The following is a 55017-nucleotide window of genomic DNA, read 5'->3' on the forward strand; positions in this document are numbered from 1 at the left end:
CGCCTCTCCTGACTCATCGCTTCATGGGGGGACTCTTTTGTCCACACCTCTGCCCCGCACCGGTCGGCACAGACGCCGTATACGCATCGGCCTGCCCGTCGCCGCCGCGGGTGTCGCCGCGGCCGTCGCCGCCGCACTGCTGACCACCTCCGCGGGCGCCAGCACCGCCTCGGCCGCGCCGACCGTCAAGCCGGCCACCAGCTCCGCGCCGCTCACCGAGCTCACGCACCGCGTCGCGGGTGCGCTCGCCACCGACAAGGACTTCAAGAAGGCCTCGAAGACCAAGGACACGACGGGCGGCGGTACGGCGTCCGGGTCCTCTTCGTCGCCCTCGGCCACGACGTCCGGCACCGGCACCGTCAGCCCGATGATCATCGGCGGTACCACCACGACCATCTCCTCGGCCCCGTGGATGGCCCAGCTCTGGTACTACGACGACAAGGGCACCAGCGACACCAGCGACGACCTCGGCTTCTTCTGCGGCGGCGCCGTGGTCGCGCCGACGAAGATCCTGACCGCCGCGCACTGCGTCAAGGGGTACGACTGGCACGCCAACGGCGCCATCCTCACCGGCACCGACCAGCTGCCCACCACCGACTCCTCCGGCAACACCGACCTGCACGGCGGCACGGTCTCCGGCGTCTGGCGGCAGTGGAACCACCCGTCGTACAACGCGACGACCATCGACAACGACATCGCCGTACTCACCCTGCCGAACGCGATCAAGGCCACCCCGATCCGCATGACGACGTCGACCGACACGGCGTCCTACGCGGCCGGCACCAGCGCCAAGGTCTACGGCTGGGGCCGCACCAGCTCCACCAGCGACGACATCTCGCAGACGCTGAGGACGGCGACCCTGCCGATCCAGTCCGACAGCACCTGCTCCGGCGCCTACGGCAGCGACTTCATCGCCGGCCACATGGTCTGCGCGGGCAACCCCGCGACCGGCAGCGACTCCGGCACCACCGCCACCTGCAACGGCGACTCCGGCGGCCCGCTGATCGTGAACAACCGCATCGTGGGCATCGTCTCCTGGGGCGTGCAGAACTGCGTCGCCAAGGGCGCCTACAGCGTGTTCAGCAAGGTGAAGTCGTACGTCGGCGCCGCCTACCCGCGCATCGACGACACCAACCTCAGCGGTGACCACAAGGCCGACCTGTTCGTGCGCGAGCACTCCACGAACACCGGCTACGAGAAGGACTCCAAGGGCACCTCGTTCGCGTCCCGCGTCTCCTGGGGCAGCTTCTCCGGCTACAACACGATCCTGCAGACGGACCTGGACCGGGACGGCTACCAGGACTTCGTGCTGCGCCGCAGCAGCGACGGGGCGGTCTTCTGGCTGCACTACATGCCGGCCACCCAGAGCTGGAGCAAGAAGGAGATCTTCAGCAACTGGTCCACCCGGAAGTTCACCGTCGCCCCCGGTGACGTCACCGGCGACTACCTGCCCGACCTGCTCTCGGTCGACTCCTCCGGCATCCTGTGGATCTACCCGGGCAAGGGCGACGGCTCCTTCTCCGCCCGCGTCGAGGTCGGCACCGGCTGGGGCCAGTACAACTCCCTGCGCGGCCACGGCGACTTCGACGGCGACGGCAAGGCCGACCTGATCGCCCGCCAGAGCGGCACCAGCGACGTGTACCTGTACCGGGGCACGGGCAAGTCCGGCACGGGCGCCTTCGCCTCCCGGATCAAGGTGCGCAGCGGCTGGACCGGCTACAACGCCTTCGACGCGGTCGGCGACGTGACCGGTGACGGCAAGGCCGACTTCCTGGCCCGCACCTCCGGCGGCACGCTGTACCTGTACCCGGGCACCGGCAAGGCGACCAGCGAGATCTTTGCCACAAGAATCTCGGTTGGCACCGGTTTCCAGGCATACGACCTCTGGGGCTGAAACCCCAGGTGAGCGAGGCTCACCGCGGGTGATTCCGATGACGCACAGTGCCCATCGCCGTACGCGATGGGCACTGTGCGTTGTGCAACCCTGGCCCGAGTTTCTCCGTCTGCCCTGACGGAGTGACGATGGAGCGGTACCGACCGCGCCTGACCCTGAAAGCAGGGGGTAACCGACCGACGAGACCTAGGAGCGATGTGTCCGCCGAGAGCACGCCGGAGCCCGTCATACCCACGCCGGGTGAGCCCGGCCCCCGCAGTGGCAAGCGCCGCCGCCGCAAGGCCCGCGGCAAGAGCCGCAAGGCCCTGCGCGTCGTGGCGTGGACGGCCGCCGGTGTGGTCGTGCTGGCCGGGACGGGCGCGGGGTACGTGTACTTCAAGCTCAACGGCAACATCAAGAGCCTCGACATCAACCAGGTGCTCGGCAACGACCGGCCCTCGAAGATCGACAACGGCTCCGAGAACATCCTGGTCCTCGGCTCGGACACCCGCTCCGGCTCCAACAGGAAACTCGGCGGCGGCACCGACGACGGCAGCGCCCGCTCCGACACGGCGATGATCGTCCACGTCTTCGAGGGCCACAAGAAGGCCGCCGTGGTCTCCGTCCCCCGGGACACCCTGATCGACCGCCCGGCCTGCACCGACACCAAGGGCACCAGGCACCCGGCCGCGAACGGCGTGATGTTCAACGAGGCCTACTCCACCGGCGGCGCGGCCTGCGCGGTCAAGACCGTCGAGTCCCTCACCGGCATCCGCATGGACCACTACCTGGAGGTCGACTTCGCCGGCTTCCGCAAGCTCGTCGACGACCTCGGCGGCGTTTCGGTCACCACGACGAAGAGCATCGACGACCCGCAGAGCCACCTGAACCTTCCGGCCGGCACCCACACCCTCGACGGCCGGCAGGCCCTCGGCCTGGTCCGCACCCGGCACGGCGTGGGCGACGGCTCCGACCTGGGCCGCATCCAGCTCCAGCAGGCCTTCGTCAAGGCCCTGCTCACCCGGGTCAAGCACGTCGGCGTCTTCAGCAACCCGAAGAAGCTCTACGACCTCGCCGACACCGCCACCAAGACGGTCACCACCGACTCCGACCTCGGCTCGGTCAACTCCCTGATCGACTTCGCGGACGGCCTCAAGGGCGTCGGATCCCGGCCCATGACCATGATCACCATGCCGGTCCACTACGACCCGTCGAACCCCAACCGCGTGCTCATGGACAAGCGGAAGGCCCAGCTGGTGTGGGACGCGCTGAGGAACGACCGGCCCATTCCGAAGTCGGCGTCGGCGGGTACGGCCACCGGTGAGGCAAAGGGCGTGGTGAGCGCCCCTTGAGGGCGCGCGGGGAACCACGCGAGTACCCACCGCGCACCCGCACCCACGAACGGCGAACGCCCCGCACCCCCGTAGGCGACCACCCGCTTACCCGCAGGGAATAGACGACAGCCACCCCCGGTTTTGGGGGATGGCCCCAGTCCTGGCAGACTGGTACGTCGGCTCCGGTTCACGCTCCCGCACCCCGCGGCGGCGACCCGGCGCCCTCCCGAAACCTAGGAGACACCTTGAAGCGCGACATCCACCCCGCGTACGTCGAGACGCAGGTCAGCTGCACCTGTGGCGCGTCGTTCACCACCCGCAGCACCATCGAGTCCGGCACCATCCGGGCCGAGGTCTGCTCCGAGTGCCACCCGTTCTACACGGGCAAGCAGAAGATCCTCGACACCGGTGGCCGTGTGGCCCGCTTCGAGGCCCGCTTCGGCAAGGCCGCCGGCTCCAAGAAGTAGCGAGCCCCATTCCGCCGGTCCACGGTCACGCCCTCGCGGGGGTGTGCCCGGGACCGGCGTTTTTGGTCGCCCGCCCTTCCCTTCACCGCAGTACAGGAGCCCAAGATGTTCGAGGCCGTCGACGAACTCGTCGCCGAGCACGCCGATCTGGAGAAGAAGCTCGCCGACCCGTCGGTCCACGCCGACCAGGCGAACGCGCGCAAGCTGAACAAGCGCTACGCCGAGCTGACCCCGATCGTCGCCACGTACCGCTCCTGGAAGCAGGCCGGCGACGACATGGAGACCGCGCGTGAGCTCGCGGCCGACGACCCCGACTTCGCCGCCGAGGTCAAGGACCTGGAGAAGCAGCGCGAGGAGCTCACCGAGAAGCTGCGCTTCCTGCTGATCCCGCGGGACCCGAGTGACGACAAGGACGTCATCCTGGAGATCAAGGCGGGCGCGGGCGGCGACGAGTCGGCCCTCTTCGCCGGCGACCTGCTGCGCATGTACCTGCGCTACGCCGAGCGCGTCGGCTGGAAGACCGAGATCATCGACGCCACCGAGTCCGAGCTGGGCGGCTACAAGGACGTCCAGGTCGCGGTGAAGGCCCGCGGACAGCTCGAACCCGGCCAGGGCGTGTGGGCCCGGCTGAAGTACGAGGGCGGTGTGCACCGCGTGCAGCGCGTGCCGGCGACCGAGTCGCAGGGCCGTATCCACACCTCCGCCGCCGGCGTCCTCGTCACCCCGGAGGCCGAGGAGGTGGACGTGGAGATCAACCCCAACGACCTCCGCATCGACGTCTACCGGTCCTCCGGCCCGGGCGGACAGTCGGTCAACACCACCGACTCCGCGGTGCGCATCACGCACCTGCCGACCGGTGTCGTCGCCTCCTGCCAGAACGAGAAGAGCCAGCTGCAGAACAAGGAGCAGGCGCTGCGTATCCTGCGCTCCAGGCTGCTCGCCATGGCGCAGGAGGAGGCCGAGCGGGAGGCCGCCGACGCCCGCCGTAGCCAGGTCCGCACGGTCGACCGCTCCGAGAAGATCCGCACCTACAACTTCCCGGAGAACCGCATCTCCGACCACCGCGTCGGCTTCAAGGCGTACAACCTGGACCAGGTCCTGGACGGCGACCTCGACGCGGTCATCCAGGCCTGCGTCGACGCCGACTCGGCGGCGAAGCTGGCAGCCGCGTAAGACGCGTACGAGCACCAGTACGAGCACGACACGGAGGACTCGCGTGAACCTGCTGCTCGCCGAGGTGGCCCAGGCCACCCAGCGGCTGGCCGACGCCGGCGTGCCCTCGCCGCGCACCGACGCGGAGGAGCTGGCCGCGTTCGTGCACGGCGTGAAGCGCGGCGCACTGCACTCCGTGAAGGACTCGGACTTCGACGCCCGGTACTGGGAGGTCATCGCCCGGCGCGAACAGCGCGAGCCGCTGCAGCACATCACCGGGCGGGCCTACTTCCGCTATCTGGAGCTCCAGGTCGGGCCGGGCGTCTTCGTGCCCCGGCCCGAGACGGAGTCCGTCGTCGGCTGGGCCATAGACGCCGTACGCGCCATGGACGTCGTCGAGCCGTGCATCGTCGACCTGTGCACCGGCTCCGGCGCCATCGCGCTCGCCCTCGCCCAGGAGGTCCCGCGCTCGCGCGTGCACGCCGTGGAGCTGTCCGAGGACGCCCTGGTGTGGACGCGGAAGAACGTCGCGGGCTCCAGGGTCGACCTGCGCCAGGGCGACGCCCTGACGGCCTTCCCCGACCTCGACGGGCAGGTCGACCTGGTGATCTCCAACCCGCCGTACATCCCGCTCACCGAGTGGGAGTACGTGGCCCCCGAGGCCCGCGACTACGACCCCGAGATGGCCCTGTTCTCCGGCGAGGACGGCCTCGACCTGATCCGGGGCATCGAACGCACCGCGCACCGCCTGCTGCGCCCCGGCGGGGTCGTCGTGATCGAGCACGCCGACACCCAGGGCGGCCAGGTGCCGTGGATCTTCACCGAGGAGCGGGGCTGGGCGGACGCGGCCGACCACCCCGACCTCAACAAGCGCCCCCGGTTCGCCACCGCTCGCAAGGCGCTGCCGTGAGCACCCCGACGACAGTGTTTTCCGAAGTCCCGCAGTACGTGTACGAGGAGGCCCGCTAGACATGGCACGGCGATACGACACCAACGACGCCACCGACCGCGTGACGGGTCTGCGTGAAGCCGCGTCCGCGGTCCGCCGGGGCGAGCTGGTGGTCCTCCCGACCGACACGGTGTACGGCATCGGCGCCGACGCGTTCTCCTCGGAGGCGGTCGCCGACCTGCTCGCCGCCAAGGGCCGGGGCCGCAACATGCCCACCCCCGTCCTCATCGGCTCCCCGAACACGCTGCACGGCCTCGTCACGGACTTCTCCGAGCCGGCCTGGGAGCTGGTCGACGCCTTCTGGCCGGGCGCCCTGACGCTCATCGCCAAGCACCAGCCGTCCCTGCAGTGGGACCTCGGCGACACCCGGGGCACGGTGGCCGTCCGCATGCCCCTGCACCCCGTCGCCATCGAGCTGCTCACCGAGGTCGGCCCCATGGCCGTGTCCTCCGCCAACCTCACCGGCCACCCGGCGCCGGAGGACTGCGACGCCGCGCAGGAGATGCTCGGCGACTCCGTCTCCGTCTACCTCGACGGCGGCCCCACCCCGGGCAACGTGCCGTCGTCCATCGTGGACGTCAGCGGCCCGGTGCCGCTGCTGCTGCGCGAGGGCGCGCTCTCCCCGGAGGAGCTGCGCAAGGTCGTACCCGACCTCGAGGTGGCGAATTGACGGCCCCTGAAGCGGGGCGTGGCATAGGCATCGGAGAGCGTGTCGCGGAGCAGACGACGACGTTCGGCTTTCCGCGCGACACCTTCCGCATCCTCCATGTCAGCACCGGCAACGTGTGCCGCTCGCCCATCACCGAGCGGCTGACCCGCCATTTCGTGGCGGAGCGGCTCGGCGTGCTCGGCGGCGGGCTGATCGTGGAGAGCGCGGGCACCTGGGGCCACGAGGGCGCTCCGATGGAGGCCAACGCGGAGGCCGTGCTGGCCGAGTTCGGCGCGGACGCCTCCGGCTTCTTCGGCCGGGAGCTGCTGGACGAGCACGTCATCAGGGCCGACCTCGTGCTCACCGCCACCCGCGACCACCGCGCCCAGGTCATCTCCATGGGCCATTCGGCGGGGCTGCGCACCTTCACCCTGAAGGAGTTCACCCGGCTGGTCCGGGCGATAGATCCGGCCACCCTGCCGCCCCTGGACGACGGCGTGGTCATGCGCGCCCGCGCCCTGGTGCGTGCCGCGGCCGCTCTACGCGGGTGGCTCCTGGCGCCCACGGTCGAGGCGGACGAGGTCCACGACCCGTACGGGGCGCCCCTGACGTTCTTCCGGTCGATCGGGGACGAGATACACCAGGCACTGGATCCGGTGGTGACGGCGCTGACCGGGGTACCGGCGCGAACCTGAGCGCCTCGTAAAGAGCCGCAATACCGGGCATACCGCACATCCCCGGCCTACATTGGTCGTACGTCACCGTCGACCGCCCGGGAGCCCGCCATGTCGGTCACCCCTACCCTCGAGACCGATGTCCTGCGGCGGCAGGACCCGGCGATGGCCGAGATCCTGCTCGCGGAACTGGCGCGGCAGTCCGCGACCCTCCAGCTGATCGCCGCCGAGAACTTCTGCTCGCCGGCCGTGCTCGCCGCCCTCGGCTCGGCGCTCGCCAACAAGTACGCCGAGGGCTATCCCGGCGCCCGGCACCACGGCGGCTGCGAGATCGTCGACCTCGCCGAACGCGCCGCCATCGACCGGGCCAAGGAACTGTTCGGCGCCGAACACGCCAACGTCCAGTCCCACTCCGGCTCCTCGGCCGTGCTGGCCGCCTACGCCGCCCTGCTGCGCCCCGGCGACACCGTCCTCGCCCTCGGACTGCACTACGGCGGCCATCTCACCCACGGCTCGCCCGCGAACTTCTCCGGCCGCTGGTTCGACTTCGTCGGGTACGGGGTGGACGCGGAGACCGGGCTCATCGACCACGACCAGGTGCGTCACCTGGCCCGGGGCCACCGCCCCAAGGCGATCGTGTGCGGCTCGATCGCCTACCCCCGGCACGTCGACTACGCCGTCTTCCGCGAGATCGCCGACGAGGTCGGGGCCTATCTGATCGCCGACGCCGCGCACCCGATCGGGCTGGTCGCCGGCGGCGCCGCGCCGAACCCGGTGCCGTACGCCGACATCGTGTGCGCGACCACCCACAAGGTGCTGCGGGGTCCGCGCGGCGGGATGATCCTGTGCGGGAGCGAGCTGGCCGAGCGGGTCGACCGGGCGGTGTTCCCGTTCACCCAGGGCGGCGCGCAGATGCACACGATCGCCGCGAAGGCCGTCGCGTTCGGCGAGGCGGCAACACCGGCCTTCGCCGTGTACGCCCATCAGGTGGTCGCCAACGCGCGCGTTCTCGCCGGTCACCTGGCCGCCGAGGGCCTCACCGTCACCACCGGCGGCACGGACACCCATCTGATCACCGCCGACCCGGCCCCGCTCGGGGTGGACGGCCGCACCGCGCGCGGCCGGCTCGCCGCCGCCGGGATCGTGCTGGACTGCTGTGCGCTGCCGCACGGCGACGGCCGGGGCCTGCGGCTGGGCACGGCCGCGGTGACCACGCAGGGCATGGGGGAGCCGGAGATGGTGCGGATCGCGGCGCTCATGGCGGCCGTGCTGCGCGGCGAGACCGAGCCGGCCGCGGCACGGGAGGAGGTGCGGGTTCTCACAGGTGCGTTTCCGCCCTATCCCGTCTGAACGGGGGTAGACGAAGCCACGTACACCCCGATGTGCGCCGTGGTCCACAGCCGGGCGTGCAACCATCGTGGCTACCCGGAAGTCCCCATCCATATACGTCCATCGCTAGGGTGTGGGGCTGTGATGGCCAGCGAGACCCGTGGGGAAGCCTGTGCGTGAATACCTGCTGACGCTCTGCATCACGGCCGCGGTGACGTATCTGCTGACAGGGCCGGTACGGAAGTTCGCGATCGTGGCCGGGGCGATGCCGGAGATCCGGGCGCGTGACGTGCACCGGGAACCCACTCCGCGGCTCGGCGGTATCGCCATGTTCTTCGGCCTGTGCGCGGGCCTGCTGGTCGCGGACCATCTGACCAACCTCAACGAGGTCTTCGCGAAGTCGAACGAGCCGCGGGCCCTGCTCTCCGGGGCGGCCCTGATCTGGCTGATCGGCGTCCTGGACGACAAGTTCGAGATCGACGCGCTGATCAAGCTGGGCGGCCAGATGATCGCCGCGGGCGTGATGGTCGTCCAGGGTCTCACCATCCTGTGGCTGCCCATCCCCGGCGTCGGCAACGTGGCGCTGACCCAGTGGCAGGGCACGCTGCTGACCGTGGCGCTCGTCGTCATCACGATCAACGCGGTGAACTTCGTGGACGGCCTGGACGGCCTCGCGGCCGGCATGGTCTGCATCGCGGCGGCGGCGTTCTTCCTGTACGCCTACCGCGTCTGGGTGTCGTACGGCATCGAGGCCGCCGCCCCCGCCACGCTGTTCGCGGCGATCCTGATGGGCATGTGCCTGGGCTTCCTGCCGCACAACATGCATCCCGCGCGGATCTTCATGGGCGACTCCGGCTCGATGCTGATCGGCCTGGTGCTGGCGGCCGGCGCGATCTCCATCACCGGCCAGCTCGATCCGGACGCGCTGAACCTGTACGCGGGTTCGGAGAAGGCGGCGGTCCACCAGACGGTGCCGGTCTACATCCCGCTGCTGCTGCCGCTGACGATCATCGCGGTGCCGGCGGCGGACCTGGTGCTCGCGATCGTCCGGCGCACCTGGCGCGGCCAGTCGCCGTTCGCCGCGGACCGCGGGCATCTGCACCACCGGCTGCTGGAGATCGGCCACTCGCACAGCCGGGCCGTACTGATCATGTACTTCTGGTCGGCCCTGATCGCCTTCGGCACGCTGGCGTACTCGGTCAACTCGGCCTCGATGTGGATCGTGCTGAGCGTGGTCTTCCTCAGCTCGGTCGGCCTGGTCCTGCTGCTGCTCCCGCGCTTCACGCCCCGGGTGCCGATGTGGGCACAGCGGTTCGTGCCGCCCCGCTACCGGCTGCGCCGCCGTACGGCCGAGGCCGCCGTGGCCGTGGAGGCCGAGGACGCACTGGAGGCCGAGGAGCGGACTCCCGTGCCCGCCGGGGTCTCGGGTGTCAACGGGGCGACCGCGATCGGCCCCCGTTCGCGTTTCCTCGATCGTCGGTAAGACGCCCAAGGTAAGAATCTGACTAGAGCATTGCCCGCTCATGGGGGAGCAAACTCCCCCAATACCAGACGAATGCGCTCGGTTTCTGCACAGACGCGCACTGTCAGTCTCATGTGTGACAGCAAGCACACCCAGCAGGTAAAGACCTCATCAAATAGTTTGTGATACGGTTCACGAGAACCCCGGACAGAACCGAAGGACCGTAGTGCGACGGTCCAATGGTGTGAGGTCTCGATCACTCAGCCCGGGACTACGCTCGTCCATGACGACACCCTGCCCCCTGTGAAAGCGGAGTTGCCGCCATGCCGTCCAAAGACGCCCGGAACCTTCTGCAGATCGCTGTGCCCACAGCGGCTGCAGGCGCGATCGCCATCGCCGTGAGCGCGGCGGTCGCGGGGGGCAAGGGCGCGCTCGGCGCGGCCGTCGGCACGGTGCTGGCCATCCTGTTCATGGGAATCGGCCTCTACGTGCTGCAGTGGACGGCAAAAACGCTCCCGCAGCTCTTCCAGGCGATGGGCCTCATGCTCTACATGGCCCAGCTGCTGCTCCTCCTGATTTTCGTCGCCGTCTTCAAGGGCACCTCTCTCTTCAATGGCAAGGCGTTCGCCGCGTCTTTGATCGTCGCGACCGTCGTGTGGATGGTCGCGCAGGCGCGCGCACACATGAAGGCCAAGATCTTCTACGTCGAGCCGGACTCCGAGAAGAGCGAGAAGCACGAGAAGACAGGTCCGAAGCCGTGAGGGGTAGGGGCGGGATAAAGGCCTGTGGGATCTCCTGCTATCGTCCGGTGCCAACTGCGGCATCGCGGGCGCGGGCATCTGAGCTGACGCCTGCTCGATCGCGAGGCTCGATGCCCCCCAGCCGCCCCCACATCCGTAACACCAGTCCGGTGCCGATCCGCGGCCGCGCGCCGCGCCGACACAACGAGGTTGCCGTACCCATGCGTCACGCCGAAGGAGCCCGCGGTGAGTGCTGACCAGACCCAGCTCGCCTTTGACTGGAGTTGCCGGATCCTGTCCGACAACGGGTGCGGTTTCCCGGCCCCGGGCCTCGAGTCCTTCCTGTTCAAGCCGCTCGTCACGGTCGGGGGCTTCGAGTTCAACAAGGTGATGCTGCTCGCGCTCGTCACCACCGCGCTCGTCGTCGGCTTCTTCTGGGCCGCGTTCGGCAAGGCCAGGCTCGTCCCGGGCAAGCTGCAGATGGTCGGCGAGGCCGGCTACGACTTCGTGCGCCGCGGCATCGTGTACGAGACGCTCGGCAAGCGCGAGGGCGAGAAGTACGTCCCGCTGATGGTCTCGCTCTTCTTCTTCATCTGGATCATGAACGTCTGGTCCGTGATCCCGCTCGCCCAGTTCCCGGTGTCGTCGATCATCGCGTACCCGGCCGTGCTCGCCGTGATCGTCTACTTGACGTGGCTGATCCTGACCTTCAAGAAGCACGGCTTCGCCGGCGGTTTCAAGAACCTCACCGGTTACGACAAGTCGCTCGGCGCGGTGCTGCCGCTGGTCATGCTGATCGAGTTCTTCTCGAACGTCCTCGTCCGGCCCTTCACCCACGCGGTCCGGCTCTTCGCCAACATGTTCGCCGGTCACCTCCTGCTGGTGATGTTCACCGTCGCCAGCTGGTACCTGCTGAACAGCTACATGATCCCGGCGGCGGGCGTGTCCTTCGTCATGACCGTGATCATGATCTTGTTCGAGCTCTTCGTCCAGGCCATCCAGGCGTACGTCTTCGTCCTCCTGGCCTGCTCGTACGTTCAGGGTGCTCTGGCCGAGCACCACTGAGACCCGCCCCACCCCACCCCCAGACGTCCGGTGGCCAACCCCCACCGGTCCGAGAAAGAGAAGGAAGAACCGGCATGTCCGCTCTCCAGACCCTTGCCGCCACCGCTGGTGTTCACGGTTCCGTCGGCTCCATCGGTTACGGCCTCGCCGCCATCGGCCCCGGCATCGGCATCGGCATCATCTTCGGTAACGGCACCCAGGCCCTCGCCCGCCAGCCCGAGGCCGCCGGTCTGATCCGTGCCAACCAGATCCTGGGCTTCGCCTTCTGTGAGGCGCTCGCCCTCATCGGCATCGTTATGCCGTTCGTGTTCGGTAAGTAATCACTCCTTACCCGACACGAATCGACGAAAGGCACTGATGTGATCGCCAACCTGGTACAGCTGGCGGCTCCGGAGAAGGGCGGGAACCCGCTCGTTCCCGAGGCGCCCGAGCTGCTCGTCGGCACCATCGCCTTCGCCATCGTGTTCTTCTTCTTCTGGAAGAAGCTGCTTCCGAACATCAACAAGGTTCTGGAGGAGCGTCGCGCGGCGATCGAAGGCGGCATCGAAGAGGCCGACGCCATGAAGGTCGAGGCCCAGAGCGTCCTTGAGCAGTACAAGGCTCAGCTCGCCGAGGCCCGGCACGAGGCCGCGCGCCTGCGCCAGGAGGCGCAGGAGCAGGGTGCCGCGCTCATCGCCGAGATGCGGGCCGAGGGCCAGCGGCAGCGCGAGGAGATCGTCGCCGCCGGTCACGCCCAGATCGAGGCCGACCGCAAGGCCGCCGCGCAGACGCTGCGTCAGGACGTCGGCAAGCTCGCCACCGAACTGGCCGGCAAGCTCGTCGGCGAGTCCCTCGAGGACCACGCCCGCCAGAGCCGTGTGATCGACCGCTTCCTCGACGAGCTCGAGGAGAAGGCCGAGGCCACGCGATGAACGGAGCGAGCCGCGAGGCCCTGGCAGCCGCACGCGAGCGTCTCGACGCGCTGACGGACTCCACGTCCGTCGACGCCGCCGCGCTCGCCGACGAGCTGGCGGCCGTCACCGCGCTGCTCGACCGCGAGGCCGGCCTGCGCCGGGTCCTCACCGACCCGGCGCAGCCCGCAGAGGCCAAGGCGGAGCTGGTCCAGCGTCTGATCGGCGGCCAGGTCAGCGGGTCCGCCGCCGACCAGGTGGCCGGGATGGCGCGCACCCGCTGGTCGCAGCCCCGCGACCTGGTGGACGCGCTGGAGGAGCTGGCGAGCATCGCCGACCTCACGGCGGCGGAGAAGACGGGCACCCTCGACGACGTCGAGGACGAGCTGTTCCGGTTCGCCCGGATCGTCTCCTCCAGCACCGAGCTGCGCGCCGCGCTGACCGACCGCGCCGCCGGCACGGCGGCCAAGACCGAGCTGCTGCACCGGCTGCTCGGCGGCCGGGCCAAGCCGGTCACCGAGCGTCTGGTGGTGCGCCTTGTGACTGCGCCGCGTGGACGTAGCCTGGAAGCGGGACTGGAGTCCCTGTCCAAGCTGGCCGCCGAGCGCCGGGACCGCATGGTCGCCGTCGTCACCTCGGCGGTGCCGCTGAGCGACGGCCAGAAGCAGCGCCTCGGCGCCGCCCTCGCCAAGCTCTACGGCCGCCGGATGCACCTCAACCTGGACGTGGACCCCGAGGTCATCGGCGGCATCCGGGTGCAGGTCGGTGACGAGGTCATCAACGGCTCCCTCGTGGACCGGCTGGATGACGCCGCCCGCCGCATGGCGAGCTAGCAGCAACTCGATATCTCGAGAAAAGCAGTACGTACTTACGGCCCTGGTTGGGCCGTGCAGAGGATTCCTGGGGGTCGCCCCCAGACCCCCCAAGTGAAACTTCGGGCCCAACAAGGAGAGCAGGGAACCCAGATGGCGGAGCTCACGATCCGGCCGGAGGAGATCCGGGACGCGCTGGAGAACTTTGTCCAGTCGTACAAGCCGGACGCGGCCTCGCGCGAGGAGGTCGGTACGGTCACCCTTGCCGGCGACGGCATCGCGAAGATCGAGGGTCTTCCCTCGGCCATGGCCAACGAACTGCTGAAGTTCGAGGACGGCACCCTCGGCCTCGCCCTCAACCTCGAGGAGCGCGAGATCGGTGCCATCGTCCTCGGTGAGTTCAGCGGCATCGAGGAGGGGCAGCCGGTCACCCGTACCGGCGAGGTTCTCTCCGTGGCGGTCGGTGAGGGCTACCTCGGCCGTGTCGTCGACCCGCTCGGCAACCCGATCGACGGCCTCGGCGAGATCGAGACCGACAGCCGCCGTGCCCTTGAGCTGCAGGCCCCCACGGTCATGCAGCGCAAGTCGGTGCACGAGCCGATGGAGACGGGCTACAAGGCCGTCGACGCGATGACCCCGATCGGCCGTGGTCAGCGTCAGCTGATCATCGGTGACCGCCAGACCGGCAAGACCGCCCTGGCCGTCGACACGATCATCAACCAGCGCGACAACTGGCGCTCGGGCGACCCGAAGAAGCAGGTCCGCTGCATCTACGTCGCCATCGGCCAGAAGGGCTCCACCATCGCCGGCGTGCGCCGCGCGCTGGAGGAGAACGGCGCCCTGGAGTACACGACCATCGTCGCCGCCCCGGCGTCCGACCCGGCCGGCTTCAAGTACCTGGCGCCGTACACCGGTTCGGCCATCGGCCAGCACTGGATGTACCAGGGCAAGCACGTCCTGATCATCTTCGACGACCTCTCGAAGCAGGCCGACGCCTACCGCGCCGTGTCCCTGCTGCTGCGCCGCCCGCCGGGCCGTGAGGCCTACCCGGGTGACGTCTTCTACCTGCACTCCCGGCTGCTGGAGCGCTGCGCCAAGCTCTCCGACGACATGGGTGCCGGTTCGATGACCGGTCTGCCGATCGTCGAGACCAAGGCCAACGACGTCTCGGCGTTCATCCCGACCAACGTCATCTCCATCACCGACGGCCAGTGCTTCCTGGAGTCGGACCTGTTCAACGCCGGTCAGCGTCCCGCGCTGAACGTCGGTATCTCCGTCTCCCGAGTCGGTGGTTCCGCGCAGCACAAGGCGATGCGCCAGGTCTCCGGCCGCCTCCGTGTCGACCTCGCCCAGTTCCGTGAGCTGGAGGCGTTCGCCGCCTTCGGTTCCGACCTGGACGCGGCCTCGAAGGCCCAGCTGGAGCGCGGTTCGCGCATGGTCGAGCTGCTGAAGCAGGACCAGTACCAGCCGATGGCCACCGAGGACCAGGTCGTCTCCGTCTGGGCCGGCACCAACGGCCGTATGGACGACGTCCCGGTCGCCGACATCCGCCGCTTCGAGAAGGAACTGATCGACTTCCTGCACCGGAAGCACCAGGGCCTGATGACCTCCATCAAGGAGGGCGCCAAGATGTCGGACGACACGATCCAGGCGATCGACGACGCGGTGGCCGAGTTCAAGAAGCAGTTCGAGACCTCGGACGGCAAGCTGCTCGGCGAGGACACCCCTGCCGCTGCCGCCAAGTGACGTAAGGAAGGGACCTGACTCATGGGAGCCCAGCTCCGGGTCTACAAGCGTCGCATCCGATCCGTCAGCGCGACCAAGAAGATCACCAAGGCGATGGAGATGATCGCCGCCTCGCGCGTCGTCAAGGCGCAGCGCAAGGTGGCGGCCTCCACGCCGTACGCGACCGAGCTGACGCGCGCGGTCACGGCGGTCGGCACCGGCTCGAACACCAAGCACCCGCTCACCACGGAGGCGGAGAACCCGACCCGTGCCGCGGTCCTGCTCCTCACGAGCGACCGCGGTCTGGCCGGCGCCTTCAACTCCAACGCCATCAAGACGGCGGAGCAGCTGACCGAGCGCCTGGAGCGCGAGGGCAAGCAGGTCGACACGTACATCGTCGGCCGGCGCGGTGTCGCCCACTACAACTTCCGTGAGCGCAAGATCACGGAGTCGTGGACGGGCTTCACGGACGAGCCGACGTACGCGGACGCCAAGAAGGTCGCGGCGCCCCTGATCGAGGCCATCGAGAAGGAGACGGCGGACGGCGGTGTGGACGAGCTCCACATCGTCTACACCGAGTTCGTCTCGATGATGACGCAGTCGGCGCTGGACGCCCGGCTGCTGCCGCTGCGTCTCGAAGAGGTCGCCGAGGAGGCTCACCCCAAGGGGGAGATCCTCCCGCTGTACGACTTCGAGCCCTCGGCGGAGGACGTCCTCGACGCCCTGCTGCCGCGCTACGTGGAGAGCCGTATCTACAACGCGCTGCTCCAGTCGGCCGCTTCGAAGCACGCCGCCACGCGGCGCGCGATGAAGTCGGCCACCGACAACGCCGGTGAGCTCATCGAGAACCTCACCCGGCTTGCCAACGCGGCCCGCCAGGCCGAAATCACCCAGGAAATCAGCGAGATCGTCGGTGGCGCCAGCGCCCTGGCCGACGCGACCGCGGGGAGTGACCGATAAATGACCACCACTGTTGAGACCGCGACGGCTACGGGCCGCGTCGCCCGGGTCATCGGCCCGGTCGTCGACGTGGAGTTCCCCGTCGACGCGATGCCGGACATCTACCAGGCCCTGCACGTCGAGGTGTCCGACCCGGCCAACGCCGGCGAGAAGAAGACGCTGACCCTCGAGGTCGCCCAGCACCTGGGTGACGGCCTGGTCCGCGCGATCTCCATGCAGCCGACCGACGGTCTGGTCCGCCAGGCCCCGGTCGTCGACACCGGCGCGCCGATCTCGGTGCCGGTCGGCGACTTCACCAAGGGCAAGGTGTTCAACACCCTCGGTGAGGTGCTGAACGTCGACGAGACCTACGACGGCGAGCGCTGGCCGATCCACCGCAAGGCCCCGAACTTCGACGAGCTCGAGTCCAAGACCGAGATGTTCGAGACGGGCGTCAAGGTCATCGACCTGCTCACCCCGTACGTCAAGGGCGGCAAGATCGGTCTGTTCGGCGGCGCCGGCGTCGGCAAGACGGTGCTCATCCAGGAGATGATCTACCGTGTCGCCAACAACCACGAGGGTGTCTCCGTGTTCGCCGGTGTCGGTGAGCGCACCCGTGAGGGCAACGACCTCATCGAGGAGATGACCGACTCGGGCGTCATCGACAAGACCGCGCTGGTCTTCGGTCAGATGGACGAGCCCCCGGGCACCCGTCTGCGCGTCGCGCTGGCCGGCCTGACCATGGCCGAGTACTTCCGTGACGTCCAGAAGCAGGACGTGCTGTTCTTCATCGACAACATCTTCCGCTTCACGCAGGCCGGTTCCGAGGTCTCCACGCTGCTCGGCCGTATGCCGTCCGCGGTGGGTTACCAGCCGAACCTGGCCGACGAGATGGGCATCCTGCAGGAGCGCATCACCTCGACCCGCGGTCACTCGATCACCTCGATGCAGGCGATCTACGTCCCCGCCGACGACCTGACCGACCCGGCCCCGGCGACCACCTTCGCCCACCTCGACGCGACGACGGTTCTGTCCCGTCCGATCTCCGAGAAGGGCATCTACCCGGCCGTGGACCCGCTGGACTCGACGTCCCGGATCCTGGACCCGCGCTACATCGCGCAGGACCACTACAACGCGGCCATGCGCGTGAAGAACATCCTGCAGAAGTACAAGGACCTGCAGGACATCATCGCGATCCTCGGTATCGACGAGCTCGGCGAGGAGGACAAGCTCGTCGTCCACCGTGCCCGTCGCGTGGAGCGCTTCCTGTCCCAGAACACCCACGTCGCCAAGCAGTTCACCGGCGTGGACGGTTCGGACGTGCCGCTGGACGAGACGATCGCCGCGTTCAACGCGATCTGCGACGGCGAGTACGACCACTTCCCGGAGCAGGCGTTCTTCATGTGCGGTGGCCTGGAGGACCTCAAGGCCAACGCCAAGGAGCTGGGCGTCTCCTGAACTCCCTGAGTTCGTCCGAGGGGGCGGGTGCGTCCCGCCCCCTCATCCACGCCCACTAGAATTGACCCCAACACCCGGCACCCCTGCCGGGTGGTGACCCGAGGAGCCACCCTTGGCTGCTGAGCTGCACGTCGAGCTGGTCGCCGCCGACCGCCAGGTCTGGTCCGGCGAGGCCACCCTGGTCGTCGCGCGCACCACGTCCGGCGACATCGGCGTCATGCCCGGTCACCAGCCGCTGCTCGGTGTGCTGGAGTCGGGCCCGGTGACCATCCGTACGAGTGATGGTGGAACGGTCGTCGCCGCGGTGCACGGCGGTTTCGTCTCGTTCGCGGACAACAAGCTGTCCCTGCTGGCCGAGATCGCCGAGCTGTCGGACGAGATCGATGTCCAGCGCACGGAGCGGGAGCTGGAGCGCGCGAAGGCGGAGGGCGACGCCGCCGCCGAGCGCCGCGCAGACGTCCGCCTGCGTGCGGCGGCGGCGCGCTGAGTCAAGCGCGCCGGTATGACGTCACTCAGCCGCGGCCGGCCCGGAGCAATCCGGTGCCGGTCGCGGCTGAGGCAGATGTGGGTGTTTTTCCGGTTTCATTACCCAGTGACAGAAGCAGTTCCCCTACCTAGGAGACGAGGAGGTCGGTGCCGATGGTCCTCGCTCTGACTGTGTGCGGGATCGTGGTCGCGCTCGTGGTGGTGGGACTGTTCCTGTTCGGGCTGCGCCGCCGGCTCATCCAGCGCTCCGGCGGCACCTTCGACTGCTCCCTGCGCTGGGACGTGGCCGAGAAACCGGACGCGGGCGGCAAGGGCTGGTCCTACGGCGTCGCCCGCTACAACGGCGACCGCATCGAGTGGTACCGCGTCTTCTCCTACGCCTTCCGCCCCCGACGCACCCTGGAGCGCGCGCAGATCGAGGTGGCCGGCCGCCGGCTGCCCGAGGGCGAGGAGGAACTGGCGCTGCTCTCCGACGCGGTGGTCCTCGCCTGTACCCATCGGGGCACGCGCCTCGAACTCGCCATGAGCGAAGACGCGCTGACCGGATTCCTCGCGTGGCTGGAGGCAGCCCCGCCCGGACAGAGAGTGAATGTGGCGTAGCCACATTCACTCTCCCCCAGACGAAGCCGAGGGGGAGTGAATGTGGCTCTGACCGGGACTGGTCGAATCACAGGTTGCTGCTGATGGCGTTCACCAGCTCACCGTTGCCGGTGTCGCCGCTGAACTCCCAGAAGAACGCGCCGCCCAGGCCCTGGGACTTGGCCCAGCTCATCTTCCCGGCGATGGTGGACGGGGTGTCGTACGACCACCAGTTGCTGCCGCAGTGCGCGTACGCGGTGCCCGCGACGGTGCCGGTGACCGGACAGGACGACTTCAGGACCTTGTAGTCCTCGATGCCCTGCTCGTAGGTGCCGGCCGCCGGTCCCGTGGCCGTGCCGCCCGGGGCGTCCTGGGTGACGCCGGTCCAGCCGCGGCCGTAGAAGCCGATGCCGATGAGCAGCTTGGAGGCGGGGACGCCGATGGACTTGTACTTGGCGATCGCGTCGGCGGTGGTGAAGCCCGCCTTCGGGATGCCCGAGTACGAGGTGAGCGGGGAGTGCGGGGCGGTCGGGCCCTGCGCGTCCCAGGCACCGAAGAAGTCGTACGACATCACGTTGTACCAGTCGACGGAGCTCGCGGCGCCCGCGTAGTCCGCGGCCTCGATCTTGCCGCCGGAGGAGCCGTCGGCGGTGACCGCGGCGGTGACCAGGTTGTTCGAGCCGAACTTGGCGCGCAGCGCGGCCATCACGTTCTTGAAGGCCGCGGCCCCGCTGATGTCGCAGGACAGGCCGCAGGCGTTGGGGTACTCCCAGTCGATGTCGATGCCGTCGAAGACGTCGGCCCAGCGCGGGTCCTCGACCAGGTTGTAGCAGGACTGCGCGAACGCGGTCGGGTTGGCCGCGGCCTGGGCGAAGCCGCCGGACCAGGTCCAGCCGCCGAAGGACCACAGCACCTTGATGTTCGGGTACTTGGCCTTCAGCTCGCGCAGCTGGTTGAAGTTGCCGCGCAGCGGCTGGTCCCAGGTGTCGGCGACGCCGCTGACCGACTGGTCGGCGGTGAACGCCTTGTCGTAGTCGGCGTAGGAGTCGCCGATCGCGCACTGGCCGTTGGTGACGTTGCCGAAGGCGTAGTTGATGTGCGTGATCTTCGCGGCCGAGCCGGACGTCACCAGGTTCTTGACGTTGTAGTTGCGGCCGTAGATGCCCCACTCGGTGAAGTAGCCGAGCTTGACCTTGTCGCCGCTGGGCGGGGGAGTGGTGCCGCCGCCGGTGGTGTGCACCTTGACCGCGCCGCTGACCGGGCCGGTCTGGTCGGCGGTGTCGCGGGCCTGCACGGTGTAGGAGTAGTCGGTGCCGGCGGTCAGACCGCTGTCCGTGTACGACGTGGTGGTCACGGTGCCGACGACCTTGCCGTCGCGCAGCACGTCGTAGTTCTTGACGCCCTTGTCGTCGGTGGCGGCGCTCCAGCCGAGCTTCACCGAGGTGTCGGTGATGTTCGAGGCGGTGGGTGTGCCGGGGGCGCTGGGCGCGGCGTCGCCGGGGACGGTCGTACCGTCGCAACTGTCGCCGTTCAGCTTGCAGTTGGACGGGGATCCGGAGCCCGCGCCGTTGAAGCCGAAGGAGACGGAGGCGCCGGGGGCGATGGTGCCGTTGTAGGACTTGTTCTTGGCGGTCCAGTGGGTGCCGGAGCTGGTGACGTCCGCGTCCCAGGCCGAGGTGACGGACGTACCGGAGGGGAAGTCCCACTCGATCGTCCAGGAACTGATGGCCGTGGTGCCGGTGTTCTTCACCGTCCACTTGCCCTCGAAGCCGGTGCCCCAGTCCTGGGTCTTGGCGTACGTCGCCGTGGCGGTGGTCGCGGCCTGGGCGGGGCTCGCGAGACCGACGAGGCCGGCCAGGGGGAGCAACAGGGTCGCGAACCCTGCCGCGGCTCTGTGTCTGAAGCGCATGCTGCGCCTCCTCGTTAGTGGGGAATGGCGGAGGTGCCAGGGGCATGACTGAGCCTTCACGCCCACGGTGCTGCGAGAGTAGGAAGGTCTGGACCACGGGTCAATAGGTCTGGACCAATTTGCTCCGCAGTGCCGCTGGACATCCAACTCCTGCGCCAGCAAGGCCGCTTGCACCCGGCTGCGCAGCCCCAGCTTGGCCAGCAGCCGGCTGACGTGCGTCTTCACCGTGCCTTCCGCCATCCGCAGCCGCTCGGCGATCTCGGCGTTCGACAGGCCCTGGCCGACACAGGACAGCACCTCCCGCTCGCGCCGGGTCAGGTCCTCCAGCCCGGCCGGGCCGTCCGTCCTCTCCCGCGCCGGACCGGCCGCGAACTCGGCGATCAGCCGCCGGGTCACGGCCGGCGCGACGATCCCCTCCCCGCGCGCCACCGTGCGCACCGCCTCCAGCGGATCCCGGGCCTCGGTGTTCTTCAGCAGAAACCCGGCCGCCCCCGCCCGCAGCGCCCCGAACACGTACTCGTCGAGATCGAAGGTGGTCAGCACGAGGACGTCCGCGAGCCCCTCCGCGACGATCCGCCGGGTCGCCGACACCCCGTCCAGGCACGGCATCTGCACGTCCATCAGGACCCCGAAGCGGGAGCCGGCCGGGCAGCGCCCTCGGCACGGGGTCCAGCGCCGCCCCTGACCCGGCCGAAGCAGCCCCGCCCACCCTGCCGCGCGCCCGGCGAGGGGTCGTACGCTGACCGGCGACGAGGAGGGGGCGCATGACGGACACGGTGGGCTCCGGCGCGGTGCTGGTCGTCGACGACGACGCGGCGATCCGGCGCTCGCTGGAGCGCGGACTCAGGCTGAGCGGCTTCGCGGTGCGGACCGCCGCCGACGGTCCCGAGGCGCTCACGGCGGTCCGGGACGCGCCGCCCGATGTCCTGGTGCTCGACGTGTCGATGCCCGGCATGAGCGGCATCGAGGTGTGCACCCGGCTGCGCGACGAGGGCCGGGACCTGCCCGTGCTGATGCTCTCCGCACTGGACGAGACCGCCGACCGGATCGCCGGGCTCCAGGCCGGCGGCGACGACTACCTGGTCAAGCCGTTCGCCCTGCAGGAACTGGTGCTGCGGCTGCGCGCCCTGCTGCGCCGCCGCCCGCCGGCCGGCCCGGCGCCGCTGCGGGTCGCGGGCCTGGCGATCGACCCGGCCGCCCGCACCGCCGAGCGCGACGGCAGGCCCCTGGACCTCACCCGGCGCGAGTTCGAGCTGCTGGAGGTGCTCGCCCGCAACGCCGGACTGGTCCTCACCCGCGACCAGCTCCTGGAGCGGGTGTGGGGCTACGACTTCGACGTGCGCACCGACACCGTCGACACCTTCGTCAGCTATCTGCGGCGCAAACTGGAGGCGGACGGCGCCGGCCGGCTGATCCACACGGTGCGGGGCGTCGGCTTCGTGCTCAGGGAACCGCGGGACACACCGTGAGGCTCTCCACCCGTATCGCCCTCGCCGTCGGCTGCACCGTCCCGCTGCTCGTGCTCGCCGCCGGCTGGCTGCTGCTGCACCTGGTCGCACGGGACCTGCAGCGGACCGAGGACCAGCACCTCCGGCAACGCGCGGTGGCCCTGGCCCCGGAGGCCCGGGCGCTGCTGCGGGCCTCGGCGAACGGCCGCCCCAAGGCCGCCGACACCCGGGAGCGGCAGCTGTACAGCGCGGCCCTCGACGTCGGCGTACGGCTCGTCGGAGCGGACACGGACTTCAGCGGCGGCCCCCAGCCCGGCCCCGCCGTGACCCTGCCCGACCGCACCTCCGGCTTCGCCACCCTGCGCGACGGCGGGCGCGCCTGGCGGGCCCTGGCCCGGCCGGTACGGACCGCGACGGCCTCCGGCACGCTGTGGCTCTTCTCGCCCGACACCGCCGACCGCACCCAGGTCCGGCTCGTCCGCAACCGGGTGCTCCTCACCGCGGTGCTCGCCGCACCCCTGTCCGGGCTGCTCGCCTGGGGCCTGGCCGCCGGAGCGAGCGCGCCCCTCGCCCGCCTCACCCGCCGGGCCGCCGGCCTCGACCCGCGCACCAGCACGACCCGGCTGCCCGAGGAACGCACCGGGGTGCGCGAGGTCGACGAACTGGCCGCGACCCTCAGGACCGTCCTCGCCCGCTACGACGAACAGGCCGCCCGCACCGGCCAGGCCCTGGACACCGCCCGCTCCTTCTCCTCCGCGGCCGCACACGAACTGCGCACCCCGCTGATGAGCATGGGCACCAACCTCGACATCCTCACCGGCCACCCCGACCTGCCGGCGGCGGAGCGCGCCGAGGTCCTCGCCGACCTGCACCGCGAACACGCCCGCCTGCTCGGTCTGCTGGTGATGCTGCGGGACCTGGGCCGCGCGGACCTGGTGGAGGCGGACGCGTTCCGGCCCGTCGACCTGCCCGACCTCGCCGACGCCGCCGTCGCCGAGGCCCGGCGGCGCGCCCCGGACGCCGACATCGCCCTCGACGCGGCACCCGGGGTCACCGTGCACGGCTGGGAGCCCGGCCTGCGCCTGCTGCTGGACAACCTGCTCGGCAACGCCCTCGCCCACGGCCGCGACGCACAGGGCCGGGCCCGGGTGCGGGTCGGCGTGACCGGCACCGCCGGCCAGGTCCTCGTCACGGTCGACGACCACGGCCCCGGGGTGCCGCCCGACGCCCGCGCCCGGATCTTCGAACGGTTCCGGCGGGGCCCGGACAGCGCCGGCTCCGGGCTCGGCCTCACCCTCGTCGCCCAGCAGGCGGCCCTGCACCGGGGGAGCGTCACCGTCACGGACGGGCCGGACGGGACCGGCGCGCGCTTCGAGGTGCGGCTGCCGTCGGGCGGCGCGATCCTGCCCGGCCGCCGGGACTGGCTGATCGGTACAGCCGGGGCAAACCGGTCACAGAGTTTCCCCAAAGACCCTTCCTAGCCTGCGTCGCGTCGGACGGACGACCCGCTCGTCCGGGAAGGGAACGGAGACACCGATGAATGCACGTCGACGTACGCGCACCCTGCTCGCCGGGTGCGCCGTGGCGGCCGTCCTGGCGGGCACCGCCCAAGTGGCCTCGGCCGACAGCGGCAGCCCCGCACCGGGGCCCACCGGAGACGGGGCCCACGCCCTGTGCAAGCGGGTGCCCAAGATCGACCGCCGGATCCAGCGGGCCCTGAAGCGGCTGGACGCGGGGGCCGGCACCCGTGGCTCGGTGGCCCGGCTGCAGCTGCGCGTGGACAACGCGAAGAAGGCCGGCCACACCCAGATCGCCACCTTCCTCCAGGACCGGCTGGACTTCCGCAAGTCGCTGGTGACCAACCTTCAGCAGCGCCAGAAGGACCTGAACGACGTCCGGACCTGGTGCCGGGACAACAACGACGGGAAGGCGGCGAGCTGATGCGGGTACGGCGGGCGACGCCACCGGCGGTGGCCCTGCCGGCGGTGGCGCTGCTGGTGGCGCTCACCGCGGGCTGCGCGCACCACGACGGGGCGTCCCCGAAGACACCGTCCGCCTCCGGCACACCCTCGGGCTACGCGGAGATGGAGAAGAAGGTGAACGCGGCGGAGTCCGCGGCGGCCGCCGCCGACCGCGACGCCGCCCGCGACGGCAACTGAGCTAGCGCTCCCCGCCGGGGACCCAGAGCACGTCACCGGTGTCCTTGTTCGCGGTGCGGGCCAGGATGAACAGCAGGTCGGACAGGCGGTTGAGGTAGGTCGCGGTGAGCGGGTTCATGGCCTCGCCGTGCACCTCCAGGGCCGCCCAGGTGGAGCGCTCGGCGCGGCGTACGACGGTGCACGCCTGGTGCAGCAGGGCCGCGCCGGGCGTGCCGCCGGGCAGGATGAAGGAGCGCAGCTTCTCCAGCTCGGCGTTGAACCGGTCGCAGTCGGCCTCCAGCCGGTCGATGTAGAACTGCTCCACCCGCAGCGGCGGGAACTCCGGGTTCTCCACCACCGGCGTCGACAGGTCCGCCCCTACGTCGAACAGGTCGTTCTGGACGCGCGTGAGCACCTTGACGACCTCTGCGTCCAGGCCGCCCAGCGCGATCGCGGTGCCGATGACCGCGTTGGCCTCGTTGGCGTCGGCGTAGGCCGAGATCCGGAGGTCGGTCTTGGCGACCCGGCTCATGTCACCGAGCGCGGTGGTGCCCTTGTCGCCGGTCCTGGTGTAGATGCGCGTCAGATTGACCATGGGGCCAGCGTAGTTACGCCCCGGCCGTCCGGAACACTCGTGTGCCCACCGTCACCGCCGGCGCCGCGAAACCGACGGCGACGAGGACGCCGTAGAGCATGTGCGCACTCGCGTAGTGCCCCACGTACGCGTCACGGACCGCGTCCACCAGGTAGCGGAACGGCACGAAGTGCGACAGCACGTTCAGCCAGGTCGGCGCGAGCGACATCGGGAGCATCAGGCCGGACAGCAGCATCGACGGCATCGACACCATGTTGATCAGCGGGCCGAACTCCTGCGGGGTGCGGACCTTCATGCCGAGCGCGTACGACAGCGAGGCCAGCGACACCGTGAGGAGGGCGACGAAGGCGAAACCGATCAGGATGCCGGCGAGCGGGGCGCGCAGCCCCATCACCAGCGAGGCCAGCACCAACAGCACCGCCTGGAACAGGAACACCGTGGTGTCGCGCAGCACCCGGCCGAGCAGCAGCGCGAGCCGGCTGACGGGTGTCACCCGCATCCGCTCCACCACCCCCTGGGCGTTCTCCATGATGATCGTGAAGCCCGCGAACAGGGCCCCGAACAGCCCCAGTTGCAGCAGCAGTCCGGGGACGAGCACCTGCCAGGAGCTGCCCTGCTCGCCCAGCGGCAGGCCGGTGAGCAGGGGACCGAAGAAGAGCAGGTAGAGCAGCGGTGTGAGCACCCCGAAGAGCAGGGCGAACCGGGAGCGCAGGGACTGGCGCAGATAGCGGCCGTAGACGAGGGCGGTGTCGGTCAGGAGCATCTCGGGATCCCTATACGGCGACGGGGGCGGAGTCGGCCGGGGCGGGGCCGCGGCCGGTGACGGCGAGGAAGGTGTCCTGGAGGCTGGCGTCGATCGAGCCGCCGTACTGGAGTTTCAGCGCGCTCGGCGTGCCCTCGGCGGCGACCGTGCCCCGGTCGACGATCACCAGACGGTCGGCGAGGGCGTCGGCCTCGTCCAGGTAGTGGGTGGTCAGGAAGACGGTCGTACCGTGCTCGTCGCGCAGCCGGCGGACCAGGTCCCACAGGTCGGCGCGGCTGCCCGGGTCCAGGCCGGTTGTCGGCTCGTCCAGGAACAGCACCTTGGGGCGGTGGGTGAGCGCCATCGCGATGTCCAGGCGGCGCCGCTGCCCGCCGGAGAGCGCGGCGGTCTTCCGGTCGAGGAGGCCGGTGAGACCGAGCTCGCGCGCCAGCTCCTCCGCCCGCGCGTGCGCCTCGGCCTTCGGCAGGCGGTACATCCGCCCCTGGGTGACCAACTCCTCTCGCGCGGTGATCTGCGGGTCCACCCCGCCGGACTGGGCGACGTACCCGCTCGCCGCGCGCACCCCGGCCGGATCCGTCGCCAGGTCGCGCCCGGCGACGGTGGCGGTCCCGCCGGTCGGCTTCAACAGGGTGGTGAGCATCCGCAGGGTGGTCGTCTTGCCGGCGCCGTTGGGCCCGAGGAAGCCGAGGATCTCGCCCTCGCGGACGGCGAGGTCGATGCCGCGTACGGCCTCCACGGGTCCGGCCTTGGTCTGGAAGGTGCGGGCGAGTCCTGCCGCGCTGATGACTGCTGCCATGCGCTCAAGAGAAACAGAGTCCCTAAAAATTTGCAACGACTCTAAGTTTTCATGGTGCCTAAGTTTTCACGGGCTCCAGCGAAGTTAGGATGCGGGCATGGCAGAGGGGCTCAGGGAGCGGAAGAAGCGGCAGACCAGGCAGTACATCTCGGACGTCGCCACGGGTCTGTTCGTCGAGCGCGGCTTCGACGCGGTCACGGTCGCGGAGATCGCCGAGGCGGCGAACGTCTCCGTCAACACCGTTTACAACTACTTCCCCGCCAAGGAGGACCTCTTCTTCGATCGCTCCGCCGGCATGGTCGACCGCCTGGCCCGCTGGGTCCGCGGCCGCCCCGAGGGCGAGTCCGCCGCCGCCGCGGTCCTGCGCGAGCTGCGCGAGGAGGTCGAGGCCGTCTCCCCGCGGGTCGGCCTGCTCCCCGGCTACGCCGCCTTCATGAAGGTCATCGAGGAGGCCCCCGCCCTGCGCTCCCGGCTGTGGGCCCTGGCCCAGGAGGTCCAGGGCAACCTGGAGCAGGTCCTCCGCGAGGAGACCGGCGCGCCCGCCGACGACGAACTCCCCCACCTGATGGCCGGTCAGATCGGCTGGATCCACAGCACGGTCATCGCGGTCATCGGCCGCGAAATGGTCAAGGGCCGCGAACCACACGAAGTGTCGCGAGAGGTCCTCACTCTCCTCGACGACATCGAGGACCTGTTGAGCGAGCGGGTCCTGGACTACGCCGTGCGCGGAACGGCCTGAGCGCACTGCCCGACGCGCCAAACCGCCCGGACCGGCGAGGAATTGGCGCCCCGGCCGGCGCGGTCGGAGCCCCGTTGGATCCGCCGACGGCGGGATCCCCCGGCCCGTCGATCGCGACGTGACGGGTGTCTCACGCTCTGAGACCGTGACACGCGTTACTAACCGCTCACACAGCGCCGCCCGAGCGCTAGGGTCCGCCGGAGAAGCAGACTTGGAGCGCGTTCAAGGGAGTCGGAGTGGCACGGAAGCTCGCCGTCATCGGGGCCGGTCTCATGGGGTCCGGGATCGCTCAGGTCGCCGCCCAGGCGGGCTGGGACGTCGTCCTGCGGGACGTCACCGACGAGGCACTGAAGCGTGGCACCGACGGCATCAAGGCCTCGTACGACAAGTTCGTGAGCAAGGGCAAGCTGGAGGCGGGCGACGCCGAATCCGCCCTGGCCCGCATCACCCCGACCACCGACCTGGACGCCGCCGCCGACGCCGACATCGTCGTCGAGGCCGTCTTCGAGAAGCTGGAGGTCAAGCACGAGATCTTCCGCGCGCTCGACAAGCTCGTGCGCGAGGACGCCGTGCTCGCCTCCAACACCTCCGCCATCCCGATCACCAAGATCGCCGCGGCCACCGAGCACCCCGAGCGGGTCGTCGGCGTCCACTTCTTCTCGCCGGTGCCGATGATGCAGCTCGTCGAGCTGGTCCGCGGCTACAAGACCAGCGACCAAACCCTCGCCACCGCGCGGGAGTTCGCCGAGTCCGTCGGCAAGACCTGCATCGTCGTCAACCGGGACGTCGCGGGCTTCGTGACCACCCGGCTCATCTCCGCCCTCGTGGTGGAGGCGACCAAGCTGTACGAGTCCGGCGTCGCCACCGCCGAGGACATCGACCTCGCCTGCAAGCTGGGCTTCGGGCACGCCATGGGCCCGCTCGCCACCGCCGACCTCACCGGCGTGGACATCCTGCTGCACGCCACCAGCAACATCTACACCGAGTCCCAGGACGAGAAGTTCGCCCCGCCGGAGCTGATGCGCCGGATGGTGGACGCCGGTGACATCGGCCGTAAGAGCGGGCAGGGCTTCTACAAGTACTGAGCACCTTCCGTACGGACATCCGCCGGACATCACCCCCGGGAGTATCACTCCCAGGGGTGAATTCGGTATCGGTTCGCTTACAAACAGCAACCGCACCACCACTCACACAGTCAGACGTTGCAACGTCACGGAGTACGCCAACCGCACTCAACGGGGAGCGCATATGTACATCAGGGGCGACCACGCCGAGCTGGTCGTCGGGGGCCGCCTCGACGTCCGCAGCGCGGCGGACGCCCGTACGGCCCTGCACTCGGCCGTCGACGGCGGAGTCGGCGACCTGGTGCTCGACCTGTCCGAACTGGACTCCTGGGACGCCACCGGACTCGGGGTGATCATGGGTGCCCACCGGCGGGCCGGCCGCTGCGGTCGCCGTCTGGTGCTGCGCGGTGTCCCACCGCAGATGCAGCGCCTGCTGGTGGCCACCCGGCTGCACCGCATCCTCGCCATCGAGGGCGGTATCGGGGTCGAGTCGCTGCCCCACGTCTGAGACGCGTGTGAGGGTGCGGTGCGTACGGGCATGGGGTGCGTACGACCGTGAGGTGCGCACGGGCGTGAGCCGGACGGGGACCGCTGCGGCCGGCGGGACCCGGGCACAGCCGCCGAAGCGCACGACGGGGGCAATCCTCACCGGACTGTGACGTCTCGGACCGCACGGCACCCCGCCCTGTCGGAGATACTGAGCGAAGGTTTAGGGTTCGGTCGCCCGCCGCCTCGCAACCCTCGACCGAGCGGGCCCGGACCAGAAGCGACAGCGCGGTGTGCGACCAAGGCCGGGAGGGGCCGCAATCACGGGCACACGACGCTTTTGGGGGGTTTGAACCCATGGAACCCATGGACCCGATCCACCGGGGACCCGAGGAGCACGGTCAGGCGGCCGGCCGCCGCCCGCCCCGGGAATCCCTGACCTCCGACTTCGGTCAGAGCAAGCCCGCGCCGGCCCGTACGGCGCATGTCGTGGCCGGCGGCCTGCTGCTGACCGTGAACCCCGTCGACGGCAGCGAGATTGGGCCCTGCCCGCCGCACCGGCAGCCCGAGCGCCCCCGCAAGCGCACCGCCGCCGAGCGCGCCGAGGCCGAGCGTGCCGCCCGGCCGCCGGTGCCGCCCGGCCCCGCCCAGCCGGCGCTTCCCCTGCTGGAACGCCAGGACGAACGCGAGCGCCTGGTCCGGCTGCTGGCCCGCGGCCGTTCGGTACGGCTCACCGGGCCCGGCGGCTCCGGCCGTACCGCCCTGCTGGACCTGGTCGCCGAGGACTGCCTGGACCTCGCCCCCGACGGCGTGGTCCGTCTCAACGGCTTCCACCGCACCACCGCCGACCTGCTGCACGACCTCTTCCACGCCGTCTACGACGCCCCGCGCCACCGCCTCGATCCGGACGAACTGCGCGCCCTGGTCCGCGAGATCGGCGCGGTCGTCGTCCTGGACGACATCGAGTTCGGCGGCGCGGCCCTCGACGAGCTCCTCGACGCCACCCCCGAGTGCGCGTTCCTGATCGCCGCCACCCCCGACGTGCCCGCCCCCTCCGAGGGCTCGGAGGTCGAGGAGGTCTTCCTCAGCGGTCTCGGCCGCGCGGCCGGTGAGGAGATCCTGGAGCGGACCGCCGGCCGGGTCCTCACCGAGGAGGAATCCAACTGGGCCGGCGACCTGTGGTTCGAGTCCGAGGGCCTGCCCCTGCGCTTCGTCCAGGCCGGCGCCCTGCTCCGGCAGCGCGACGAGCTGCGGGCCGGCGCCGGGGCCGTGGACGAGTACGGCGTCTTCGAGGACACGCGCCAGCCCGCCGAGCTGCCCCTGGAGACGGCGGACGAGGTCCCGCTGCCCTCCCTCGGCGAGGCCGCCGCGCCCGCCCCCCTGCTCGCCTCCCGGCTCAGCACCTCCGCGCGCGCCACCCTGCGCTTCGCCGTCGCCCTCGGCGGTGAGGTGCCGCACCAGGCGCATCTGCCGGCGCTGATCGGCGACACCCACGCCGACGCCGCCCTCGGCGAACTGGCGGGCTGCGGACTGGTCTCGCCGGTCGGTGCCCGCTACCGGCTCGCGGCCGGTGTGCTGACCCAGCTGGAGGCCGCCGGGTACGCCGACGACGCCCGGACCCAGGCGCTGGCCGCCGCCGAGCACTACGCCTGGTGGGCCGGGCATCCCTCGGTCACCCCCGAGCGGGTGTGCGCGGAGGCGGACGCGGTGCTGGCCGCGCTCGCCGTGATCGTGCCGCACACGGTGCCGCCCGCCGAGGGGGAGGAGAGCTGCGCGGTACGGCTCGCCCGCACGGCCGCGCCCGCGTTCGCCGCCGGGCTGCACTGGAGCGCCTGGGAACGGGCCCTGCGCTCCGGCGCCGAGGCCTCCCGGCTGGCCGGTGAGGTACCTGAACAAGCCTATTTCCACCACGAGTTGGGTGTCCTCGCGCTGTGCGGAGGCCAGCTCGACCGGGCCCGCGCCGAGTTGGAGGCGTCCATCGGGCTGCGCGGGGCGCTCGCCGACAAGCGGGGCACGACCGCCGGGCGCCGGGCGCTCGCGCTGGTCGCCGACCGCTCGGGCGACGTACCCGGGATCGCCCTGACGGCGGGGGAGGAGCTGCCGGAGGTACGGCACGAGGAGTCGGCCCCGCCGCCGTACGTGCCCCTCGGCGACCCGCTGGTCACGACCCGGCTCCCGGCCACCGCGGAGCGGGGCGGAAGCTTCCGGCGGCTCGCCCGCCGCAACCTCGTCGCGGTCGGCTCCGGGGCGCTGCTCGCCGCCGTGCTGGGTACGGTCGTCACGCTGGGCATGACGTCCAACGAGAACGCCGACAAGAACCCGGCCGGCAAGGTCGACGTCAATCCGTCGGCGAGCCAGGACACGGACGACGGCACCCTGGGTGCCGACCCGAACCAGACCCCGTCCGCGGGCACCGGATCCCACCGGCCCACCAGCAGCCCGACGAACCCGGGCCCCGACGGCACCTACGGCACGACGGACGACCCGACGCCGTCGGCCACGACGCCTTCGGCCGGTCCGAGCCACACCAAGGGCACGGGCGGCGGGGGCACGACGCCGACCCCGTCCAAGTCCAGGACGACCAGGCCGGGTACACCGACGCCGACGAAGTCGAGCCCCAGCACGCCGAGCTCGACCCCGCCGACGTCCAGCCCGTCCACCTCGCCGTCGACCAGTCCGACGACCACGAGCCCGTCCACGACGGACACGGCGAGCGGCCCGACGGCACCGCAGAGTTCGGGGAGTGCGACGGGCTCGGGGACCGCGTCGGAGTCGTCCGGCTCGGTGATCTGAGCGCGGCTGGTCTCTGCCCGCCGCGACGGCGCTCGACTCGCCATGGTCGAGCGCCGTCGCGGCGGAAAGGGCGAAAGGCTGCCGCTCAGAACAAGCGCAGCTTGTCGTCCTCGAGGCCGCGCAGGGCGTCGTAGTCGAGGATCTGGCAGTCGATGCCGCGGTCGGTGGCGAGGACGCGGGCCTGGGGCTTGATCTCCTGGGCGGCGAAGACGCCGCGGACCGGGGCCAGGTGCGGGTCGCGGTTCAACAGGTCCAGGTAGCGGGTGAGTTGCTCGACGCCGTCGATCTCGCCCCGGCGCTTGATCTCCACGGCGACCGTCTGGCCGTCCGCGTCCCGGCACAGGATGTCCACCGGGCCGATGGCCGTCATGTACTCGCGGCGGATGAGGGTGTATCCCTCGCCGAGCGTCTCGATACGGTCGGCGAGCAGCTCCTGAAGGTGCGCTTCCACGCCGTCCTTGATCAGACCGGGATCCACGCCGAGTTCGTGCGAGGAGTCGTGGAGGATCTCCTCCATCGTGATGATCAGTTTCTCGCCCGCTTTGTTGACGACGGTCCACACGCCCTCGTCCTCGCCCGTGCCCTCCTTCAGCGTGCAGGGCGGCGACATCCAGTTGAGGGGCTTGTAGGCCCGGTCGTCGGCGTGGATGGAGACGCTGCCGTCCGCCTTGACCAGGATCAGGCGGGGCGCCGAGGGCAGGTGGGCGGTGAGCCGGCCTGCGTAGTCGACCGAGCATCGGGCAATGACGAGACGCATGGTCGGCAACGCTACTCGACGCCCCGAGGTGCGCGCGATCCGCCCGTCCCGCTCCCGATCGATCGTCCCAATTGTCCCTGGAAACTCTTGTTCATCCCTGGCCGATTGTGCCCGTAACGGGACCGTTCCATATACGCATTCTGCTGGTGTGGTCACCGACGGTTGCCTACCGTAGTAAACGGGAGGTCGCCGCCTATGTACTGAGAGTGTTCGATATCGCGAACTCCCTTACCCGTCCGGCAACCCCTGCTCCGTGGGGGTGCGAGAGGAGAACCCATGTCGCTCGACGTCTCACCGGCCCTACTCGAACAGGCCGAGCGAGGCGAGGTCGACGAAGCAGCATTCGTCGACTGCGTCCGGACCTCCCTGCCCTACGCATGGGAGATGATCAGCTCCCTGGTGGCCCAGCTGAAGGTCGACGGCGGACCGTTCGCCGACAACCAGACGCCCCCGCCGGACGAGCAGGCACGCGGTCAGCTGCTGCGTGCGCTCGCGAGTGACGCCATCCGCGGCGCCCTGCAGCGGCACTTCGGTGTGCGGCTGGCCTTCCAGAACTGCCACCGGGTGGCGGTGTTCCCGCTGGACGCCTCGGTGGACGAGACCTTGGCCCGCTTCACCTCGGTACGCAGCCAGTTGCTGAACCAGTCGCCGGAGCTTCGGGACTGCTGACGCTCCCGGTACGGCGGACGCCGTCAGCCGCATGCTTGCCGCTCCACCCGGGGGAGGTGCATTCAGTGCTGGGGCGGCAAGCCCCCCAAGGCGGCCGAGGAGGTGCCGGAGGCTCAGCGCAGCTGGGGCAGCACCTCGGCGCCCAGCCGCCGCAGGTTCTCCTCCGTCGCGGCGAGATCGCCCGAGCCCTCCACGAGGAGCGCGAAGCGGGAGATGCCGGTGCGCTCCGAGGTGGCCGCGAGCCGGTCGGCGGCCAGCCGCGGGGTGCCGACCGGGTGCAGTCCGCAGAGCAGTTCGGTGTAGGCGTACGGGTCGCGCATCGAGCGCGCCCGGCCGTCGACCGTCACATGCGCCTCCAGGCCCCGCTTCAGCCAGCCCGGCATGGCCTTCATCAGCGTCTCCGCCGCGTCCGTGCGCCGGTCGGCGAGCTGGCACACCCCGGCCGAGACGTGCGCGGCGCCCGCGATCTCCTCGGCCGGCCGGCCCGCGGCACGGGCGCAGCTGCGCCACAGGGCCGCCATCTCGGCCTTTTCCTCGTCCCCGACGTGCATGCCCAGCAGCATCGGCAGCCCGCGCTCGGCGGCGAGCCGGACGCTCGACGGCGAGGTGCACGCGACGACGACCTCGGGGCCCGGGGTCTCGGTCAGCGCCTCCGACGGGCGGGGTACGACCGGCACCTCGCGGAAGCTGAACCTTTCGCCGGACGCCGACACCCGTGGCTCGCGCAGCCAGCGCAGCAGCAGATCGAGCGACTCGGGGAATCCGTGTTCGTACGCCTCCAGGCCCGCGCCGAAGACCTCCAGGTCCACCCAGGGCCCGCCCCGGCCCACGCCGAGCGTGAACCGTCCGCCGCTCGTCAGGTGCAGCAGCGCGGCCTGTTCGCCGAGGGCGACCGGGTGGGCGGTGGGCAGTACGCTGACCGCCGTACCGACCCGGATGCGGTGGGTGCGGCCGAGCAGCAGGGCGGCGAGGGTGACGGCGGACGGGCATGTGCCGTACGGCACGAAGTGGTGCTCGGCCAGCCACACGGCGTCCAGCCCGGCCTCCTCGGCGACCTCCGCCGAGCGGACGGCCCGGTGCAGGGCTTCCCCGGGGCCCTGGCCCGGGAACTGGGCGCCCAGCACAAAACTTCCTACGTACATCTCATTTCCTGCTTCCTTGGCTCCGACCCGGAGCTCCCCCACAGGGCATAACCGTCTGACACGTGCGCAGGACACGGCCTCACGGAGAGATTTGCGGATTGTCTGCAGAATGGGTCGCCTTGGAGGGTGACTTGTACGGGTTGGTTCCGTACCCGTACCCCACATGGCGGCGCGTAGGCTGGATGCAGCCGTGCTTCCTGTATAGCCCCGAGAGGTGTCCCGTGTCCCCGCGTCGCAACCGACCGAAGGCAGCCGGATCGTCGGGACGGAGTGCCGAGGACGACGGCGCCGGCCGGTACGGCGGCTGGCAGTCGACCGAGAACTGGCAGGGCGAGGACTGGAGCGTGCGCCATGTCGCCGGGGCGAGCGCGGAGGGCAAGACCTACCGCTGCCCGGGCTGCGACCAGTTGATCCCCTCCGGCGTCCCGCACGTGGTGGCCTGGCCGGAGCACGCGGGCGTGGACGACCGCCGCCACTGGCACAAGGCCTGCTGGAACGCGAAGGACCGCCGCACCACAAGGGTGCCGCGGTCCCGTAACGCGCCGAGGTTCTAGCCGGCCTTCAGTGAAGCCTCGGCAGAGCCCCAGGAAGGAGAGCCTGCGAGAACCTCAGTAGTGGGCCATGATCTGCCTCACCGGATGCCCGAGTGCTTCGCTGACGGTGGTCAGTTCGCTGTCGGACAGCCATGATCGGCCCGGGTTCCACACCGAGATGTCGAACCGGGTGAAGCCGCATGGCTCGTGGTAGATCAGGTCGTTCAAGGACATCGCCGTGTCACAACACGGGACGATGACAATCCTGGCCGGGCTGCCACTGTGGATCCGTCGGAACAACCGACAGTATGTTGTCGCTCAAATCCGCTCCCTATTGCGCCGGTGTGTATGCGACATCCACCACGAGCCCGAAGGCCCTGAGACCGTCGCGTGGCCGCCGCCGCGGGGCGCCCGGTCAGCGTGCCCGGAACCTCACACGTCCCGCTTCTCCAGCAGCGCGTAGGCGCCGGCGAACGCGGCTGCCGAGAGGCCCAGCATGATCCACAGGGGGTCCCAGCCCGTGGGGCCGGAGCTGCTCAGGGAGTTGTCGTAGAAGCAGCTCATCTGGCTCGGGATGGAGTACTCCAGCAGCCACTCCCGCACCTTGGACAGCGACTGGGAGGCCATGAACAGGGCGATCACCAGGGGGGCCAGGACCGCGCCGATCATGATGGTGATGGCGCCCGCGGAGTGCCGGATGACCGAGCCGACGAGCAGCGAGAACAGCCCGAGCAGCGCGATGTAGAGGCTGATGCCGACGGTCGCCTTCAGCCAGTCGCCGCCGGAGGGCGTACGCGCGCCGCCGACGCCGTTCAGCATGGACGCGTGGATCATGGCCATGAGGCCGGACGTGGCCAGGGTGACGACGAAGGCGACGGCGAAGAACACCACCGACTTCGCGGCGAGCACCCGGCCCCGGCTCGGGCACGCGACCATCGTCGTGCGGATCATGCCGGTGCCGTACTCCGAGGCCGTGGTCAGCACGCCGAGCGTGATGATGCACATGCTGCCCAGCAGCAGGCCGAAGAAGCCGAACTGGAGCGGGTTCTGGTCCGACAGGGTCTCCGGGCTGGAGTTGGACTTGACCACCGAGCCGGCCATCAGGCCGATGGCGAGGACGAGGACCACGAACACGCCGAGCGTCCACATCGTCGACCGCACCGACTTGATCTTGGTCCACTCGGAGGCCAGCGCGTGTCCGAGGTGGGTGCGCACGACCGGGATCGGTGAGGTGTAGGCGGGGTACGAGCCGCCGGGCGCCGCCTGCCAGTCGGGCGCGGCAGGGGCCTGCGGCATCGGGGGCTGGTGGGTGCTCATCGGGCGTCCTCGGGCTTGGTCAGGTCGGCGGGTGCGGCGGCCGGGGCCGGGGGAGCGGCGGCGGGCGCCTGCTGCGGCGCGGGCGGTGCGGGTGCGGCGGCGGCCGGGGCCGGAGCGGCCGGCTGGGCCTGCGGGGTCTGCTGGGGCTGCGCGTACGGGTTGGGGGCGCCGGGGTCCGGGGCGGCGGGAGTGCCGTAAGCCGCCGGCTGCGGGCCGCCGTACGGTCCCGCCGCCGGCTGGGGCATCGCGAACGGCCGGCCGCCCTGCTGGGGCGGCGGCGGGGCGTACCAGCCGGGCTGGCCCTGGCCGGGCACCGGCATGGGCGGCTGGGCGCCCGGCGGCAGCGGCTGCTGCAGACCCGCCTTCTGGTCGGTGGTCGAGCGGTAGTCGACGGCGCCCTGTGTCATCCGCATGTACGCCTCCTCCAGCGAGGCCTGGTGCGGCGACAGCTCCCACAGCCGGACGCCCGCCTCGTGCGCGAGGTCGCTGATCCGGGGCAGCGGCAGCCCGGTCACGCGCAGCGCGCCGTCCTGCTCCGGCAGCACATGGCCGCCCGCCTCGGTGAGCGTGGTGCTGAGCTTCTCGCGCAGCTGCGGCTCGGTGTCCGGGGTGCGCACCCGGGCGAAGTCGGCGGAGTTGGCCGAGATGAAGTCCCTCACGCTCATGTCGGCGAGCAACTGGCCGCGCCCGATGACGATGAGGTGGTCGGCGGTCAGCGCCATCTCGCTCATCAGGTGCGAGGAGACGAAGACCGTACGGCCCTCGGCCGCCAGGGCCTTCATGAGGTTGCGGACCCAGAGGATGCCCTCGGGGTCGAGGCCGTTGACCGGCTCGTCGAACAGCAGCACCTGCGGGTCGCCGAGCAGCGCGGCGGCGATGCCGAGGCGCTGGCCCATGCCGAGCGAGAAGCCCTTGGAGCGCTTGCGCGCCACGTCCTGCAGGCCGACCACGCCGAGCACCTCGTCCACGCGGCGGGCCGGGATGCCCGACAGCTGGGCGAGGCTCAGCAGATGGTTGCGGGCGGTCCGGCCGCCGTGCACGGCCTTGGCGTCGAGCAGCGCGCCGACCTGGCGGGGCGCGTTGGGCAGCTTGCGGTACGGGTAGCCACCGATCGTCACCGATCCGGACGTGGGGTTGTCCAGGCCGAGGATCATCCGCATGGTCGTCGACTTGCCCGAGCCGTTCGGCCCGAGGAAGCCGGTGACGGCACCCGGCCGCACCTGGAAGGAAAGGTTGTACACGGCGGTCTTGTCGCCGTAGCGCTTGGTCAGGCCGACAGCCTCGATCATGCTCCGCACCCATCGAAAGGTTCAGGACAGCGGGGACCCGCCCCCGTAAGGGTTAGGAGGATATCGAGGCGCTGACGGTTCCGCTCAAAGGACGGTAAAGCCAGAACACTACGATGTGTGACCGGAACGTCTACTGCGCGTCCCTGCGCTTGAGGAGGGCGTACCCGCCGGCGAGCGCGGCGATCACCCACAGCACCATGATCCCGAGCCCGCCCCAGGGCCCGTACGGCGTGTCGTCGGCCGTCGGGACCACCTGCATGATCCGGCTGCCCGCCTGGTCCGGCAGGAACCGGCCGATCTTCTTCGTGGCGTCGACGTTGCCGAGGATGTTGGAGATCAGGAAGAAGAACGGCATCAGGATGCCGAGCGACAGCATCGGCGAGCGCAGCATCGCGGCGACGCCCATGGAGAACATCGCGATCAGCGTCATGTAGAGCCCGCCGCCGATGACCGCGCGCAGCACGCCCGGGTCGCCGAGCCGCGCCCCGTGCGGGCCGAGCATCGCCTGGCCGAGGAAGAACGCGGCGAAGCTCGTGGCCATGCCGACCACCAGGGCGAGCGCGCCGGCCACCGAGATCTTGGCGAACAGGAAGGTGGCGCGCTGCGGTACGGCGGCCAGCGAGGCCCGGATCATGCCCGTGCTGTACTCGTTGGAGACGACCAGCACACCGAACACGATCATGGCGAGCTGGCCCAGGCTCATGCCCGCGAAGCTGACGTAGGTCGGATCGAACGACAGCCGGTCCTGCACCGGCATCGAGTCGAACTGGTTCCGGGAGAGCGCGGAGATGAGCATCCCGAGGGCGACCGTGACCACCACGGCCAGCGACAGTGTCCACACCGTGGACGCCACCGACCGGATCTTGGTCCACTCGGACCGGATGACCTGCACCGTTGCCATGGACGTCAGTCCCCTTTCCATTCGTCGCCCCAGTCCCGCGGGGCGTTCCCGGGCCCGGAGTGCGCGTGGTACTCCACGGCCTGCGCCGTCAGCTGCATGAACGCCTCCTCCAGTGAGGCCTGCCGGGGGCTCAGCTCGTGCAGCACGATCCCGTACCGCGCCGCCAGCTCACCGATCCGCTCGGCCTTGCCGCCCTCCACCTCCAGCGCGCCCCCGCCCGCCTCCACGACGGTGATCCCGTCCTCGTGCAGCAGGTCGAGCAGCCGCTCGTACTGCGGAGAGCGGATCCGGACGAAACTGCGCGCGTACTGCCGGATGAAGTCGGCCATGGACGTGTCCGCGAGCAGCCGCCCCTGCCCGATGACGACGAGATGATCGGCGGTCAGCGCCATCTCGCTCATCAGATGGCTGGAGACGAACACCGTCCGCCCCTGCGCGGCCAGTGATTTCATCAGGTTCCGGATCCAGTGGATGCCCTCCGGGTCCAGCCCGTTGACCGGCTCGTCGAACATCAGGATCCGCGGATCCCCGAGCAACGCCGCCGCGATCCCCAGCCGCTGCCCCATGCCGTACGAGAAACCCTTGGCCTTCTTCCGCGCCACGGCGGTGAGCCCGACGGTGTCCAGCACCTGCGCCACCCGGGATCGCGGGATGCCGTTGCTCTGCGCGAGACACAGCAGATGGTTGTAGGCGCTGCGCCCGCCGTGCACGGCCTTGGCGTCCAGCAGCGCGCCGATGTACGTCAGCGGGTCCTTGAGCTGGTCGTAGTGCCTGCCGTCGATCCGGACGTCGCCGGCGGTGGGGTGATCGAGTCCGAGGATCATCCGCATGGTGGTGGACTTCCCGGCCCCGTTGGGCCCGAGGAACCCGGTGACGATGCCGGGTCTCACCGAGAAGGTGAGTCCGTCGACCGCCACCTTCTCGCCGTAGCGTTTGGTCAGTCCCTCCAGCTCGATCATGCGGACACGCTAAAACGACACGAAGCCCCCTGCCACTTGAAGGCAGGGGGCTTCGAAAGGCACCGAAGGGGCGCGTTACCGGGTCTGCTGCGCCGGCACCCCACGGGAAATGGGCTCGTCGTCGCCGGGCGTGCCCGCGGCAGCGACAGCCGCACCGGTCAGCGTGGCCAGCATCTCCCGGACGTTGGTCAGCTGGGCGTTGATCGAGTCGCGGCGGTTGGTCAGCGCGGCGAGCTCGCGCTCGGATTCCGAGCGGATCCGGTCGGCCTTGGCGTTGGCGTCGGCCACGATGTCCTCGGCCTGGCGCTGGGCCGTCTCCACCGTCTGGCGGGCGCGGCGCTCGGCGTCGGTGCGCAGCTTCTCGGCCTCCAGGCGCAGCTGCTCGGCGCGGTGCTCGATCTCCGCCAGCCGCTTCTCGGCCTTCTGCTGACGCGAGGCCAGGTCGCGCTCGGACTGCTCGCGGCGCTTGGCGAGGTTCGTCTCGAAGTCGGCGGCGGCCTGCGCGGCCTTGGCGCGGGTCTCCTCGAAGAGGGCGTCCGCCTCCTCGCGCTTGGACTGCGCGTCCTTCTGGGCCTCGGAACGCAGCTGGGCGGCTTCGCCCTTCGCCTTCTCGACGATCCGGACGCCCTCGTCCTCGGCCTTGGCCTTGCGCTCGGCGGCGTAGGACTCGGCGTCGTTGCGCACCTGCTGGGCCGCGGACTCGGCGAGATCGCGGTGCTGTTCGGCCGCCCGCCGGGCCTCCTCACGCAGCTCCTTGGCCTCTTCCTCGGCCAGGCGCAGGATCTTCTCGACCCGGGCACCGAGACCCGCGTACGACGGCTCGGCGTCGGTGACCTGGGCCTGGGCGTTCTGCGTCTCGAGGTGGAGCTCCTCGATGCGCTTCTCCAGGGCGGTGATGCGGGCGAGAGCGCTGTCACGGTCGGAGACGAGCTTGGAGATACGTTCGTCCACCTGAGCGCGGTCGTACCCACGCCGCACAAGCTCGAAGCCGTAGGGGGAAGTGTCGCTCATGGGGTTCCTGTCAATGAGACCGGTGAGGTGATAGGGGGAATCCTAGGGGCCGAAGCGGTGTGTCATCGAGCGGATACGTGTTTGATCCGGAGAATGACACCTCTTTTGGGTGGCTGACCACCGGACGGCTTGCCAACCGACTCGGGCAAAGCCCCCAGACGTTACCGGAACGCACCGCTCACACTAGCCGTCTGACGACTTGCCACCCGATCGGGGGGCGCCCACCGTCGCGCCGGCCTTGACCGAGCCCTCCTTGCCGGCCGACGGGGCCTCGAAGGACTCCAGCGCCTCCAGGACGTCCTGGACGCGGGAGATCTCGGCGTTGATGTCCTCGCGCCTGCGCACCAGGATCTCCAGCTCGCGCTTGCCCTCCTCGACCGTGCGCCGGGCCTCGCGGATCGCCTCGGCCTTGAGCTCCTCGGCCTCCCTGACCAGGCTGGCCTTCTTCTGCTCGGCCTCCTTGAGCAGCCCCTCCGCCTTCTTGACGGCGGCGATTCGCACCTTGCCCGCCTCGGAGTTCGCCTCCGACACCAGCTCCTTGGCCTTCGCCTCCGCCTTGGCCAGCTGCTCCTCGGCGGCCTTGATCAGGGCGTCGCAGCGGTCGCCGGTGGACTTCATGGTCTCGGCGGCCTCGCGCCGGGCCCGCTCGTGCAGCTCCTCGATCTCGGTGGTGATGCGGTCGCGCAGCTCCTCCGCGCGCTCCCTGATCGCGGTCGCGTCCCGGCGGGCACCGACCAGCAGCTCGTCGGCGTCCGTGCGGGCCTTCTCCACCAGCGAATTGCCCTCGATCGTGGCCTCGGAGACGATCCGCTCGGCCTCGCTGCGGGCCGCGCCGACCATCGTGTCGGCCTGCGACTCGGCGTCCGCCGTGGTCTTCAGCGCCTGCTCCTGCGCCTCGCTGAGCAGCTTGTCGACCTCGGCCGTGGTCTCGGTGATGAGCGTGTCGACCTGCTCGGCCGCCTCCGAACGCCGCTTGTTGGCGTCCTTGCGGGCCTCGTCCAGGGTCCGCTCGGCCTCCTCGCGGGCGGAGTTGAGCAGCCGTTCGGCCGCCTCCTCCGCGTCCGCCCTGAGCTGCTCGGCCTCCGCCCGCACCCGCTTGGCGTGCGCCTGCGCCGAGCCCACCGTCTCGGCGGCCTCCGCGCGCAGCCGTTCGGCCTCGCCGGTGGCGTCCCCGATGAGCTGCTCGGCGGCCGCCAGAGCCTCAGCGCGCACCCGCTCGGCCTCGGCGGCGGTCTCCGTCTGCAGCCGCTCGGCCTCCGCGATCGTCTCGGTCTGCAGCCGCTCGGCCTCGTTACGGGCCTCGGTGATGAGCGTGTCCGCCTGCGTCGCCGCGTCCGAGCGGATCCGGTTGGCGTCCTCGCGGGCGTCCGCCCGGGTGCGGGCGGCGGCCTGGTCGGCCTCGGCGAGCGCGTCCGAGGCCTCGGTACGCGCCCGCTGGGCGTACTCGCCGGCGTCCGAGCGCAGCCGCTCGGCCTCCTCCATCGCCTCCGCGACCGTACGCTCGGCCAGCGCCCTGGCGGCCTCCGACTCCGCGTTCGCCTCGCGCCGGATCCGCGAGGCGTCCTCGCTCGCCCGCTCCCGCTCGGCGTAGGCGTCGGCGCGGACCCGGTCCGCCTCCTCCTCGGCCTCCCGCCGCGTACGGTCCGCCGCGTGCTCGGCGGCCGAACGCAGCCCGGCGATCTCCTCCTGCGCCTGCTCGTGCAACCCGGCGACGGAGTCCCGTACCTGCTGGGCGTGCTGCTCGGCGGCCGCCACCATCTCGGTGGCGCGCCGGTCGGCCTCCTCGACCAGCCGGGTCGCCTCGGCCTGCGCCTCCTCCACGCGCCCCCGCGCTACGGCCAGCAGCTCCTCGCTCTGCTCGCGGGCCCGCTCGCGCTCCTGGTCGGCCTCGGTCCGCGCGGAACCGAGGATCTCCTCGGCCTCACGGCGGCGCCGGACGGCCTCCTCCTGGGCGGCGGCCAGCGTCTCGGACGCCTCGGTGCCGAGCCGCTCCGCGGCGGCCTGCGCCTCCGCGCGCACCCGGTCGGCGGTGTCCTGGGCCTCCGCCTTCAGCCGCTCGGCCTCGGCGGCGGCCTCGGAGCGCAGCCGTACGGCGACGGCCTCGCCCTCGGCGCGGGAGGCGGACGCGTCGGACGCGGCCTCGGTGCGCAGCCGGTCGGCCTCGGTCTCGGCCTGCTGCTGAAGCGTGCGGATCCGGTCGGCCGCCTCGGCGCGCAGCCGCTCGGTCTCCTCGGCGGCCTCGCGGCGGATCCGGGCGGCCTCCTCACGGGCCTCCGTCAGCGCCTGCTCGGCCGACTCCAGCCGGTCCCGCGTCTCGGTCTGCAGCCGAGTCAGCTCCCCGGCGGCCTCGGCGCGGCGGGCCTCGACGGCGCGCTCGGTCTCCTCGCGCAGCTCGCGCGCGGCCGCCTCGGCGCCCGCCTTGACCGACTCGGCCTGCTCGTCGGCCTCGGCGCGCAGCCGTTCGGCCTCCTTGCGGGCCCGGTCCAGGGTCTCCTCGGCCTGCCGGCGCAGGCTGGTGGCCCGCTCGATGGCCTCGGTGCGGACCTTCTCGCTGTCGGTGGTCGCGGTCTGCCGCAGCTCGTCGGCGTCCGCCTTGGCCTTCGCCAGCAGCTCCTCGGCGGACCTGGCCGCCTCCTCGATCTGCGCGACCGCCTCCCGGCGGGCCTCCGCGCGGATCGACTCGCCCTCGGCGACCGCGTCGGCGCGCAGTTGCTCGGCCTCGCCGCGCAGCCGGCGGGCCTCCTCCTGCAGCTCGACCGTCTTGGCGCGGTACTCCTTGGTGTCGTCCTTCGCCGCGCCCTTGAGCTGCTCGGCGATGTCGTGCGCCTCGGCGCGCAGCCGGTCCGCCTCGGCCTCCGCCTCGGTGCGGATCCGCTCGGCCTCCTCGGCGGCTGCCTTGGTGGTGCGCTTGGCCTCCTCGGAGGCCTTGTTGAGCACGTCCTCGGCGGTCTTGGCCGCCTTCGACAGCTGGGTCGCGCTCTCCTCGGCGGTGACCGTGCGGGCCTTCTCGGCGGCCTCGGCGACGATCTTCTCGGCCTCGGCACGGGCGTCCGCGACCAGCTGCTCGGCCTCGGTCCTGGTCTGCTCGGCCTCCTTGGTGGCCTCCTCGACCAGCCGGGCGACCTGCTCCTTCGCCGTACGCGTGCGCGCCTCGCCCGCGGCCTCGGCGCTCGCGAGGGTCTTGGCGGCGGCCTGCTCGGCCTCCGTCTGCAGCTTCTCGGCCTCCGCCTGCGCCTTGCGCAGCGCCTCCTCGGCCGCCGCCATCCGCTCCTCGGCGGCCCGGCTCAGCTCGGCGGCCTGCCGGCGGGCGGAGTCCGACTCGCCGGCCGCGTCGGTGCGCAGCCGCTCGGCGTGGTCGGTGGCCTCCTGGGCCTGCGTGGAGGCGGCGTTCAGCAGCCGCTCGGCGTCCGTGCGGGCGCGGCGCAGGAGCTGCTCGGCCTCGGCGCGGGCCGCCTCGGCGTCGCTCTGCAGCCGCTCGCGGGCCTCCCGGGTCAGCCGCTCGGCCTCCGCGCGGGCGGCGGCCATCGCCTGCTCGGCCTCGGCGCGGGACTCGTCCAGGAGGCGGCGGGCCTGCTGTTCGGTGCGGGCGCGCAGCTGCTCGGCCCACGCCACGTTCTCGTTGACGTGCGACTCGACGGTGGCGCGGCGCTCGGCCAGCTCCTGGTCGAGCTGCTGGCGCCGGGTCACCGCCTCCTGGTGCAGCTCCGCCTGGAGCCGGGCGGCCTGCTCGGCGTGCTCCTGCAGGATCCGCTGGGTCTGCGCGCGGGCCTGGCTCAGCTCCCGCTCGGCGTCCTGGCGCAGCTGATCGGCCTGCATCTGGGCATTGCGGAGCAGCTGCTCGGCCTGATAGCCGATGTCACCGCCGTCGAAGGCGGGCCGGGTCATCAGGGTGCGGCGCGCCTCGTGCAGCTTGGCGCGCAGCACCTCGACCTGGTAGCCGAGGTCCTCGGCGTGCTGGATCGCCTTTTCCCGCTCGGTCTTCAGCCGCTTCATCTCGGCCTCGAACCGAGAGAGGTGGTCGACGTCAGCCGCCGGCTCTCGCTCCTGGCTCTCGTAGCCCCGCACTGCGCGGTCCCATCCGTCCCCTGGTCAGCTTCTCCAACGAGCTCCGTCCATCCGCCGAACGGGGCCCCCGGGGAATGGTGTCAGATCAACGGCGGAGCACGGGCTGCTGCCCCGACGCTCGTCCCCCGAAACCCGGACCCCGGAACGGTCGTCCCCCGCTTTCGGGGACGACCGCCCCCAACCCTACCGGCCCATATGTACGGGGGTCAGTGCTCAGGGGACTCAACAGGGGCCGAAGTGACCAGTTCTGTGAGCACGCCATGGCAATCCTTGGGGTGCAGGAAGGTGATCCGCGACCCCATGGAGCCGCGCCGTGGCTCGTCGTAGAGCACGCGCACGCCCTTCTGGCGGATGTCCGCGGCGTCCCCGTCCACGTCCGCCGTGCCGAAGGCGATGTGGTGGACGCCCTCGCCGTTCTTCGCCAGCCACTTGCCGACCGCGGAGTCCTCGCGGGTCGGTTCCAGCAGCTGGAGGTAGGAGGCGCCGCCGTCCGAGGTCTCGTTGATCTTGAGCATGGCCTCGCGCACGCCCTGCTCCTCGTTGACCTCGGTGTGGAACACCTCGAAGCCGTAGGTGGCCTGGTAGAACTCGACGGTCGCGTCGAGGTCGTGGCAGGCGATCCCGATGTGGTCGATTCGCGTCAGCATGGATTCAGTGCAGCGCCACGGCCGTGGTTACGCAACGTGCGAGCGATCACACTGACAGGCCGATGACGGCACGGAGTGCCATCAGTACATTCGAAGTAAACCCTCGTTCACTCCTCGGCCTGGGCAGGCCGGTAAGGGGATCGCAGCTCATGCCTTCTGGAACGAACAGCTCGGTGATCGTCGCGGGTGCGCGCACCCCCATGGGACGACTGCTCGGCTCCCTCAAGTCCTTCTCCGGAGCCGACCTCGGCGGCTTCGCGATCAAGGCCGCCCTCGACCGTGCGGGGATCGGCGGCGACCAGGTGCAGTACGTGATCATGGGCCAGGTACTCCAGGCGGGTGCCGGGCAGATCCCGGCCCGCCAGGCCGCCGTCAAGGCCGGCATCCCGATGAGCGTCCCGGCGCTCACCATCAACAAGGTCTGCCTCTCCGGCCTCGACGCCATCGCCCTCGCCGACCAGCTGATCCGCGCGGGTGAGTTCGACATCGTCGTGGCGGGCGGCCAGGAGTCCATGACCAACGCCCCGCACCTGCTGCCGAAGTCCCGCGAGGGCTTCAAGTACGGCGCGGTCCAGATGCTCGACGCCATGGCCCACGACGGCCTGACCGACTCCTTCGAGGGCATCGCCATGGGCGAGTCCACGGAGAAGCACAACACCCGCCTGGGCATCGGCCGCGCCGAGCAGGACGAGATCGCCGCCCTGTCCCACCAGCGGGCCGCCGCCGCGCAGAAGAACGGCCTGTTCGAGGCCGAGATCACCCCGGTGGAGATCCCGCAGCGCAAGGGCGACCCGGTCCTGTTCAGCAAGGACGAGGGCATCCGCGGCGACACCACGGCCGAGTCCCTGGGCAAGCTGCGCCCGGCCTTCAGCAAGGAGGGCACGATCACCGCCGGCTCGTCCTCCCAGATCTCCGACGGCGCGGCCGCCGTGGTCGTGATGAGCAAGGCCAAGGCCGAGGAGCTGGGCCTGAGCTGGCTCGCCGAGATCGGCGCGCACGGCAACGTGGCGGGCCCGGACAACAGCCTGCAGTCGCAGCCGTCCAACGCGATCCTGCACGCCCTCAAGAAGGAGGGCCTTGAGGTCTCCGACCTCGACCTCATCGAGATCAACGAGGCCTTCGCCGCGGTCGCCGTGCAGTCAATGAAGGACCTCGGCGTGTCCACGGAAAAGGTGAACGTCAACGGCGGCGCGATCGCGCTGGGCCACCCGATCGGCATGTCCGGCGCCCGGCTCGTCCTCCACCTGGCCCTCGAGCTCAAGCGGCGTGGCGGCGGCACCGGCGCGGCCGCGCTGTGCGGCGGCGGCGGCCAGGGTGACGCGCTGATCGTGCGGGTACCGAAGGCGTAAGCACCCTCGTAGTACGCGTCTGATACGTCTGTGAACTGAACGGAGCTGTTTGATGCAGGACGTCTCCTCTCTGGTGGCCCAGGCCAGGGAAGGCCGGCCGCGGGCCGTGGCCCGGCTGATCTCCCTCGTGGAGGGGGCGTCCCCGCAGCTCAGGGAGGTCATGGCGGCCCTGGCCCCGCTGACCGGCAACGCCTATGTGGTCGGTCTGACGGGCTCCCCGGGTGTCGGCAAGTCGACCTCCACCTCCGCGCTCGTCACGGCGTACCGCAAGCAGGGCAGGCGGGTCGGCGTCCTGGCCGTCGACCCGTCCTCGCCGTTCTCCGGCGGCGCCCTGCTCGGCGACCGCGTCCGCATGTCGGAGCACGCCTCCGACCCGGGCGTCTACATCCGCTCCATGGCCACCCGGGGCCACCTGGGCGGCCTCGCCTGGGCGGCGCCGCAGGCGATCCGTGTGCTGGACGCGGCGGGCTGCGACGTGATCCTGGTCGAGACGGTCGGCGTAGGCCAGTCGGAGGTCGAGATCGCCTCCCAGGCGGACACCAGCGTGGTGCTGCTGGCCCCGGGCATGGGCGACGGCATCCAGGCGGCGAAGGCGGGCATCCTGGAGATCGGCGACGTGTACGTCGTCAACAAGGCGGACCGGGACGGCGCCGACGCCACGGCCCGCGAACTGAACCACATGCTGGGCCTCGGCGAGTCCCGCGGCCCCGGCGACTGGCGCCCGCCGATCGTGAAGACGGTCGCGGCCCGTGCCCAGGGCGTCGACGAGGTCGTGGAGGCCCTGGAGAAGCACCGCGCGTGGATGGAGGAGCGCGGTGTCCTCGCGGAGCGCCGCAAGGCCCGAGCGGCCCGCGAGGTGGAGACCATCGCGGTGACGGCCCTGCGCGAACGCATCGGCGACCTGCACGGCGACCGCCGCCTCAGCGCGCTCGCGGAGCGCATCGTCGCGGGGCAACTGGATCCCTACCGCGCGGCGGACGAGCTGGTGGCGGGCCTGACGCAGGGCTGAGCGGGTCGCCAACCCCGCGGTGGCGCTGGTAAGTTGACGGGCATGTTCCTCACCTTGGCGTAGAGCGCACACCGGACGCGAGGCCGGCTTCAAGGCCCTCGCGCCCCTCGGTGTCCCCTCTTCCGCCTCCACCAGAGGAACATCAGCATGTCCACGCATGCCCCCGCGCGGCCCTCGTACGCCGCCGTACTGCGCCTGCCGCACGCGCGCCGCACCTTCGCCGCCGCCCTCACCGCCCGCCTGTCCTACGGCACGGTCTCCCTGGCGGCGCTGCTCTCCGTCACCCGGGCCACCGGCTCCTACGCCGTCTCCGGCGCCGTGCTCTCCCTGTTCGGCGCCGCGACGGTCTTCCTGATGCCGTTCAGGGCGTCCTTGATCGACCGGCACGGGGCGCGCAGAGCCCTGCTGCCCATGTCCGTGCTCTACGGCGCCCTGCTGTGCGTCCTGGCCGCCCTGACCTGGCGCCCCGGAGCACCGTCGCCGGCCGTCGCCGCAGCGGCGGCCCTCGCGGGCGCGTGCGCGCCTCCGCTGGGGCCGACCATGCGCGCGGTGTGGGCCGCCCTGGCCCCCGGGCCGGGCATGCTGGCCCGCGCCTACAGCCTGGACGGCGTCGCCGAGGAGTTGCTGTACGTCTCCGGTCCGGTCCTGGTCGGCGTGCTCACCGGCTGGGCCCCGCCGGCTGCCGGGATCCTGTTGAGCGCGCTGCTGATCGTGGGCGGTACCTGCGTCTTCGTCACGTCTCCGGCGATGCCCGGTCCCCGTGGCGCCGCTCCGGGTAGGCGGCGCGGCAGCCTCTCCGGCCTGTCGGCGCCGGTCGCCGTGGCCACGGGTGTGGGACTGGCTCTCAGCGCAGTGGAGCTGCTGGTGATGGCCTTCGCCGCGCGGCGTTCGTACGACACCGCCCTGGTGCCCTGGGTGCTGGGCGCGCTCTCGGCGGGCAGTGCGGTGGGCGGGCTGGTCAACGGCGCGGTCCGGTGGCGGGCGCCGGCCCGGGTCCGCCTGTGCTGGTTCGCGCTGGTCCTCGGGCTGCTGGTCGCGGTGGCGGGCCTGGCGCCCGGGCTGTGGACCCTCGCGGGGGTCATGGGACTCGCCGGGGCGTTCATCGCCCCCGCCCTCACGACGGCGTACCTCGTGGTCGACGAGACGGCGCCGGAGGGCGCCCGTACCCAGGCGGGCGCCTGGGTCAATACCGGGGTGAACGCGGGGAGTTCGGCGGGGGCGATGGTGACGGGGGCGCTGATCGGGCGGGTGCCGCTGGGGGTGTGTTTCGTGCTGGCGGGAGCGGTGGCCGTGCTGCCCGCCGCGGCGGTGTGCCGCCGTCGCCGGGTGCGGGCCGTCGGTGGCTGATGGCTCCCCCACTCTCGACTTCGCTCGAGCGGGGGACGCCCATCGCGGCGGAGCCGCACGTCGGCACCGCCCCGCGCCCCTTGTGGGCGCGGTTCCGCCGGCAGGGTCAGGGACGCCCCCGCTGCCCCCTCAGGTGCTCGGCGATCGGCTTCAAGGCCTTGTCCAGTTCCGTCAACGCCTCCGGCGAGAGCAGATCGATGAAGTGCCGGCGCACGGATGCGACGTGGTGGGGTGCCACCTTCTTCATCGTCTCCATGCCGTGCTCGGTGAGCACGGCGTACAGCCCCCGCCGATCGGACTCGCAGTTCTCACGGCGCACCAGGTTCGCGTTCTCCATCCGCGTGATCTGGTGCGACAGCCGGCTCTTGGACTGCAGGGTCGCCGAGGCGAGGTCGCTCATCCGCATGCGTACGTCGTCCGATTCGGACAGGTTCACGAGGATCTCGTAGTCGTTCATAGTCAGGCCGAACGGCTGCAGATCCTTCTCCAGCTGGTACGTCAACAGCCTGTTGACCTCCAGGTGGGTGCGCCAGGCGCACTGCTCCGCATCGGTCAGCCAGCGCGTGGCCGTCTCGGTCTCCATGAATGAAGTCTACCTAAGAAGTTGAATGGCGAACTACTTGGGGTGGTGTGACTGTGCGCACGCGTTCGATGTCACCCTCCGCAGACTACCGCTCACAGCCCGAAGCGGCGCTGGAGGTCTCCCAGCTGTCCGGGAAGGCGCGGTCCCTCCGATGGTTGCCGACCGTGTCCGCCCGGTGCCGCTCCGCCACCTCCGGGTACCCCCGGTTCGGACGGCACGACCCCCGTCGCCGTCTCCTCCATGAGGGCCTCCGTCGACTGCAGAAGGACCGTCCCGGCGCCCACGAACTCGAACTGGTGCTCCTCCCCGGATACCCCGCCGAGGCCCGTCATCGCACGTAGACCGCCCAGTACACCCGTCAGATAGCCGTGGTCGTAGTGATGGCACGGCGACGGGCAGTCGGCCCACCCGACGAGCGCCTGCGGGTCGACCCGGATCGGAGGTTCCATGAACACCACCGGACCGTTAGATGCGGCGACGAACTTCCCGGTTCCGATAAGGGTCAGAAAACCCGGCACGATCGATTGCTTGAGCGCGAGACTTGGCTGAAAAGCGAGCAGGTTGCCCGCGCGAATGGTCAGGTTCCCGTCGTCCAGGTCGTAGGAGTTGACGTCGAAGGCCCGGTCGGCCAGCAGCATCTTGCCCGAGCCCGTCGCCACGACCCAGTCGCTCGCGTGCAGTGGCGAATGGAACGAGGTACGGACAAGTCGGTCGAGTCGGCCGTGCCCGATGCCGTTGAACTCGATCGCCCCGTAGTAGGCGATCATCTTCCCCTTCTGCAGGAACCACTCCCCGCTCTTGAGCTCGACGCAGAACGTGTAGTTGTTCACGTTGTCGTCGGCGGGCAGCGTCATCGGGTCGTACACCACCGGGCCGCCCGGGCTGCCGTAGGTGCCTGCGTACGCGCTCACAGCTTCTCCTCCGACGCCTGGACGTACACCGTGCCGTTGCCGCTCAGCTCCAGCTGGAAGGCCTCGCCGGAGCCGCGGCCCACCATCTCGCGCCAGCCGAGCGCGGTGGACAGCCTGTTGCGGACCTCGCCGTGGTGGGCGACGTAGGCCTGCGGGTCGACGTGGACCGGGCGCTGCGGGGTGATCGGGAGCTCGAAGACGCCGCCGTGCGCCATCACGGCGACCGAGCCCTGGCCCTGGAGGGTGGTGGTGAACAGTCCCTGCCCGGTGACCTGGCCCCGGACCAGGCCCATCACGCCGCCCTGCGAGCCCATGAACATCGTGCCCTGCCGGAGCGTGCCCTCGAAGGCGAGCAGGCGGTCGGCCTCGACGTAGAGGGTGTCGCCGGTGAGGTGGATGACGTGGACGTGGTGGCCGCCGTGCCCGAAGAAGACGGTGCCGCTGCCCTCGACGGTCATCAGCGGGGTCGCCTCGCCCGTCACCCGGCGCCCGAGCATGGACATCAGCCCGCCCTGGCCGCCCTGGATGTTCGGGGTGAAGGACACGTCCCCCTTGTAGGCGAGCATCGCCCCGCGCTGACTGAACAGCCGCTGCCCGGGCAGCACGGTCGCCTCGACCATCTTCGAGTTGATCTCCCGGAACGTCATGGCTACAGATCCCCCGCGATCGTGTTCCGCTCGCTCGGCTGCACGTACACCAGCCCGTCGCCCTCGAAGCGGATCTGGAAGGCCTCGCCGCCACCCTCCCCGAAGAACGTGCGGAACGTCACTCCGGACTGGAAGGACTGCCGGACATCACCCTGGTGGGCGATGTAGGCACCCGGGTCGACGATCAGCGGGTACTGCGGGCTGACCCGGAGCACCACCGCCGGCCCGTCCGACATGATCGCCGCCTGCCCGTGCCCCTCGACGGTCGTCGTGAACAGGCCGTTGCCCTGCGAGGCGCCGCGCAGCCCGGTGAACGTCGTGCCCGTACGCAGCCCCGCGTCGGTCGCCAGCAGGTTGCTCGACTCCACGTACAGCTTGTCGCCCTGGAGACCGACCAGGTTGATCTCCGAGGCCCGGTCCGCGAACCAGCACGTGCCGTGCCCCTTCACCTCCATCACCGTCATCTGCTCGCCGGTGAGCCGCCGGGTCACCATCCCGCGCAGCCCCTCCCCGCCACCACTCAGCTTCTTGAAGCTCATCTGCCCGTCGTACGCGACCATCGAGCCGTTCTTCGCCTTCACGGCGTCCCCGGTCATGTCGACGGCGAGCACCTTGCTGCCCTGAAGTCGGAACATCGCCACGGAGCGAAAGTAGCGGCGCAGAGGGTGGACGGAACAGGGCCCATGGGTGGACACCGACCCTGAGCGGACCCCTAGGGCGACGGTTTGCTTCAATGGTGGAGCGCTTGTGCGTGCGTTCACAAACGGCAGCCCGCCACCGACGGACCGTAACCGCAGACCGTCGCGAACACTCCCACCGAAGGTGATCCGTGGACATCAAGACCGCCACCGCCCTCCGCCGCCTCCGCCTGGTCTCGGCCCCGGAGGCCGTGTCCTTCCTGATCCTCCTCGTCTGCTCGGTGCTGAAGCGGACCACGGACTTCAACGCGGTCCCCGTCATGGGCGCGGTCCACGGCGTTCTGTTCATCCTGTACGTGATCTTCTGGGCGGACGCCTGGAACCGCGCCAAGTGGCCGCTGAGGACGGGTCTCCTCTACTTCGTCCTCTCGGTGCTGCCCACCGGCGGCTTCTTCGCCGAGCGCAAGCTGCGCCGCGAGGCCGAGGACGCCGTGATCGCGGCCCGCGCCCGCAAGGAAGGAGTCGTGAACGCATGATCGTCGCCTTCTCCGTGACGCCGCTGGGCGTCGGCGAGGACGTGGGGGAGTACGTCGCCGACGCCGTCCGCGTGGTCCGCGAGTCGGGCCTGCCCAACCGCACCGACGCGATGTTCACCTCCATCGAGGGCGAGTCCTGGGACGAGGTCATGGACGTCGTCAAGCGCGCCGTCGCCGCCGTGGAGCAGCGCGCCCCGCGCGTGTCGCTCGTCCTCAAGGCCGACATCCGCCCCGGCGTGACCGACGGACTGACCTCCAAGGTCGAGACGGTCGAACGGCACCTGGCGCAGTAGGCGGCCCCCTTTTGAGCGGTCGCCCAGGGAGGTGTACGTTCCCCTCCTGATCATCCGAGCGATCGCTCAACTTCGCGCTCCGGCCTGGGGGAACAACACCATGGGTCTCTACCGGGAGACACACATACGCGCCGACCTCGACGAGCTGTGGGCGCGCACCCAGGACCCCGCCACGCGCCTGCGCTGGGACCTCCGCTTCAGGTCCATCGACCCCCTGCCGGGCGTGCCGGGCGAGCCCCGGCGCTTCACCTGCGCCTGGCGCGTCCTGCCGCTCCTCACCGTGCCCGGCACCGGCGTCGCCGCCGGCGAGAGGGACCGCCCCGACGGCACGCGCGTGTGCGCCCTGCGTTTCTCCTCCTCGCACCCGCTCTCCCCGATCGCCGAGGCGAGCGCCTACTGGCGTTACGTGCCAGACGCGCAGGGCGTGCGCCTGCTCACCGGGTACGCGTACCGCGCCCGCGGGGGCGCGTTCGGTGCGCTGGCGGACCGCCTGGTGCTGCGGCCGCTGACCGGCTGGGCCACGGGGTGGTCGTTCGACCGGCTCCGGTTGTGGCTGGAGCGCGGGATCACTCCCGAGCGGGCCCTGGTCAACTGGATCGCCGAGCTGGTGGTCCGTGCGCTGGTCCTCACGGTGTGTCTGACCGGGCTGGGGCTGGAGTCGCTGCTGCGGCTCTTCGGGTCCTTCGCCGACACCGTGGCCTATCTGTGCCCGCTGGTGCTGGTGCTCGCCGGGTCGCTCGCGGTCTTCAAGGCGCCGCTGGCCGGGACGCCCGCCGCCCGGCGGTGCCTGCGGGCACCGGTCACCCAGGCGCGTACGCCGCGGGTGCTGCGCCGGCTGGAGGCCGTTCCGGTCACGTGAGGGGTGGGGGCGCCGCGGAGTGCGGGTGCGCTGCGGCTGGCCCGCGCCCCTTCAGGCCGGCTGTCCTGCCGCGAGTGCCATGCCCAGCGGTGTCCGTTCGTACAGCACCTGGTGGCCGTATCGGCGCGCCGTCAGCAGGCCCGCGTCGCGCAGCACCGCCAGGTGGGCCGACACCGACGACGGCGCCAGTCCCAGCCGGTGGGCCAGGGCCGTGGTGGTCGCCGGTTCGTCCAGCGCGGTCAGCACCTCGGCCCGGTTGCGGCCCAGCAGCCGTACCAAGGCCTTGGGCGTCCGTCCGCCCGACTCCGTCCACAGGCCCGCGATCCCCCGGGCCGGGTAGACCAGCGTCGGCTGCCACGGGGGCTCGAAGCCGGTGACCACGTCGGGCCACGAGAACACGCTCGGCATCAGCACGAGCCCCTGGCCGGCCAGGGCGCGGGCGTGCTCGCCGTGCCCCGCGAGCGTCAGCGTGCGGCCGTCCCAGGACAGGCGGGTGTCCAGCTCGGGCAGCAGCGTGCCGAGGCCGACCTCGGCCAGGCGGCGGGAGTGGAAGGCCACGTCCGCCTCCAGCAGCGCCCGCAGCCGGGGCCAGTCCGGGGCGATCAGCACCCGCCAGGCCTCCTCCACGGCGTCCGCCAGCTCCTCGACCATCCGGGCCGGGTCCGCGAGCCAGGCGCGGCCCCGGGGCGACTCCAGCGCGCCGGGTGTGCAGGCCAGGGAGAGGGCGGTGTCCTCGCGGGCGGCTTCCGGATCGGACGCCCGTACGGCCGCGATCTCCTCCTCGAAGGGGGCGGCCGGCCCGAGCGGCGGCGCCCCGAGCCAGTCCGGCGAGTGCCCCCGCCGGGGCATCAGCAGCCACAGCGGGGCCAGGTCGAGCCCGGCCGCCGCCTGTCTGATCCGCCGCAGCCAGGGCGCCTGATAGGCGTGCCGGTCGGGCCGTTTCAGCGTCCGCACCGCCTCGTGCGTCTCCCACAGCGGGGAGATCGCGAACCGGCAGCGCAGGAAGTCGTCGTCGCCGAAGTGCAGCCGCGACGGCATGCGCACCCCCTCGAAGATTCGGCTGGAGCCGAAACTCTACGGCTCCCGGTGCGTCCCCGGGCACGCTGACCGGCATGTCCGCACCCACCCAGGCCGCCCCGGCGTCGGCCGGCTACGGCCGTGTCTTCGCCGTGCCCGAGTTCCGGGCCGTCTTCGCCGCGCACCTCCTGTCCATGCTCGGCGTGATCGTCAGCGAGATCGCGCTCTCCGTCCTCGTCTACGACCTCACCCGCTCGCCCCTGCTGAGCGCGCTCACCTTCGCGCTGGGCTTCCTGCCGTACGCCGTCGGCGGCATCCTGCTCGCGCCCGTCGCCGACCGCTTCCCGGCCCGGCGCGTGCTGGTCGTCTGCGACGTGGTGTGCGCCGGCTGTGTGGCCCTGATGACGGTTCCGGGCACCGGCATCGGGCTGCTGCTCGCGCTGCGCTGCGCGCTCGCCGTCGTCTCGCCCGTGTTCGCCGGCACCCGCATGGCCACGCTGGCCGACGTCCTCGGCGAGGGCGACCTGTTCGTCCTGGGCCGCTCCCTGCTGCGGATCGTCGCCCAGAGCGCCCTGCTCGTGGGCTACGGCCTCGGCGGTCTGCTGCTGACCGCCGTCAGCCCACGCCACGCCCTGCTGATCACCGTCGGCACCTTCCTTGCCTCCGCCGTCCTGCTGCGCTGCGGCACCCGGCACCGCCCCGCCCGCACGCGCCGGGGCGCGGACGCTCCGTCCGGCCCGCGCACGCCGCTGACCGGCCGCCGCGTGCGCGTCCTGCTGCTCGTGTTCTGGGTCCCGGCGGCGTTCTCGGTCGTACCCGAGGCGCTGGCGGCGCCGTACGCCGACGAGCTGGGCAGTGGCTCGGCGGGCCTCGGGCTGCTGATGTGCGCGCTGCCCGTGGGCACGGTGGCCGGCGAACTGTTCGCCGGGTCCAGGCTGGGGCCCGAGGCGCGCGAACGCATCGCCCTGCCGTTGCTGTGCCTGACCCTGCTGCCGTACCTCGGCTTCGCCCTGCGCCCCGGACTGGCCGCCTCCCTGGTGCTCCTGCTGCTGTCCGGGGCCGGGTCGGCGTACACGCTGGGCCTGGACCAGTGGTTCGTGCGGGCCGTGCCGGAGGAGCTGCGCGGGCGGGCCATGACCGTGCTGCACGCCGGGCTGATGACCGTGCAGGGCGTCGGCATGGCGCTGGCCGGTGTGGCGGCCCAGACGGTGGGGGTGCGTACGG

General features: G+C 71.0%; 55 protein-coding genes and 1 pseudogene (1 of these 56 only partly in view). 36 read left to right on the forward strand and 20 right to left on the reverse strand.

Annotated features, from left to right (window positions below):
- Nucleotides 1-37: 37 nt before the first annotated feature.
- The 19 genes from ACQPXS_RS30945 (at nt 38) to ACQPXS_RS31035 (ending at nt 18604) form a co-directional block, all read left to right on the forward strand.
- The gene (locus tag ACQPXS_RS30945) at nt 38-1894 is read left to right on the forward strand and encodes a trypsin-like serine protease (protein ID WP_433452548.1); all 1857 of its coding nucleotides are present in this window, start codon (nt 38-40) and stop codon (nt 1892-1894) included.
- A gap of 197 nt (nt 1895-2091) precedes the next feature.
- Nucleotides 2092-3225: an LCP family protein gene (locus ACQPXS_RS30950; RefSeq protein ID WP_433452549.1), complete on the forward strand. Its 1134-nt coding sequence runs from the start codon at nt 2092-2094 to the stop codon at nt 3223-3225.
- Between the two features lie 227 nt (nt 3226-3452).
- On the forward strand, nt 3453-3674 hold the full coding sequence (rpmE, locus tag ACQPXS_RS30955) for a 50S ribosomal protein L31 (protein ID WP_030740744.1): 222 nt from the start codon (nt 3453-3455) through the stop codon (nt 3672-3674).
- A gap of 105 nt (nt 3675-3779) precedes the next feature.
- On the forward strand, nt 3780-4847 hold the full coding sequence (gene prfA, locus ACQPXS_RS30960; protein WP_433452550.1) for a peptide chain release factor 1: 1068 nt from the start codon (nt 3780-3782) through the stop codon (nt 4845-4847).
- A 43-nt stretch (nt 4848-4890) separates the two neighbouring features.
- Nucleotides 4891-5736, forward strand: a complete 846-nt coding sequence (gene prmC, locus ACQPXS_RS30965) for a peptide chain release factor N(5)-glutamine methyltransferase (RefSeq protein ID WP_351799915.1) — start codon at nt 4891-4893, stop codon at nt 5734-5736.
- A gap of 61 nt (nt 5737-5797) precedes the next feature.
- Nucleotides 5798-6445 carry an L-threonylcarbamoyladenylate synthase gene (locus ACQPXS_RS30970; protein ID WP_351799918.1) on the forward strand — a complete coding sequence of 216 codons (648 nt, stop codon included), beginning with the start codon at nt 5798-5800 and terminating at the stop codon, nt 6443-6445.
- Nucleotides 6442-7119 (forward strand): protein-tyrosine-phosphatase, encoded by a 678-nt coding sequence (locus ACQPXS_RS30975; RefSeq protein WP_433452552.1) that lies wholly within the window; start codon nt 6442-6444, stop codon nt 7117-7119. The genes ACQPXS_RS30970 and ACQPXS_RS30975 overlap by 4 nt, the downstream gene beginning before the upstream one ends.
- 90 nt (nt 7120-7209) lie before the next feature.
- On the forward strand, nt 7210-8448 hold the full coding sequence (gene glyA, locus ACQPXS_RS30980) for a serine hydroxymethyltransferase (protein ID WP_433452553.1): 1239 nt from the start codon (nt 7210-7212) through the stop codon (nt 8446-8448).
- 151 nt (nt 8449-8599) lie between these two features.
- Nucleotides 8600-9910, forward strand: coding sequence for an MraY family glycosyltransferase (locus tag ACQPXS_RS30985; protein WP_433452555.1), 1311 nt, complete (start codon nt 8600-8602; stop codon nt 9908-9910).
- A gap of 302 nt (nt 9911-10212) precedes the next feature.
- Entirely contained in the window at nt 10213-10650 is a 438-nt protein-coding gene (locus tag ACQPXS_RS30990) for a hypothetical protein (RefSeq protein ID WP_351799930.1), read from the forward strand.
- Nucleotides 10651-10923: 273 nt separating this feature from the next.
- Nucleotides 10924-11694, forward strand: a complete 771-nt coding sequence (gene atpB / locus ACQPXS_RS30995; RefSeq protein ID WP_351800225.1) for a F0F1 ATP synthase subunit A — start codon at nt 10924-10926, stop codon at nt 11692-11694.
- A gap of 74 nt (nt 11695-11768) precedes the next feature.
- Nucleotides 11769-12014: an ATP synthase F0 subunit C gene (atpE, locus tag ACQPXS_RS31000; protein ID WP_351799933.1), complete on the forward strand. Its 246-nt coding sequence runs from the start codon at nt 11769-11771 to the stop codon at nt 12012-12014.
- A 39-nt stretch (nt 12015-12053) separates the two neighbouring features.
- Nucleotides 12054-12605, forward strand: a complete 552-nt coding sequence (locus tag ACQPXS_RS31005) for a F0F1 ATP synthase subunit B (protein ID WP_351799936.1) — start codon at nt 12054-12056, stop codon at nt 12603-12605.
- Nucleotides 12602-13417 carry a F0F1 ATP synthase subunit delta gene (locus ACQPXS_RS31010; protein ID WP_433452557.1) on the forward strand — a complete coding sequence of 272 codons (816 nt, stop codon included), beginning with the start codon at nt 12602-12604 and terminating at the stop codon, nt 13415-13417. Before ACQPXS_RS31005 ends, ACQPXS_RS31010 begins: the two co-directional genes overlap by 4 nt.
- Before the next feature lie 132 nt (nt 13418-13549).
- Nucleotides 13550-15142 (forward strand): F0F1 ATP synthase subunit alpha, encoded by a 1593-nt coding sequence (atpA, locus tag ACQPXS_RS31015; RefSeq protein WP_351799942.1) that lies wholly within the window; start codon nt 13550-13552, stop codon nt 15140-15142.
- A gap of 21 nt (nt 15143-15163) precedes the next feature.
- Nucleotides 15164-16081, forward strand: coding sequence for a F0F1 ATP synthase subunit gamma (locus tag ACQPXS_RS31020; RefSeq protein ID WP_351799945.1), 918 nt, complete (start codon nt 15164-15166; stop codon nt 16079-16081).
- Nucleotides 16082-17518, forward strand: coding sequence for a F0F1 ATP synthase subunit beta (gene atpD / locus ACQPXS_RS31025; protein ID WP_433452560.1), 1437 nt, complete (start codon nt 16082-16084; stop codon nt 17516-17518).
- A gap of 112 nt (nt 17519-17630) precedes the next feature.
- A complete protein-coding gene (locus tag ACQPXS_RS31030) occupies nt 17631-18005 on the forward strand; it encodes a F0F1 ATP synthase subunit epsilon (protein WP_046421578.1) in 375 nt (124 codons plus the stop codon).
- A 152-nt stretch (nt 18006-18157) separates the two neighbouring features.
- A complete protein-coding gene (locus tag ACQPXS_RS31035) occupies nt 18158-18604 on the forward strand; it encodes a DUF2550 domain-containing protein (RefSeq protein ID WP_330337788.1) in 447 nt (148 codons plus the stop codon).
- Nucleotides 18605-18671: 67 nt separating this feature from the next.
- Here the strand turns inward: ACQPXS_RS31035 and ACQPXS_RS31040 are convergent, their stop codons facing one another.
- Together ACQPXS_RS31040 and ACQPXS_RS31045 are read right to left on the reverse strand one after the other, a co-directional pair.
- Nucleotides 18672-20492, reverse strand: coding sequence for a glycosyl hydrolase family 18 protein (locus ACQPXS_RS31040; protein ID WP_433456031.1), 1821 nt, complete (start codon nt 20490-20492; stop codon nt 18672-18674).
- 165 nt (nt 20493-20657) lie between these two features.
- Nucleotides 20658-21113, reverse strand: a pseudogene (locus tag ACQPXS_RS31045) (LuxR C-terminal-related transcriptional regulator); the annotation flags it as partial.
- Nucleotides 21114-21256: 143 nt separating this feature from the next.
- Between ACQPXS_RS31045 and ACQPXS_RS31050 the strand changes: the two are divergent.
- The 4 genes from ACQPXS_RS31050 to ACQPXS_RS31065 are packed head-to-tail and all read left to right on the forward strand — an operon-like array spanning nt 21257 to nt 24099.
- Nucleotides 21257-21961 carry a response regulator transcription factor gene (locus tag ACQPXS_RS31050; protein WP_433452563.1) on the forward strand — a complete coding sequence of 235 codons (705 nt, stop codon included), beginning with the start codon at nt 21257-21259 and terminating at the stop codon, nt 21959-21961.
- Nucleotides 21958-23421: an ATP-binding protein gene (locus ACQPXS_RS31055; protein WP_433452565.1), complete on the forward strand. Its 1464-nt coding sequence runs from the start codon at nt 21958-21960 to the stop codon at nt 23419-23421. The genes ACQPXS_RS31050 and ACQPXS_RS31055 overlap by 4 nt, the downstream gene beginning before the upstream one ends.
- 55 nt (nt 23422-23476) lie before the next feature.
- Nucleotides 23477-23881 (forward strand): hypothetical protein, encoded by a 405-nt coding sequence (locus ACQPXS_RS31060; RefSeq protein WP_433452567.1) that lies wholly within the window; start codon nt 23477-23479, stop codon nt 23879-23881.
- A complete protein-coding gene (locus ACQPXS_RS31065; RefSeq protein WP_433452568.1) occupies nt 23881-24099 on the forward strand; it encodes a hypothetical protein in 219 nt (72 codons plus the stop codon). Before ACQPXS_RS31060 ends, ACQPXS_RS31065 begins: the two co-directional genes overlap by 1 nt.
- A gap of 1 nt (nt 24100) precedes the next feature.
- On the opposite strand, the gene ACQPXS_RS31070 is transcribed toward ACQPXS_RS31065, so the two are convergent.
- From ACQPXS_RS31070 to ACQPXS_RS31080, 3 genes are read right to left on the reverse strand one after another with little or no spacing between them, the layout of a single operon-like run.
- Nucleotides 24101-24673: a cob(I)yrinic acid a,c-diamide adenosyltransferase gene (locus ACQPXS_RS31070; RefSeq protein WP_351799975.1), complete on the reverse strand. Its 573-nt coding sequence runs from the start codon at nt 24671-24673 to the stop codon at nt 24101-24103.
- A 13-nt stretch (nt 24674-24686) separates the two neighbouring features.
- Nucleotides 24687-25436, reverse strand: a complete 750-nt coding sequence (locus tag ACQPXS_RS31075) for an ABC transporter permease (protein WP_433452570.1) — start codon at nt 25434-25436, stop codon at nt 24687-24689.
- 10 nt (nt 25437-25446) lie between these two features.
- Nucleotides 25447-26232, reverse strand: coding sequence for an ABC transporter ATP-binding protein (locus ACQPXS_RS31080; RefSeq protein WP_433452572.1), 786 nt, complete (start codon nt 26230-26232; stop codon nt 25447-25449).
- A gap of 97 nt (nt 26233-26329) precedes the next feature.
- Between ACQPXS_RS31080 and ACQPXS_RS31085 the strand changes: the two genes are divergently transcribed.
- The 4 genes from ACQPXS_RS31085 (at nt 26330) to ACQPXS_RS31100 (ending at nt 31314) form a co-directional block, all read left to right on the forward strand.
- On the forward strand, nt 26330-26971 hold the full coding sequence (locus tag ACQPXS_RS31085; protein WP_433452573.1) for a TetR/AcrR family transcriptional regulator: 642 nt from the start codon (nt 26330-26332) through the stop codon (nt 26969-26971).
- A gap of 236 nt (nt 26972-27207) precedes the next feature.
- A complete protein-coding gene (locus ACQPXS_RS31090; RefSeq protein ID WP_433452574.1) occupies nt 27208-28056 on the forward strand; it encodes a 3-hydroxyacyl-CoA dehydrogenase family protein in 849 nt (282 codons plus the stop codon).
- Nucleotides 28057-28219: 163 nt separating this feature from the next.
- Nucleotides 28220-28543, forward strand: a complete 324-nt coding sequence (locus tag ACQPXS_RS31095) for an STAS domain-containing protein (RefSeq protein ID WP_351799988.1) — start codon at nt 28220-28222, stop codon at nt 28541-28543.
- Between the two features lie 344 nt (nt 28544-28887).
- Entirely contained in the window at nt 28888-31314 is a 2427-nt protein-coding gene (locus tag ACQPXS_RS31100; RefSeq protein WP_433456033.1) for an ATP-binding protein, read from the forward strand.
- Nucleotides 31315-31399: 85 nt separating this feature from the next.
- Here ACQPXS_RS31100 and nucS read toward each other — a convergent pair whose 3' ends face one another.
- Entirely contained in the window at nt 31400-32071 is a 672-nt protein-coding gene (nucS, locus tag ACQPXS_RS31105) for an endonuclease NucS (RefSeq protein ID WP_433452577.1), read from the reverse strand.
- Nucleotides 32072-32347: 276 nt separating this feature from the next.
- Here nucS and ACQPXS_RS31110 point away from each other — a divergent pair, with 276 nt between their 5' ends.
- The gene (locus tag ACQPXS_RS31110; protein ID WP_030656147.1) at nt 32348-32740 is read left to right on the forward strand and encodes an SCO5389 family protein; all 393 of its coding nucleotides are present in this window, start codon (nt 32348-32350) and stop codon (nt 32738-32740) included.
- Nucleotides 32741-32853: 113 nt separating this feature from the next.
- On the opposite strand, the gene ACQPXS_RS31115 is transcribed toward ACQPXS_RS31110, so the two are convergent.
- Nucleotides 32854-33882 carry an LLM class flavin-dependent oxidoreductase gene (locus ACQPXS_RS31115; RefSeq protein ID WP_433452579.1) on the reverse strand — a complete coding sequence of 343 codons (1029 nt, stop codon included), beginning with the start codon at nt 33880-33882 and terminating at the stop codon, nt 32854-32856.
- 221 nt (nt 33883-34103) lie between these two features.
- Between ACQPXS_RS31115 and ACQPXS_RS31120 the strand changes: the two genes are divergently transcribed.
- Nucleotides 34104-34436, forward strand: a complete 333-nt coding sequence (locus ACQPXS_RS31120) for an ATP/GTP-binding protein (protein ID WP_433452580.1) — start codon at nt 34104-34106, stop codon at nt 34434-34436.
- Between the two features lie 54 nt (nt 34437-34490).
- Here ACQPXS_RS31120 and ACQPXS_RS31125 read toward each other — a convergent pair whose 3' ends face one another.
- From ACQPXS_RS31125 to mce, 8 genes are all read right to left on the reverse strand, one after another.
- Nucleotides 34491-34649, reverse strand: coding sequence for a hypothetical protein (locus ACQPXS_RS31125; protein ID WP_433452581.1), 159 nt, complete (start codon nt 34647-34649; stop codon nt 34491-34493).
- Between the two features lie 198 nt (nt 34650-34847).
- Nucleotides 34848-35732, reverse strand: a complete 885-nt coding sequence (locus ACQPXS_RS31130; protein ID WP_433452582.1) for an ABC transporter permease subunit — start codon at nt 35730-35732, stop codon at nt 34848-34850.
- Nucleotides 35729-37021: an ABC transporter ATP-binding protein gene (locus ACQPXS_RS31135; RefSeq protein ID WP_433452584.1), complete on the reverse strand. Its 1293-nt coding sequence runs from the start codon at nt 37019-37021 to the stop codon at nt 35729-35731. The genes ACQPXS_RS31130 and ACQPXS_RS31135 overlap by 4 nt, the downstream gene beginning before the upstream one ends.
- 130 nt (nt 37022-37151) lie before the next feature.
- Nucleotides 37152-37922 (reverse strand): ABC transporter permease, encoded by a 771-nt coding sequence (locus ACQPXS_RS31140; RefSeq protein WP_433452586.1) that lies wholly within the window; start codon nt 37920-37922, stop codon nt 37152-37154.
- Between the two features lie 5 nt (nt 37923-37927).
- Complete coding sequence (locus tag ACQPXS_RS31145; protein ID WP_433452588.1) at nt 37928-38881, reverse strand: ABC transporter ATP-binding protein; 954 nt, start codon at nt 38879-38881, stop codon at nt 37928-37930.
- A gap of 75 nt (nt 38882-38956) precedes the next feature.
- On the reverse strand, nt 38957-39892 hold the full coding sequence (locus ACQPXS_RS31150) for a cellulose-binding protein (protein ID WP_351800012.1): 936 nt from the start codon (nt 39890-39892) through the stop codon (nt 38957-38959).
- A gap of 183 nt (nt 39893-40075) precedes the next feature.
- Entirely contained in the window at nt 40076-43957 is a 3882-nt protein-coding gene (gene scy, locus ACQPXS_RS31155; protein WP_433452589.1) for a polarized growth protein Scy, read from the reverse strand.
- A 206-nt stretch (nt 43958-44163) separates the two neighbouring features.
- Nucleotides 44164-44604 (reverse strand): methylmalonyl-CoA epimerase, encoded by a 441-nt coding sequence (mce, locus tag ACQPXS_RS31160; RefSeq protein ID WP_351800017.1) that lies wholly within the window; start codon nt 44602-44604, stop codon nt 44164-44166.
- Nucleotides 44605-44753: 149 nt separating this feature from the next.
- On the opposite strand from mce, the gene ACQPXS_RS31165 reads away from it, so the two are divergent.
- The 3 genes from ACQPXS_RS31165 (at nt 44754) to ACQPXS_RS31175 (ending at nt 48309) form a co-directional block, all read left to right on the forward strand.
- Nucleotides 44754-45953: an acetyl-CoA C-acetyltransferase gene (locus ACQPXS_RS31165; protein WP_433452591.1), complete on the forward strand. Its 1200-nt coding sequence runs from the start codon at nt 44754-44756 to the stop codon at nt 45951-45953.
- A 52-nt stretch (nt 45954-46005) separates the two neighbouring features.
- Nucleotides 46006-46962 (forward strand): methylmalonyl Co-A mutase-associated GTPase MeaB, encoded by a 957-nt coding sequence (gene meaB, locus ACQPXS_RS31170; RefSeq protein ID WP_351800023.1) that lies wholly within the window; start codon nt 46006-46008, stop codon nt 46960-46962.
- A 147-nt stretch (nt 46963-47109) separates the two neighbouring features.
- Nucleotides 47110-48309, forward strand: coding sequence for an MFS transporter (locus ACQPXS_RS31175; protein ID WP_433452593.1), 1200 nt, complete (start codon nt 47110-47112; stop codon nt 48307-48309).
- Nucleotides 48310-48415: 106 nt separating this feature from the next.
- Here the strand turns inward: ACQPXS_RS31175 and ACQPXS_RS31180 are convergent, their stop codons facing one another.
- The 4 genes from ACQPXS_RS31180 to ACQPXS_RS31195 form a co-directional block, all read right to left on the reverse strand.
- Nucleotides 48416-48892, reverse strand: a complete 477-nt coding sequence (locus tag ACQPXS_RS31180; RefSeq protein WP_071376406.1) for a MarR family winged helix-turn-helix transcriptional regulator — start codon at nt 48890-48892, stop codon at nt 48416-48418.
- A 92-nt stretch (nt 48893-48984) separates the two neighbouring features.
- Nucleotides 48985-49746, reverse strand: coding sequence for an AIM24 family protein (locus ACQPXS_RS31185; RefSeq protein WP_433456035.1), 762 nt, complete (start codon nt 49744-49746; stop codon nt 48985-48987).
- 53 nt (nt 49747-49799) lie between these two features.
- Nucleotides 49800-50450 (reverse strand): AIM24 family protein, encoded by a 651-nt coding sequence (locus ACQPXS_RS31190; protein WP_433452594.1) that lies wholly within the window; start codon nt 50448-50450, stop codon nt 49800-49802.
- Nucleotides 50451-50452: 2 nt separating this feature from the next.
- The gene (locus ACQPXS_RS31195; protein WP_351800234.1) at nt 50453-51085 is read right to left on the reverse strand and encodes an AIM24 family protein; all 633 of its coding nucleotides are present in this window, start codon (nt 51083-51085) and stop codon (nt 50453-50455) included.
- 194 nt (nt 51086-51279) lie between these two features.
- Here ACQPXS_RS31195 and ACQPXS_RS31200 point away from each other — a divergent pair, with 194 nt between their 5' ends.
- The 3 genes from ACQPXS_RS31200 (at nt 51280) to ACQPXS_RS31210 (ending at nt 52776) form a co-directional block, all read left to right on the forward strand.
- Entirely contained in the window at nt 51280-51624 is a 345-nt protein-coding gene (locus tag ACQPXS_RS31200; RefSeq protein ID WP_351800032.1) for a DUF3817 domain-containing protein, read from the forward strand.
- Nucleotides 51621-51917, forward strand: a complete 297-nt coding sequence (locus ACQPXS_RS31205) for an MTH1187 family thiamine-binding protein (RefSeq protein WP_351800035.1) — start codon at nt 51621-51623, stop codon at nt 51915-51917. The genes ACQPXS_RS31200 and ACQPXS_RS31205 overlap by 4 nt, the downstream gene beginning before the upstream one ends.
- A gap of 100 nt (nt 51918-52017) precedes the next feature.
- Nucleotides 52018-52776: a hypothetical protein gene (locus ACQPXS_RS31210; protein ID WP_351800038.1), complete on the forward strand. Its 759-nt coding sequence runs from the start codon at nt 52018-52020 to the stop codon at nt 52774-52776.
- Between the two features lie 51 nt (nt 52777-52827).
- On the opposite strand, the gene ACQPXS_RS31215 is transcribed toward ACQPXS_RS31210, so the two are convergent.
- On the reverse strand, nt 52828-53814 hold the full coding sequence (locus ACQPXS_RS31215) for a DUF5937 family protein (protein ID WP_433452596.1): 987 nt from the start codon (nt 53812-53814) through the stop codon (nt 52828-52830).
- 74 nt (nt 53815-53888) lie between these two features.
- On the opposite strand from ACQPXS_RS31215, the gene ACQPXS_RS31220 reads away from it, so the two are divergent.
- Nucleotides 53889-55017 carry the 5' portion of an MFS transporter gene (locus ACQPXS_RS31220; protein WP_433452597.1) on the forward strand. It continues 98 nt past the right edge of the window, so the window shows 1129 of its 1227 coding nt (coding positions 1-1129); its start codon is at nt 53889-53891; the stop codon falls past the right edge of the window.

It is taken from the genome of Streptomyces sp. CA-142005, assembly GCF_050942335.1.
Classification (GTDB): Bacteria; Actinomycetota; Actinomycetes; order Streptomycetales; family Streptomycetaceae; genus Streptomyces.

Bases quoted from the DNA above. Each gene is read 5' to 3' on its own strand.
- ACQPXS_RS31115 (WP_433452579.1), bottom strand. From the start codon at position 33,882: ATGTACGTAGGAAGTTTTGTGCTGGGCGCCCAGTTCCCGGGCCAGGGC.
- ACQPXS_RS31010 (WP_433452557.1), top strand. From the start codon at position 12,602: ATGAACGGAGCGAGCCGCGAGGCCCTGGCAGCCGCACGCGAGCGTCTC.
- ACQPXS_RS31215 (WP_433452596.1), bottom strand. From the start codon at position 53,814: ATGCCGTCGCGGCTGCACTTCGGCGACGACGACTTCCTGCGCTGCCGG.
- ACQPXS_RS31085 (WP_433452573.1), top strand. From the start codon at position 26,330: ATGGCAGAGGGGCTCAGGGAGCGGAAGAAGCGGCAGACCAGGCAGTAC.
- atpE (WP_351799933.1), top strand. From the start codon at position 11,769: ATGTCCGCTCTCCAGACCCTTGCCGCCACCGCTGGTGTTCACGGTTCC.
- ACQPXS_RS31040 (WP_433456031.1), bottom strand. From the start codon at position 20,492: ATGCGCTTCAGACACAGAGCCGCGGCAGGGTTCGCGACCCTGTTGCTC.
- ACQPXS_RS31125 (WP_433452581.1), bottom strand. From the start codon at position 34,649: ATGTCCTTGAACGACCTGATCTACCACGAGCCATGCGGCTTCACCCGG.
- ACQPXS_RS31135 (WP_433452584.1), bottom strand. From the start codon at position 37,021: ATGATCGAGGCTGTCGGCCTGACCAAGCGCTACGGCGACAAGACCGCC.
- ACQPXS_RS31175 (WP_433452593.1), top strand. From the start codon at position 47,110: ATGTCCACGCATGCCCCCGCGCGGCCCTCGTACGCCGCCGTACTGCGC.
- ACQPXS_RS31195 (WP_351800234.1), bottom strand. From the start codon at position 51,085: ATGTTCCGACTTCAGGGCAGCAAGGTGCTCGCCGTCGACATGACCGGG.
- ACQPXS_RS31145 (WP_433452588.1), bottom strand. From the start codon at position 38,881: ATGATCGAGCTGGAGGGACTGACCAAACGCTACGGCGAGAAGGTGGCG.
- ACQPXS_RS31190 (WP_433452594.1), bottom strand. From the start codon at position 50,450: ATGACGTTCCGGGAGATCAACTCGAAGATGGTCGAGGCGACCGTGCTG.
- ACQPXS_RS31185 (WP_433456035.1), bottom strand. From the start codon at position 49,746: ATGACGCTGCCCGCCGACGACAACGTGAACAACTACACGTTCTGCGTC.
- ACQPXS_RS31035 (WP_330337788.1), top strand. From the start codon at position 18,158: ATGGTCCTCGCTCTGACTGTGTGCGGGATCGTGGTCGCGCTCGTGGTG.
- ACQPXS_RS31205 (WP_351800035.1), top strand. From the start codon at position 51,621: ATGATCGTCGCCTTCTCCGTGACGCCGCTGGGCGTCGGCGAGGACGTG.
- meaB (WP_351800023.1), top strand. From the start codon at position 46,006: ATGCAGGACGTCTCCTCTCTGGTGGCCCAGGCCAGGGAAGGCCGGCCG.
- ACQPXS_RS31210 (WP_351800038.1), top strand. From the start codon at position 52,018: ATGGGTCTCTACCGGGAGACACACATACGCGCCGACCTCGACGAGCTG.
- ACQPXS_RS31165 (WP_433452591.1), top strand. From the start codon at position 44,754: ATGCCTTCTGGAACGAACAGCTCGGTGATCGTCGCGGGTGCGCGCACC.
- ACQPXS_RS31100 (WP_433456033.1), top strand. From the start codon at position 28,888: ATGGACCCGATCCACCGGGGACCCGAGGAGCACGGTCAGGCGGCCGGC.
- ACQPXS_RS31060 (WP_433452567.1), top strand. From the start codon at position 23,477: ATGAATGCACGTCGACGTACGCGCACCCTGCTCGCCGGGTGCGCCGTG.
- ACQPXS_RS31150 (WP_351800012.1), bottom strand. From the start codon at position 39,892: ATGAGCGACACTTCCCCCTACGGCTTCGAGCTTGTGCGGCGTGGGTAC.
- ACQPXS_RS31065 (WP_433452568.1), top strand. From the start codon at position 23,881: ATGCGGGTACGGCGGGCGACGCCACCGGCGGTGGCCCTGCCGGCGGTG.
- mce (WP_351800017.1), bottom strand. From the start codon at position 44,604: ATGCTGACGCGAATCGACCACATCGGGATCGCCTGCCACGACCTCGAC.
- ACQPXS_RS31020 (WP_351799945.1), top strand. From the start codon at position 15,164: ATGGGAGCCCAGCTCCGGGTCTACAAGCGTCGCATCCGATCCGTCAGC.
- glyA (WP_433452553.1), top strand. From the start codon at position 7,210: ATGTCGGTCACCCCTACCCTCGAGACCGATGTCCTGCGGCGGCAGGAC.
- ACQPXS_RS30970 (WP_351799918.1), top strand. From the start codon at position 5,798: ATGGCACGGCGATACGACACCAACGACGCCACCGACCGCGTGACGGGT.
- ACQPXS_RS31075 (WP_433452570.1), bottom strand. From the start codon at position 25,436: ATGCTCCTGACCGACACCGCCCTCGTCTACGGCCGCTATCTGCGCCAG.
- atpA (WP_351799942.1), top strand. From the start codon at position 13,550: ATGGCGGAGCTCACGATCCGGCCGGAGGAGATCCGGGACGCGCTGGAG.
- ACQPXS_RS31080 (WP_433452572.1), bottom strand. From the start codon at position 26,232: ATGGCAGCAGTCATCAGCGCGGCAGGACTCGCCCGCACCTTCCAGACC.
- ACQPXS_RS31070 (WP_351799975.1), bottom strand. From the start codon at position 24,673: ATGGTCAATCTGACGCGCATCTACACCAGGACCGGCGACAAGGGCACC.
- ACQPXS_RS31130 (WP_433452582.1), bottom strand. From the start codon at position 35,732: ATGAGCACCCACCAGCCCCCGATGCCGCAGGCCCCTGCCGCGCCCGAC.
- atpD (WP_433452560.1), top strand. From the start codon at position 16,082: ATGACCACCACTGTTGAGACCGCGACGGCTACGGGCCGCGTCGCCCGG.
- ACQPXS_RS31050 (WP_433452563.1), top strand. From the start codon at position 21,257: ATGACGGACACGGTGGGCTCCGGCGCGGTGCTGGTCGTCGACGACGAC.
- ACQPXS_RS31110 (WP_030656147.1), top strand. From the start codon at position 32,348: ATGTCGCTCGACGTCTCACCGGCCCTACTCGAACAGGCCGAGCGAGGC.
- ACQPXS_RS30990 (WP_351799930.1), top strand. From the start codon at position 10,213: ATGCCGTCCAAAGACGCCCGGAACCTTCTGCAGATCGCTGTGCCCACA.
- nucS (WP_433452577.1), bottom strand. From the start codon at position 32,071: ATGCGTCTCGTCATTGCCCGATGCTCGGTCGACTACGCAGGCCGGCTC.
- ACQPXS_RS31140 (WP_433452586.1), bottom strand. From the start codon at position 37,922: ATGGCAACGGTGCAGGTCATCCGGTCCGAGTGGACCAAGATCCGGTCG.
- ACQPXS_RS31095 (WP_351799988.1), top strand. From the start codon at position 28,220: ATGTACATCAGGGGCGACCACGCCGAGCTGGTCGTCGGGGGCCGCCTC.
- prfA (WP_433452550.1), top strand. From the start codon at position 3,780: ATGTTCGAGGCCGTCGACGAACTCGTCGCCGAGCACGCCGATCTGGAG.
- ACQPXS_RS31180 (WP_071376406.1), bottom strand. From the start codon at position 48,892: ATGGAGACCGAGACGGCCACGCGCTGGCTGACCGATGCGGAGCAGTGC.